At 51.1% G+C, this 57,671-nt stretch carries 47 protein-coding genes, 1 tRNA gene and 1 rRNA gene (1 of these 49 running past the window's edge); 38 read left to right on the forward strand and 11 right to left on the reverse strand.

Annotated elements, in window-relative coordinates; genetic code table 11:
- The first annotated feature begins 74 nt into the window (after positions 1–74).
- The 18 genes from rrf to der all read left to right on the forward strand — a co-directional run bounded on the left by rrf (position 75) and on the right by der (position 20,362).
- A 5S ribosomal RNA gene (rrf, locus tag HMPREF3164_RS05370) occupies positions 75–193 on the forward strand.
- Positions 194–484: 291 nt separating this feature from the next.
- The gene (locus tag HMPREF3164_RS05375; RefSeq protein ID WP_070449439.1) at positions 485–1,615 is read left to right on the forward strand and encodes a tetratricopeptide repeat protein; all 1,131 of its coding nucleotides are present in this window, start codon (positions 485–487) and stop codon (positions 1,613–1,615) included.
- Between the two features lie 62 nt (positions 1,616–1,677).
- Complete coding sequence (locus HMPREF3164_RS05380; RefSeq protein ID WP_070449441.1) at positions 1,678–2,712, forward strand: HAD-IIA family hydrolase; 1,035 nt, start codon at positions 1,678–1,680, stop codon at positions 2,710–2,712.
- A gap of 3 nt (positions 2,713–2,715) precedes the next feature.
- Entirely contained in the window at positions 2,716–2,916 is a 201-nt protein-coding gene (locus HMPREF3164_RS05385) for a hypothetical protein (protein WP_004004338.1), read from the forward strand.
- Positions 2,917–3,651 carry a TlyA family RNA methyltransferase gene (locus tag HMPREF3164_RS05390; RefSeq protein WP_070449443.1) on the forward strand — a complete coding sequence of 245 codons (735 nt, stop codon included), beginning with the start codon at positions 2,917–2,919 and terminating at the stop codon, positions 3,649–3,651.
- 126 nt (positions 3,652–3,777) lie between these two features.
- On the forward strand, positions 3,778–4,746 hold the full coding sequence (locus tag HMPREF3164_RS05395) for an NAD kinase (RefSeq protein ID WP_070449445.1): 969 nt from the start codon (positions 3,778–3,780) through the stop codon (positions 4,744–4,746).
- A gap of 141 nt (positions 4,747–4,887) precedes the next feature.
- Complete coding sequence (gene recN, locus HMPREF3164_RS05400) at positions 4,888–6,597, forward strand: DNA repair protein RecN (RefSeq protein ID WP_070449446.1); 1,710 nt, start codon at positions 4,888–4,890, stop codon at positions 6,595–6,597.
- 238 nt (positions 6,598–6,835) lie between these two features.
- A complete protein-coding gene (locus tag HMPREF3164_RS05405; protein ID WP_070449448.1) occupies positions 6,836–8,533 on the forward strand; it encodes a CTP synthase in 1,698 nt (565 codons plus the stop codon).
- A gap of 151 nt (positions 8,534–8,684) precedes the next feature.
- The gene (locus HMPREF3164_RS05410; RefSeq protein ID WP_083297351.1) at positions 8,685–9,407 is read left to right on the forward strand and encodes an NUDIX domain-containing protein; all 723 of its coding nucleotides are present in this window, start codon (positions 8,685–8,687) and stop codon (positions 9,405–9,407) included.
- A 6-nt stretch (positions 9,408–9,413) separates the two neighbouring features.
- The gene (locus HMPREF3164_RS05415; protein ID WP_070449450.1) at positions 9,414–10,589 is read left to right on the forward strand and encodes a site-specific tyrosine recombinase XerD; all 1,176 of its coding nucleotides are present in this window, start codon (positions 9,414–9,416) and stop codon (positions 10,587–10,589) included.
- 343 nt (positions 10,590–10,932) lie between these two features.
- Positions 10,933–12,360, forward strand: a complete 1,428-nt coding sequence (locus HMPREF3164_RS05420) for a C4-dicarboxylate transporter DctA (RefSeq protein WP_004004345.1) — start codon at positions 10,933–10,935, stop codon at positions 12,358–12,360.
- A gap of 235 nt (positions 12,361–12,595) precedes the next feature.
- Positions 12,596–13,492 (forward strand): ParA family protein, encoded by an 897-nt coding sequence (locus tag HMPREF3164_RS05425; RefSeq protein WP_013398802.1) that lies wholly within the window; start codon positions 12,596–12,598, stop codon positions 13,490–13,492.
- Between the two features lie 144 nt (positions 13,493–13,636).
- The gene (locus HMPREF3164_RS05430) at positions 13,637–14,629 is read left to right on the forward strand and encodes a segregation and condensation protein A (protein ID WP_070449452.1); all 993 of its coding nucleotides are present in this window, start codon (positions 13,637–13,639) and stop codon (positions 14,627–14,629) included.
- Complete coding sequence (scpB, locus tag HMPREF3164_RS05435; protein WP_048752011.1) at positions 14,626–15,561, forward strand: SMC-Scp complex subunit ScpB; 936 nt, start codon at positions 14,626–14,628, stop codon at positions 15,559–15,561. The genes HMPREF3164_RS05430 and scpB overlap by 4 nt, the downstream gene beginning before the upstream one ends.
- 86 nt (positions 15,562–15,647) lie before the next feature.
- Positions 15,648–16,721: a pseudouridine synthase gene (locus tag HMPREF3164_RS05440; RefSeq protein WP_070449454.1), complete on the forward strand. Its 1,074-nt coding sequence runs from the start codon at positions 15,648–15,650 to the stop codon at positions 16,719–16,721.
- Positions 16,721–17,857 carry a prephenate dehydrogenase gene (locus HMPREF3164_RS05445; protein ID WP_070449456.1) on the forward strand — a complete coding sequence of 379 codons (1,137 nt, stop codon included), beginning with the start codon at positions 16,721–16,723 and terminating at the stop codon, positions 17,855–17,857. Before HMPREF3164_RS05440 ends, HMPREF3164_RS05445 begins: the two co-directional genes overlap by 1 nt.
- A 98-nt stretch (positions 17,858–17,955) precedes the next feature.
- Positions 17,956–18,681: a (d)CMP kinase gene (gene cmk / locus HMPREF3164_RS05450; RefSeq protein ID WP_070449458.1), complete on the forward strand. Its 726-nt coding sequence runs from the start codon at positions 17,956–17,958 to the stop codon at positions 18,679–18,681.
- 91 nt (positions 18,682–18,772) lie between these two features.
- Positions 18,773–20,362, forward strand: a complete 1,590-nt coding sequence (der, locus tag HMPREF3164_RS05455) for a ribosome biogenesis GTPase Der (protein WP_070449460.1) — start codon at positions 18,773–18,775, stop codon at positions 20,360–20,362.
- A 93-nt stretch (positions 20,363–20,455) separates the two neighbouring features.
- Here the strand turns inward: der and HMPREF3164_RS05460 are convergent, their stop codons facing one another.
- Entirely contained in the window at positions 20,456–21,055 is a 600-nt protein-coding gene (locus tag HMPREF3164_RS05460; protein ID WP_041321726.1) for an NAD(P)H-dependent oxidoreductase, read from the reverse strand.
- A 290-nt stretch (positions 21,056–21,345) separates the two neighbouring features.
- Here HMPREF3164_RS05460 and HMPREF3164_RS05465 point away from each other — a divergent pair.
- From HMPREF3164_RS05465 to HMPREF3164_RS05475, 3 genes are all read left to right on the forward strand, one after another.
- Positions 21,346–21,419, forward strand: a tRNA-Pro gene (locus tag HMPREF3164_RS05465).
- Positions 21,420–22,036: 617 nt separating this feature from the next.
- Positions 22,037–23,695, forward strand: a complete 1,659-nt coding sequence (locus HMPREF3164_RS05470; RefSeq protein WP_041321727.1) for an L-lactate permease — start codon at positions 22,037–22,039, stop codon at positions 23,693–23,695.
- Positions 23,696–23,879: 184 nt separating this feature from the next.
- Positions 23,880–24,275: a DUF1304 domain-containing protein gene (locus tag HMPREF3164_RS05475; RefSeq protein WP_013398811.1), complete on the forward strand. Its 396-nt coding sequence runs from the start codon at positions 23,880–23,882 to the stop codon at positions 24,273–24,275.
- Positions 24,276–24,385: 110 nt separating this feature from the next.
- Here the strand turns inward: HMPREF3164_RS05475 and HMPREF3164_RS05480 are convergent, their stop codons facing one another.
- On the reverse strand, positions 24,386–25,090 hold the full coding sequence (locus tag HMPREF3164_RS05480; protein WP_070449462.1) for a DNA-3-methyladenine glycosylase I: 705 nt from the start codon (positions 25,088–25,090) through the stop codon (positions 24,386–24,388).
- Positions 25,091–25,188: 98 nt separating this feature from the next.
- Complete coding sequence (locus HMPREF3164_RS05485) at positions 25,189–25,782, reverse strand: methylated-DNA--[protein]-cysteine S-methyltransferase (RefSeq protein ID WP_070449463.1); 594 nt, start codon at positions 25,780–25,782, stop codon at positions 25,189–25,191.
- A gap of 194 nt (positions 25,783–25,976) precedes the next feature.
- Here HMPREF3164_RS05485 and HMPREF3164_RS05490 point away from each other — a divergent pair, with 194 nt between their 5' ends.
- From HMPREF3164_RS05490 to HMPREF3164_RS05500, 3 genes are all read left to right on the forward strand, one after another.
- Positions 25,977–26,954: a hypothetical protein gene (locus HMPREF3164_RS05490; RefSeq protein WP_048751995.1), complete on the forward strand. Its 978-nt coding sequence runs from the start codon at positions 25,977–25,979 to the stop codon at positions 26,952–26,954.
- A 198-nt stretch (positions 26,955–27,152) separates the two neighbouring features.
- Positions 27,153–27,593 (forward strand): hypothetical protein, encoded by a 441-nt coding sequence (locus HMPREF3164_RS05495; RefSeq protein ID WP_048751994.1) that lies wholly within the window; start codon positions 27,153–27,155, stop codon positions 27,591–27,593.
- A 203-nt stretch (positions 27,594–27,796) separates the two neighbouring features.
- Positions 27,797–28,429: an endonuclease III domain-containing protein gene (locus HMPREF3164_RS05500; RefSeq protein WP_070449465.1), complete on the forward strand. Its 633-nt coding sequence runs from the start codon at positions 27,797–27,799 to the stop codon at positions 28,427–28,429.
- Positions 28,430–28,632: 203 nt separating this feature from the next.
- Here HMPREF3164_RS05500 and glpK read toward each other — a convergent pair whose 3' ends face one another.
- From glpK to HMPREF3164_RS05515, 3 genes are all read right to left on the reverse strand, one after another.
- Positions 28,633–30,189: a glycerol kinase GlpK gene (gene glpK, locus HMPREF3164_RS05505; protein WP_070449466.1), complete on the reverse strand. Its 1,557-nt coding sequence runs from the start codon at positions 30,187–30,189 to the stop codon at positions 28,633–28,635.
- Between the two features lie 102 nt (positions 30,190–30,291).
- Positions 30,292–31,083 (reverse strand): MIP/aquaporin family protein, encoded by a 792-nt coding sequence (locus HMPREF3164_RS05510; protein ID WP_070449468.1) that lies wholly within the window; start codon positions 31,081–31,083, stop codon positions 30,292–30,294.
- Between the two features lie 266 nt (positions 31,084–31,349).
- The gene (locus HMPREF3164_RS05515; protein WP_070449470.1) at positions 31,350–33,116 is read right to left on the reverse strand and encodes a glycerol-3-phosphate dehydrogenase/oxidase; all 1,767 of its coding nucleotides are present in this window, start codon (positions 33,114–33,116) and stop codon (positions 31,350–31,352) included.
- Positions 33,117–33,249: 133 nt separating this feature from the next.
- On the opposite strand from HMPREF3164_RS05515, the gene HMPREF3164_RS05520 reads away from it, so the two are divergent.
- On the forward strand, positions 33,250–34,197 hold the full coding sequence (locus tag HMPREF3164_RS05520; protein ID WP_070449472.1) for a sugar-binding transcriptional regulator: 948 nt from the start codon (positions 33,250–33,252) through the stop codon (positions 34,195–34,197).
- Between the two features lie 16 nt (positions 34,198–34,213).
- Here the strand turns inward: HMPREF3164_RS05520 and HMPREF3164_RS05525 are convergent, their stop codons facing one another.
- Positions 34,214–35,119, reverse strand: a complete 906-nt coding sequence (locus HMPREF3164_RS05525) for a LysR family transcriptional regulator (RefSeq protein ID WP_048754844.1) — start codon at positions 35,117–35,119, stop codon at positions 34,214–34,216.
- A gap of 576 nt (positions 35,120–35,695) precedes the next feature.
- Between HMPREF3164_RS05525 and HMPREF3164_RS05530 the strand changes: the two genes are divergently transcribed.
- The 6 genes from HMPREF3164_RS05530 to HMPREF3164_RS05555 all read left to right on the forward strand — a co-directional run bounded on the left by HMPREF3164_RS05530 (position 35,696) and on the right by HMPREF3164_RS05555 (position 44,814).
- Positions 35,696–39,187 (forward strand): bifunctional proline dehydrogenase/L-glutamate gamma-semialdehyde dehydrogenase, encoded by a 3,492-nt coding sequence (locus HMPREF3164_RS05530; RefSeq protein WP_004004366.1) that lies wholly within the window; start codon positions 35,696–35,698, stop codon positions 39,185–39,187.
- Between the two features lie 290 nt (positions 39,188–39,477).
- On the forward strand, positions 39,478–39,864 hold the full coding sequence (gene gcvH, locus HMPREF3164_RS05535; RefSeq protein ID WP_004004367.1) for a glycine cleavage system protein GcvH: 387 nt from the start codon (positions 39,478–39,480) through the stop codon (positions 39,862–39,864).
- Positions 39,865–40,317: 453 nt separating this feature from the next.
- Positions 40,318–41,094, forward strand: a complete 777-nt coding sequence (locus tag HMPREF3164_RS05540; protein WP_004004368.1) for a transcriptional regulator FtsR — start codon at positions 40,318–40,320, stop codon at positions 41,092–41,094.
- Positions 41,095–41,681: 587 nt separating this feature from the next.
- Positions 41,682–42,269, forward strand: a complete 588-nt coding sequence (locus tag HMPREF3164_RS05545; RefSeq protein ID WP_004004369.1) for a MerR family transcriptional regulator — start codon at positions 41,682–41,684, stop codon at positions 42,267–42,269.
- Between the two features lie 189 nt (positions 42,270–42,458).
- A complete protein-coding gene (locus HMPREF3164_RS05550; RefSeq protein ID WP_048751981.1) occupies positions 42,459–43,271 on the forward strand; it encodes a ParA family protein in 813 nt (270 codons plus the stop codon).
- A 106-nt stretch (positions 43,272–43,377) separates the two neighbouring features.
- Positions 43,378–44,814, forward strand: a complete 1,437-nt coding sequence (locus tag HMPREF3164_RS05555; protein ID WP_070449474.1) for a mycothione reductase — start codon at positions 43,378–43,380, stop codon at positions 44,812–44,814.
- Positions 44,815–44,895: 81 nt separating this feature from the next.
- Here HMPREF3164_RS05555 and HMPREF3164_RS05560 read toward each other — a convergent pair whose 3' ends face one another.
- Together HMPREF3164_RS05560 and HMPREF3164_RS05565 are read right to left on the reverse strand one after the other, a co-directional pair.
- Positions 44,896–46,992 carry an AMP-dependent synthetase/ligase gene (locus HMPREF3164_RS05560; RefSeq protein WP_246822617.1) on the reverse strand — a complete coding sequence of 699 codons (2,097 nt, stop codon included), beginning with the start codon at positions 46,990–46,992 and terminating at the stop codon, positions 44,896–44,898.
- 28 nt (positions 46,993–47,020) lie between these two features.
- Complete coding sequence (locus HMPREF3164_RS05565) at positions 47,021–47,884, reverse strand: alpha/beta hydrolase (RefSeq protein WP_048751979.1); 864 nt, start codon at positions 47,882–47,884, stop codon at positions 47,021–47,023.
- A gap of 339 nt (positions 47,885–48,223) precedes the next feature.
- On the opposite strand from HMPREF3164_RS05565, the gene HMPREF3164_RS05570 reads away from it, so the two are divergent.
- Entirely contained in the window at positions 48,224–48,973 is a 750-nt protein-coding gene (locus tag HMPREF3164_RS05570; RefSeq protein WP_013398829.1) for a lysophospholipid acyltransferase family protein, read from the forward strand.
- 119 nt (positions 48,974–49,092) lie between these two features.
- The gene (locus HMPREF3164_RS05575; protein WP_013398830.1) at positions 49,093–50,454 is read left to right on the forward strand and encodes a class II 3-deoxy-7-phosphoheptulonate synthase; all 1,362 of its coding nucleotides are present in this window, start codon (positions 49,093–49,095) and stop codon (positions 50,452–50,454) included.
- Between the two features lie 79 nt (positions 50,455–50,533).
- Here the strand turns inward: HMPREF3164_RS05575 and HMPREF3164_RS05580 are convergent, their stop codons facing one another.
- On the reverse strand, positions 50,534–52,198 hold the full coding sequence (locus HMPREF3164_RS05580) for a serine/threonine protein kinase (RefSeq protein ID WP_048754843.1): 1,665 nt from the start codon (positions 52,196–52,198) through the stop codon (positions 50,534–50,536).
- A 197-nt stretch (positions 52,199–52,395) separates the two neighbouring features.
- Between HMPREF3164_RS05580 and HMPREF3164_RS05585 the strand changes: the two genes are divergently transcribed.
- Complete coding sequence (locus HMPREF3164_RS05585; RefSeq protein ID WP_004004377.1) at positions 52,396–52,764, forward strand: Rv2175c family DNA-binding protein; 369 nt, start codon at positions 52,396–52,398, stop codon at positions 52,762–52,764.
- A 108-nt stretch (positions 52,765–52,872) separates the two neighbouring features.
- On the opposite strand, the gene HMPREF3164_RS05590 is transcribed toward HMPREF3164_RS05585, so the two are convergent.
- Positions 52,873–54,015 (reverse strand): polyprenyl synthetase family protein, encoded by a 1,143-nt coding sequence (locus HMPREF3164_RS05590; RefSeq protein WP_070449476.1) that lies wholly within the window; start codon positions 54,013–54,015, stop codon positions 52,873–52,875.
- A 168-nt stretch (positions 54,016–54,183) separates the two neighbouring features.
- Between HMPREF3164_RS05590 and dinB the strand changes: the two genes are divergently transcribed.
- The 4 genes from dinB to rsmH all read left to right on the forward strand — a co-directional run.
- Positions 54,184–55,518, forward strand: a complete 1,335-nt coding sequence (gene dinB, locus HMPREF3164_RS05595; protein WP_070449478.1) for a DNA polymerase IV — start codon at positions 54,184–54,186, stop codon at positions 55,516–55,518.
- 256 nt (positions 55,519–55,774) lie between these two features.
- On the forward strand, positions 55,775–56,194 hold the full coding sequence (locus tag HMPREF3164_RS05600; protein WP_004004380.1) for a DUF3040 domain-containing protein: 420 nt from the start codon (positions 55,775–55,777) through the stop codon (positions 56,192–56,194).
- A gap of 246 nt (positions 56,195–56,440) precedes the next feature.
- Complete coding sequence (gene mraZ, locus HMPREF3164_RS05605; RefSeq protein ID WP_004004381.1) at positions 56,441–56,872, forward strand: division/cell wall cluster transcriptional repressor MraZ; 432 nt, start codon at positions 56,441–56,443, stop codon at positions 56,870–56,872.
- A gap of 86 nt (positions 56,873–56,958) precedes the next feature.
- Positions 56,959–57,671: the 5' portion of a 16S rRNA (cytosine(1402)-N(4))-methyltransferase RsmH gene (rsmH, locus tag HMPREF3164_RS05610; protein WP_256387502.1), read on the forward strand. The gene runs 367 nt beyond the window's last position; only the first 713 of its 1,080 coding nucleotides appear in the window; the start codon lies at positions 56,959–56,961; its stop codon lies beyond the right edge, outside the window.

Genomic DNA, 57,671 nt, shown 5'->3' on the forward strand with positions numbered 1-57,671 from the left:
GCGTTCGCTGTATAGTTTTGAAACAACAAACCTGGGCCCCGTTTTTTGTGGGGTGGGTTGTTGTTTGGTGGTTTTGCGGTGGTGATAGCTTGGGGGAAACGCCCAGTATCCTTTTCGAACCTGGTGAGCTAAGCCCTGTGGTGTTGATGGTACTGCATCTTGGTGGGTGTGGGAGAGTAGATGGCTGCCGCAATAAATATTTTGTTTAGAGGTAAGTATGGGTGGGGGTTTCCTGTGAGGGGGAGCTTTCGCTCATGCTTTTTGTGTTTAATTGTGGTTTTTACTCAACAACCCCAACCCGGTAGCCCGCCTTCTACGAGTAGATGCAGAAGAAAAGCTATCTTGTGATCTAGTATCTCTAGGGTATCGGTCTATGCCAACCTGTACTAGAATATAAAAGGTGCATTTAGCACCCTGAGATTATCTTCCATAATTTGTAGCGAAGATTCTGCGTTTGATCCCGCCTTCCCCTTTGAGGAGATTCATGTCTGAGACCCCCCAGTCTAAAAATAAGCAGGGTGCTATTGGTGCTTCCACTGCGAAAAACTCCCAGAAGAGCAACTACCACAGTAACGCTCAACATTCTGATGGGGCTGGGGCAAATCATAAGGATAGCGATGGAGGACGCCGAAACGACTTGAAAAACCCGAATAAATCGCATCGTTTCGGTTTTCGGAGTAAGTCACCTAGGCAGCACGCGTATAAGACAGAGTCTCAGGAGAACGTGCGATCTGTTGACGGTCGAGCGGGTTATCGTCCTGCCAAGCCAAAGGCGCCTGAGATTGACAGTGATGTAACAGGTCGTGAGTTAGACAGTACTACAAGCCGTCAACTTCGCGCGCTTGAGTCTAGGAATGCCGCTACCGTTGCAAAACATCTTGTTATGACTGGACGATATCTGGAGCTTGATCCCCAGTTTGCGCTTGAGCATGCTGTTGCTGCGTCTCGAAGCGCAGGACGTATTTCTGCGGTACGTGAGGCTGTAGGTGTCGCCGCATATGTCGCTGAAGATTACGAACTAGCATTACGTGAATTACGTACGCATCGTCGCATAAGCGGTTCTCTGGATCATCTTGCGCTCCTCGTAGACTGCGAGCGCGCTCTTAACCGTATTTCTAAAGCTCTTGACATGATAGAGGAAGCTAAACGTGAAGAGCTTCCTGCCCCGGTTCGCGTTGAACTCGCCATTGTTGAATCTGGGATATATGCAGATCAGGGCAAAAAATCGCAAGCGATATCGGCCCTTCAAATTCCGCAGCTAAACCCAAAACGGGCTTTCGAATACAGCCCTCGACTCTTCACAGCATATTCCGAGGCTCTAGATAATGCAGGACGAAGCCAGGAAGCAGAACAGTGGGCACGCCTCGCGTTCAGGGCCGAAGCCGCTTTGGGACAGGGTGAGTTCGCCGAGCCTGAGATTTTCGATATTTATGGTGAATCCGAGCTCTTTGAACCTGAGGAACCTGTGCTAGAAGACCTCGAACAACAAAGCAATACTGACGAGGGAACACAGCCAGAGAAGGAAGAGACATATAGTTCTGACAAGTCAAAGAACTTGGCGGTTGCATCTTCTGAATATGAAACGAAGCCTTCCCAAAATGAAACAGAGCAGTAGAAACTATCCGTCCCTCGCCTGAGGCTACTTGCTTTGTCTATAACCAGAAAGAATTGAACATTATGACGAGCGAACCCCTACTAGCTCAGTACGATGCCTTACTTTCAGATCTCGACGGGGTAGTATACGCTGGACCCTACGCTATTGAGGGAGCGCCAGAAGCCTTGAACCGCGCTGAAAGCAGTGGGGTTCCCGTCGTCTTTGTGACTAATAATGCCTCGCGCTCCGTAGAATCTGTAGCGGCTCACCTGCAAGATTTAGGCGTGCGCACGCAGGCGGAACGTGTTGTCAGTTCTGCCCAGGCTGGTGCGGCTTTATTGGCTCAACATGTGCCCGCCGGGTCTAAAATTCTGGTTACCGGTACTGAAGCTTTAGCAGATTGTCTGCGGGCTGTCGCGTTGGAGCCTGTATCATCACAGTCCGACAACCCTGTTGCCGTGGTTCAGGGTTTTAACCCGCAACTCAGCTGGGAAGATTTGGCAGAGGCAGCGTACACTCTCGCTGATCAGAACGTCTTATGGGTTGCCACGAACACAGACCAAACTATTCCTAAGGAACGAGGGCAAGCGCCCGGTAATGGTACTCTAGTAGCGGCGGTAGGCATCGCAGCACGCCGTACTCCGATAGTCGCAGGGAAACCTGAAGCCGCTATTTTTGAGACTGCGGCTCAATCAGTAAAAGCCTCAAAGCCCGTTATTGTAGGGGACCGCCTTGACACCGATATTCTGGGAGCCAACAAAGCTCATATGGCGGGTGCACTTGTGCTGACCGGCGTGCAGACCTATCAGGATGTTATATCGGCGGTCCCTGAACAACGTCCCACATATATTTTGCGCACTCTTGATGACTTTTTCGAACCATATCCACAGATCGAAATTCTCCATGAGGACCACGCGATTACAGCGCATGGACCATCATGGACTGCCAAGGTACAGGGAAACAATATCTATTTAACCGTCCAAGGCTCTTTCGCGCCAGATGACTTTTCCGGCAGCGATGCGGAAGCAGAAGCATGGCGCGTAGCCTGCGCTGCCTGGTGGGCGGCGCATCCGGAGCAGGCAGTGACCCCGAATATTCAAGGCCTTCCCGAGGTTTAACTTATGGGTAAGAAACAACAAAACTCTACAGAAAATGCTGATAGCCATGAGTCCCTTGAAGAAGCTGATTACCAGGAGTTTGAAACACAGCTGCAGGCTGTTTTAGCGATGGATCCTGTAGAGCGTATTCGGGCCTATGGAACCTTAGTTGATAACCTCGAAGATAATGTACGTTTCTCCCGAGAACCCGGGGAGAACTCCTAGGTGCGGCTCGATAAATTTCTTGCCGAGCATGAGCTTGTTGCATCTCGTACTTTAGCGGCAAAACTTATTGATGCCGGGTGCGTGAGTGTTAATGGGAAAATTGTGTATAAGGCATCGCAGCCTGTACATCGTGATGATGATGTACTGGTACAAGAAAGCCCTCTTACAGAATATGTGAGTCGTGCCGGGCATAAACTTGCTGGTGCCTTAGATATTTTTACGCACATAACTGTAGCCGGTCGTCGCTGTCTGGACGCAGGTGCCTCTACCGGAGGATTTACCGACGTACTTTTGCGCCGTGGGGCTTCACATATTGCAGCAGTTGACGTGGGTCACGGTCAACTTGTTGAGTCTTTGCGCATGGACCCCCGAGTTGATGCTTATGAAGGTCTTAACGTGCGTTATCTAACTCCAGAAGATATTGGGGGCTTAGTTTCCCTAGTTGTCTCGGACCTATCCTTTATCTCGTTGACGTTAGTCATAGACGCTCTTGCACAGGTGACTGAAGAAGATGGGGACTTAGTACTCATGGTGAAACCACAATTTGAAGTAGGAAAACACCAAATTGGGCGTGCAGGAGTGGTTAAAGACCCTCAAGCACATGCTTTCGCCGTGCGCAAGGTGCAAGATTCGGCTCAATCATGTGGTCTTCGCGTTATAGATACTGTGCAAAGCCCCTTACTCGGGCAGGATGGTAACGCCGAATTCTTCTTATGGTGCAAGAAGCAGAAGTAACGAAAAAACCTTCTGTCGAAATAATGTTCTAGAAAATATGTTCCAGTGTAGTGGGAAATTCGGCTATACTAAAGAAGTAGTCGTGAGATAATTCGCAAATAACGCCTGCTGTGGGGAGGATAGAACGTGTCAGTAACGGAAAATCGTAAAATTCTAGTCTTTGCGCATACTGGCCGCAAAGAAGCACGGGATGCAGCCCGCCAGGCGTGTAAACAGCTGCATCGCGCAGGTCTAGTGCCCGTGATGAACCGTTCTGATCTGGAAGCCCTGACGGAAAATTGGGACGATCCGGTGCCTGTGCAGGTGGTACATGAGAGTGTTGCGCTTATTGATATTGAGCTTGGTATGGTCCTCGGTGGTGACGGTTCTATCCTGCGTGCCGCAGAAATGGTGCGACATACAAGCATTCCGCTGATCGGCGTGAATCTGGGACACGTAGGATTCTTAGCGGAATCGGAAGAAAGTGATCTGCAAGAAACTGTAGACCGCATCGTCAAGAGCGAGTATGCGGTCGAAGAGCGTATGGCAGTCGACATTGAAGTATGGCACGAGGAGAAACGTGTTCATACGGATTGGGCGCTTAATGAAGTAAGTGTTGAAAAAGGCAACCGCGAGAAGATGATTGAGGTCATCATTGAGGTAGATCGTAAGCCAATAAGCACATTTGGCTGTGATGGTGTGGTGATAGGTACGCCCACGGGGTCCACCGCATACGCATTTTCAGGTGGGGGACCGGTAGTCTGGCCCGAGGTAGAAGCTATATTATTGGTGCCGCTTTCAGCACATGCCCTTTTTGCACGACCGCTAGTAGCATCTCCGTCTTCTATGGTAGCTGTTGAAATGATGGCTCATGGTGCATCCGGTGTGTTGTGGTGCGATGGACGACGTATGAATGATCTGCTGCCCGGTTCCCGCATTGAGGTGCGTAAATCTGAAAAACCAGTGCTTTTGGCACGTATCCACCCCGCCCCGTTCTCTGAACGGCTGGTTCGTAAGTTTGCTCTGCCTATTCGAGGATGGCGAGGCCCAACCTCTGAGGAGGAGCGTGAGGCTTGTGATGCCGGTGAAAAAAACAGTTCGCAAGATCCTCATTAATTTATATCTGGTACCCACGGAAGCCGAATGTTTGTGGGACACTCAAGCAGGAAGTCGGTCAGTGCAATAGAGCCGCACATAGCTTGCGTATGTGGCACGACTCCAGCCCCTATGCGGTAAGGACTTTAAGGTAGACGCATCGTGATTGAAGAAATCCATATTCGGGACTTAGGCATCATTACTGATGCTCGATTACCCTTGCAGCCCGGGCTGTCGGTTCTAACAGGTGAAACTGGTGCCGGTAAAACTATGGTCGTTACGGCGCTTGGTATGCTTCTTGGGGCACGTAGTGATGCTGCAAGTGTGCGTAAAGGGGCAAAGAGCGCCTTAGCGGAAGCTATCGTGCGCCTACCTCAAGAACATAAGGCTTTGACCCTCGCGGAAGAAGTGGGTGGAACAGCTGACCCGGTAGATGAAAAAACAAGCGAACTTCTCTTAGCTCGCACCGTTAATGCTTCTGGGCGTTCTCGGGCACATGTAGGAGGATGCACCGCGCCTGTCGGTAAGCTTTCAGATATTGGGCAAACTCTTGTAGCTGTGCACGGTCAGTCGGATCAATTGCGTCTCAAGTCTGCCAGCGAACAACGTCGTGCACTAGACCTTTATGCGGGCGAAAAGCTTTTTGATCTGTTGGAGAAGTACCAACATACCTATGAGCGGTACCGAGTCGCAGCCGCTGAATATAAAGAGGTTCGTGAGAATTCTCGTGCACGAGCATTAGAGGCGCAAAGCTTGCAGGGGGCGCTTGAAGAAATAGACTCCATAAACCCACAGACGGGCGAGGACGAAGCGCTTAAGAATGAAAGCATCAAACTGATGAATGTTGAGGCGCTTCGTACCGCAACCGGTGTTGCAGCGGCGGCGCTGTCGGGCAGCGAATACACGGAAGGCACAGAGGCAAATGTACTGAGCCTTCTGGACGCGGCACATACATCTCTTTTGGGACAAGCCGATGCCGATAGCGATATAGAGAATTTAGCTCAACGGGTTAACGAACTTTTAGTTCTGGCGACTGATGTTGCCACCGATATTTCTACCTATTCGACCTCGTTAGATTCTGAAGGGCCTGAACGCCTAGCGCAGGTACAGGAGCGTCGTGCGCAGCTGAAAAATTTGACGCGAAAATATGGTGCAGATATTGCGGAAGTCCTTGAGTGGGCCGAAGAATCTCGTGATCGCCTGACTCACCTTGTTGATGATCCAGCGCGACAGGAATCTCTAGAGCAAGAGCTCACCGACCTGCGTCAGGCTTTAGGAGAGCAGGCAGCTCAGCTTATGAAAGCGCGTCAAGAAGCCGCTTCGCGTTTGGCGGATTCTGTTAGTGAAGAACTAACCGCGCTTGCCATGCCGAATGCTTCTCTTGTTGTTGAAGTTGCCGAGGCAGATAAATTTTCAATTCATGGTCGTGACACAGTGACCTTTATGCTTGCTCCGCATCGTGAGGCAACCCCTCGTCCACTTGGGAAAGGCGCCTCTGGAGGTGAGCTTTCGCGCGTAATGCTTGCGTTGGAGGTTGTGTTGGCGGAAGTGGATCCGGTACCTACCTTTATCTTTGACGAAGTAGATTCGGGCGTTGGCGGTAAGGCTGCTATTGAGATTGGTCGCAGGCTTGCAATGCTTGCCCAGCATGTACAAGTTTTGGTGGTAACTCACCTACCACAGGTTGCGGCTTTCGCGGATCAGCATATTCTGGTCCTTAAAAATGATGACGCATCGTTATCGAAAGTACAGGTGCTTTCTGACCAAGAGCGTGTTGTGGAACTCGCTCGTATGCTTGCCGGACACGATCAGTCGGAAGCAGCCCAAGAACACGCGCGAGAACTTTTACGCGCAGGGGGCCAGCTTGAGTAAACAGGTGCTGAAAAGACAACGGTCATAGCTGATATATCTGAGGAGTATTCCAAGGATATTCGGTAGTGTTGGGGCGCAGATATTTCTAGAGGCCGTTGTGGTGCAACACGGTATTCAGCGGTAGGTGAAGCGTTTATTATGGCGTAAAAACTGCGCGAAATACGGGAAAGAGCTCATTAAATCTAGGGAAGAGAAACGCTCTCGTCCGCTAGTGTTCTATTGGATAGGGGAAAAGAAAATGGTAAGCTTGAATTCCGTGGTGAATGAAAATAATAACGCTCTTAACGCGTCCGCTAACGGTAAGGTAACCCGCCAAATCTTTGTTACGGGTGGTGTTGCTTCTTCGCTCGGTAAAGGTCTTTCAGCTTCTTCTCTCGGTCAGATTCTACGTTCTCGTGGTCTATCGGTCACGATGCAGAAATTTGACCCGTACCTTAACGTAGACCCCGGTACCATGAACCCTTTCCAGCACGGCGAAGTCTTTGTAACTGATGATGGTGCTGAAACAGACCTTGATATTGGGCATTACGAACGCTTTCTTGATGAGAACCTTGACCAATCCGCTAACGTTACAACCGGTCAGGTGTACTCGACCGTTATCGCAAAAGAACGTCGCGGAGAATATTTGGGCGATACCGTGCAGGTTATTCCTCATATCACTGATGAAATCAAAGCACGTATGCGTTACGCCGCCGAAATCGAAAACGCGCCCGATATCATCATCACCGAAATCGGCGGTACGGTAGGCGATATTGAATCGCTGCCCTTTATGGAAGCGGCACGCCAAGTACGCCGTGACGTTGGACGTCAGAACGTGTTTTTCCTCCATGTATCTTTGGTACCCTTTATCGGCCCTTCCGGCGAACTCAAAACGAAGCCTACTCAGCATTCCGTTGCAGCATTACGTGGTTTGGGTATCCTGCCTGATGGCTTGATTCTGCGTTGTGAGCGTGATGTTCCGGAATCGCATCGCGCCAAAATCGGTAACGCCTGCGATGTTGATACTGCCGCCGTTATCTCATGTCCCGATGCCCCCAGCATCTACGATATTCCCAAAACCCTTCATTCCCAGAAGCTCGACGATTATATTCTGGATTACTTTGGCATGACTGCCCCTGAGCCAGATTTTACGCAGTGGGATCGTTTGTTGGATGCGGTGCACCGCCCCTCCGCCGACGTTAACATTGCCCTCGTGGGTAAGTATATCGATCTTCCTGATGCATACCTCTCGGTTTCTGAGGCTCTGCGCGCCGGGGGCTTTGCGAATAATGCAAAGGTCAATATCAAATGGGTCGCTGCAGACCTATGCGCCACCGATGAAGACGCAGACCATCAGCTGCACGATATGGATGCCATTTTAGTACCCGGCGGTTTCGGTATTCGCGGTCTGGACGGCAAGATCGGCGCATTGAAATATGCTCGTGAACATAAGATTCCTACTCTGGGCATTTGCCTGGGGCTGCAGTCCATGGTGATTGAGTACGCTCGAAACGTTTTGAATCTTTCTGACGCATCCTCAACCGAGTTTGACCCGGAGACATCGGTTCCGGTCATTGCCACGATTGAAGAACAAAAGCAGTTTGTGGAAGGCGCAGGTGATTTGGGTGGAACCATGCGTTTGGGCCTGTACACAGCTAACCTGGTTCCCGGTTCACAGGTTGCTCAGGCCTATGGCGAGACCGAAGTGGCGGAACGGCATCGTCACCGGTACGAAGTTAATAACGAGTACCGTGAACAGCTTGAGAACGCGGGCTTGGTTATCTCCGGCACTTCGCCGGATTCCTCGCTCGTGGAGTATGTTGAGCTCCCCGCTGATGTGCATCCTTACTATGTGGCGACTCAGGCTCATCCGGAGTACCGTTCGCGTCCTACGCGGCCGCATCCGCTTTTTGCGGGGCTGGTGAAAGCAGCTCTCAATCGTAGCGGTAAAGAGTAAGAACTTTCTTCATAAAAAGTCGCGGACTGCCGATGTAGTCCGCGACTTTGCTCTGCCAAAGGAAAATAGAAACGTCAGCGCTGTCAGCTAATAGCTCTGTCCTTAAGGTTCTGATTCTGGCGACCGTAAGTATGCAAATTAGAATAGGGATATGAACACTTCAGAGAACAAGAATCCGCATCGAATAGACCCTATGTATGCTGATGTGATCGATGCTCCCTCAACGCGAGAAATCCTAAGCCGTGAGGTGCAGTATAGCGGATATGTTCTCCAAGCAGCCGTGGAGCACTATGATCTTGACGGGCAAGGTACCACTTTAACGCGGGATGTTATCGACATGCCCGGTTCCGTTGCGGTTGCTGCGGTGAACAACTGGAATGAGATTCTGCTTCTGCGCCAGTATAGGCATCCCGTGCGTATGAATCTCTGGGAAGTTCCCGCAGGTCTTCTTGACATCACCGGTGAAGACCCTCTTCATGCAGCGCAGCGCGAGCTTGCGGAAGAAGCCGATCTTGGGGCTCATCGCTGGCACAGCCTGGTCGATTATTATACGACTCCGGGAGCCGCTTCGGAAGCGGGTCGTATATACCTCGCCCAAGACCTGTACGAGATTCCTGAAGCAGACCGTATAGTACGCAGGGACGAAGAAGCGGAGATTACCTACCGGTGGGTGCCACTTGAACAAGCCGTACGTCTTGTGCTCGCGGGCCGACTACATAACGGTTTGGCTATTCAGGCTATTCTCGCGTCATATTGCGCAGTCGAGGCTCGGCAAGAGCAACTGCCCTTGCGAGATGCCGCCGATACCTGGGATTTTCATCCTTATGTAGGAGGGCGCCGTATCCGACCCGAAACTTTTAAACACGAGGAATAATTCGCTATGGTTTCTCAGCACCTGAGCGAAGGAATACATCGTATAAGTCCGCTTGAGCGGGATATTGATCAGTATCTTATTCACCTGCGAGTTGAAAAAGGCAGCAGCGAGAATACGATAGCTTCGTATGCACGCGATTTAAAACGATATGTGGAATTTATGGCGTCACGCGGTATCATTGATGCCCACCGAATTCGCACTGCCGATGTGCGTGCCTTTATGCGTGAACTTGCCCAACCTACACTGCCGCGTGCGGGGGAGAACAGAGATTCGGGGCATCCCAGCAAACGTCAGGGAGAAAAACCATCTGAATCTGATACCCGAGCAGAGGAACTCGAAGATACCCTGGAGTCTTTGGCGGTTTCCCTCTACACCTCGGATCAGACAAAGGCTCCTTCAACGAGTACGCGTGATGTCACACTGCCTCTGCCGCTGGGCCCTAATTCAATTGCACGTACCATGGCTGCAGTTCGTGGCGCGCATAGTTTCTGGCATGCTTCGCGCATCCTGGAGACCGATCCTGCCGCTGCCGTGAAACCGCCTAAAAATGTGAAGCGATTGCCCAAAGCCGTATCCGTGGAGCAAATGCAAAAGCTCCTTGCCATTCCCAGTCTTAAGACTCCTACCGGCCTGCGTAATCGAGCGATACTTGAGTTCTTATATGCTACCGGTGCGCGCGTGAGCGAGATGCTGGCAACAGATCTGGACGATATACACCTGGGCGAAAAACCCCGCGATGAAAACGGGGAATCTATTGCCGTGCCTGGGTATGTGCGTCTTTTCGGCAAAGGGGGTAAAGAGCGTTTAGTACCTTTGGGATCCTATGCGCAGAGGGCGCTGGAAGACTACATTGTGCGCGCTCGCCCCAAGTTTGCTTCACACGGTAAAGGCACCGCTGCGCTTTTCCTCAACGGGCGGGGGAGCCGGCTGGGTCGACAGGGAGCATGGCTTATCCTCAAAGAAGCAGCTGAGGAGGCAGGGCTGAGCTCTGATTTTTCGCCCCACTCTATTCGACACTCGTTTGCGACGCATCTTGTACAGGGCGGCGCCGATATTCGCGTGGTTCAGGAACTATTGGGACACGCCTCGATTGCGACTACGCAGGTGTATACCAAGGTTACTCCGGAAGGGATGCTGGAGGTTTACCGGATGGCGCATCCTCGTGCACATGAGCGTACTTAGTAGGTGATTAGTAGAAGTAGACTGTGGGGAATAGCTGCGCGGAAGAACGACGACACTATGTCTGTATAGCTATGCCGACAAATATGCGTTTAAAGAGAAAATACGCCAATAAGATACTATAATTTAGCTTATTTATACGATTTACACTCTAAAGATGTAATATTTATGCTGTTTGTAACAGACATGTAAATATTCTGTTGCAATGGCATATTTTAGTCAGAAAACACCCGCGTTAATGTTGCCGTAGGTGTAGCCTGTATAACATCCTGAATCCGGAACAATAAAGTTCTGGTCGGTATAGACACACAGCACCGTGCGTCCCCGGCGCGAAAGGAAAGAATTAATGAGTACGGAATCCGCAAAGAAACCGTTCTACAAAGACCCAACCCATATGCTCTACCTCTCGGTGATTGCCGCTGTGATCCTTGGGTGTATCTTGGGAATGACCGTTCCCGATTTTGCAAAAGAGCTGCAGCCCATCGGTACTGGTTTTATCGCTCTCATCAAGATGATGATCGCCCCTGTAATTTTCTGTACGATTGTGCTGGGTGTAGGGTCTATTGCTAAGGCAGCAACCGTCGGCAAGGTCGGTGGATTGGCGCTGCTGTACTTCGTACTCATGTCAACCTTTGCCTTAGGAATTGGCCTGGTTGTAGGTAATATTATCGAGCCGGGAAGCTCGCTGCACTATGACCCGGCAACAACGAAATACACGCTTCCGAATTCGTCTGAGGGACATGGCGGTGATAGCACTGTCTCGTTCCTGCTCAACATCGTGCCGACTTCTTTGCTTTCGGCATTGACAAGCGGTAATATTCTGCAAACCCTTTTCGTAGCGCTTTTGACCGGCTTTGCCTTGCAGAAGATGGGACCGGTTGGCGCTCCCATTCTCAAATTTCTGACCTACTGTCAGGCGCTCGTATTCCGTCTGCTCATGATGATTATGTGGTTAGCGCCTGCTGGTGCGCTTGGTGCGATTGCAGCTGTTGTAGGTTCTACGGGTTCCCGTGCGATATCCTCAATGTTTATTTTAATGGTGGCATTCTATATCACTTGTATTCTCTTTGTCGTAATCGTTCTGGGCACTATTCTCAAGCTCGTAACCGGTGTGAATATCTTTACCCTGTTGAAATATCTGGCGCGCGAATATCTCCTCATCTTCTCAACATCCTCGTCGGAGGCGGCGCTGCCGCGTCTTATCGCCAAAATGGAACACTTAGGTGTTTCGAAGCCTGTCGTAGGCGTTGTGGTTCCTACGGGGTATTCCTTTAACCTGGATGGCACCGCAATTTACCTGACGATGAGCGCCCTCTTTGTCGCGGAGGCTATGGGGACTCCACTTGCGTTAGGCGAGCAGATTTCTCTGCTGGTCTTCATGATCATTGCTTCGAAAGGAGCTGCCGGTGTTTCGGGCGCAGGGCTGGCGACCCTGGCAGGCGGTTTGCAGTCACACCGCCCCGACCTTGTTAATGGTGTAGGTTTGATCGTGGGAATCGATCGCTTCATGTCTGAAGCACGTGCGGTCACTAACTTCACAGGCAACGCAGTGGCGACGTTACTCATGGGGAAGATTGTTAAAGAGGTAGATATGGATCGTGTTCATGCGGTGCTGAAAGGGGAGATCCCCTTTGACGAATCCACCATGGGCGGCGAACTACACGGTGACCAATACGTGGATAATGCGGTAAGTCAAAAATCTCCCACCAAACAGATGTCCGTTGTGGCTGAACCAAAGATTAAAAATACTGTAACGCTACCGGAAGATCAATAAGTTAAAAAGTATGCGGGGAGGTGTATCTGTTTCTAGGAGGAAAGCGCCTTCCCGCATATTGCAAGGTCTGATTTAGCATGAGAATTACATAATGCTGTGGCTTATGGTGAGCGGGGCCTCTAGAATTCCCGAATTATTTGTTTTATAGACCTGAACAGAGCGCGATGTAACATAATTCGTACGTAAAGCGAACTCACAAACCTGCTGAGCGGGCGTGTGTGGGGTAACCTTATACATGAAGAGAAAATTCGTTGACGAAGGTGAAGATAAGTTGACCGAAGCACCGGCACAAGAACTCGGACCAACCGGCCGACCCCTACGTGAATATCCCGATCCTGCGCCTATAAGCCAACATGGTCCCGCCCGCATCATCTCAATGGTGAATCAGAAGGGTGGCGTAGGAAAGACGACCTCAACCATAAACCTTGGTGCTGCACTTGCGGAGTGTGGTCGTAAAGTGCTCCTTGTAGACTTTGACCCTCAGGGTGCCCTATCCGCTGGTTTCGGTACAAATCCGCATGAGCTTGAGCTGACCGTGTACAACGTGATGATGGATCGTAAGGTCGATATTAACGACGTTATTCTACCGACCGATATCGAGAACATCGACCTTCTTCCCGCAAACATCGACCTTTCTGCGGCTGAAGTTCAGCTAGTAAACGAAGTTGCTCGCGAGCAGGTACTCGCCTCAGCCCTACGTAAGGTACAGAATGAGTACGATGTTATTCTGATTGACTGTCAGCCCTCGCTCGGCCTGCTAACCGTAAACGCATTGACAGCATCGCATGGCGTTATCATTCCGCTTATATGTGAATTCTTTGCCCTGCGAGCTGTGGCGCTTCTCGTGGACTCTATCGAGAAAGTGCAGGATCGCCTGAACCCGGATCTAGAAATTACCGGCGTTCTTGCGACCATGTTTGACGCCCGCACCATCCATTCTAAAGAAGTGCTTGCACGTATTATTGACGCCTTCGGAGATAAAGTCTTTGACACCGTGATTAAGCGAACCGTTAAATTCCCGGATGCTACAGTATCGGCAGAGCCTATCCTCTCATATGCCAGCAACCACACCGGGGCTCAAGCTTACCGGCAGGTAGCCCGTGAACTTATTTACAAGGGTGGAGCCCGATAAGATCCTGGATCCCATGTGCCTTGACACCACCTATAAACCTTGAAGGTATGGTGTCAAGGCACGTATAATATGGGCGGTACATCCTGTATCTTTCATGATCTCGCAGGTTATCCTGCAATCCCCAGTAAAGGAAATCGGTCACCTATGACCAAAAATGTCGCTGCCGTGAGGGTACCGACACCGCATGAGACGCCTGATGCCTCCAATTCGGTGAACGGTGCCGGATTCACGCTTAATTTACCGAATTTTGAGGGCCCATTCGACCTTCTCCTAACACTGATCACACGTCGTAAGCTCGATATTACAGACATTGCGCTTGCTGAAGTAACCGACGAGTTCCTGGAGTATCTGCATGCCCTATATTCACAGGGCACCGAACGCGCATTAGATGAGGCAAGCGATTTTTTGGTAACGGCCGCGACTCTGCTAGAGCTTAAAGCCGCCCGGCTACTCCCGCAGAATCATGAGCCATTGGATCAGGATGTGGCTCTTCTAGAAGCGCGTGATTTGCTTTTTGCCCGGTTGCTTCAGTACCGCGCCTACCGTGAGGTAGCCGCTATTTTCGCTGATCGTTGGCGCGAAGAGACCCAGCGCTTTCCGCGGACCGTGGCGCTTGAACCTGTATTTGTGAAGGCCCTTCCAGAGCTTGTTTTCAAAGGGGGAGTGGAGGAATTTGCGCGTATTGCAGCGCAAGCATTTGCCCCGAAACCTTCGACTAATCTAGAACCGAACCCGGCTGATGTTGCTGAGGAACTGAATGAGCATCTTCACGGCGCCTCAACAACGATTGCACACGAAGAACAATATATTCTGGATGCGCTTCTTACGTGTAAACCGACGGTATCATCGGTAACATTTTCGGCACTGGTGCATGATGCTCAGGGACTTGACATCGCAGTTGTGCGTTTCTTGGCGCTCTTAGAACTGTATAAAGAGGGTGCGGTAGACGTACATCAGGATGCGCCGCTTGCCGAGATTTCGGTACGTGCTACCGAATATGCGCGTGCTTTTGTTCCTGCTGAACCGGCAGTGTCAGCACATGATACAGGGCAGAGCTACAGCCCAGAACATCGCGATAGCCCGGATGATCTTACCTTTTCAGAGAGCGTTAAAAACGCAGGGGAGGAGACCGCATGAGCGAAGAATCCTTCAACTCCGCTGGTAAGACAGCCGCGCAGCAGCAGGGGAGCCGATTTGAGGATGAATTCACCGAGAATGATTTAGCGATGGTGAACCTAGGCTACTGGGACCCTAGTGCCGATACTGAGACAGACAGTGAATCCGGAGAAGAATCTGATCGCGAAAATGCCTCGGTACCCGAGCAGACTTCTACTGACCAGGAACACAAAGCCGAGACTGAGCGCGATTCTGATAAAAATATAACGTCTTCGGATGCTCGGCATCCCGCGAAGATAACCCGAGCGGTTGCCGCTGATGCAGAGGAATTCTCGCGCGTTGAGCTTATTCCTGGGGGCGTGAAAAGCGCTATTGAAGCTATTCTTGCTGTTGCTGATACTCCTGTAAGCGTGCGCGAACTCTCTGCCGCCCTGATTGTCAATGAACGCAGTATTGAGCATGCTCTTGACGAGCTTTATCGTGAATATAACGGTGACGATTCGGAATATGGTGAAGACACTCCAGCCCACGAGCCGCGTGGTTTTGAGCTTCGCCAAGTTGCCGGTGGCTGGCGGTTGTATTCTCGCACCGATTTTGCTCCCTGGGTAGCGAGGTTTGTGACCCGTTCACAGAGCGCTACCCTGAGCAAAAGCGCATATGAAACCCTGGCAGTTATCGCTTACCGGCAGCCGGTTACGCGTGCCGCAATAGCCGCAGTCCGAGGAACAAACGCAGATGCATCGGTACGTCAGCTGCTACAGCGCCAGCTCGTGCGCGCGGCCGGTAAAGAGGAGGGAACCGGCGCGGTTCTTTACGAGACTACGGAACTTTTCTTGACAAAATTAGGTCTCAACTCTCTGGAAGAGCTTCCCGCGCTTGCGCCTCTTTTACCTGATGAAACCGAGGCAGCAGTGCTCTCTGACAGCCCCTCTGAACACGGTAATCGTAACTAACCTATCCGCCCGCGGACTAAATCTAGGAAGCGGCGGGCACCAAAATCTTGTGAAAACTTCAGGCGAACGACATAAGGAATAAGACTATGACATATGGAAACTCTCGCGGTAAAAACCCCGGGTCGCGGAAACCTCGACCTGGCGTGAAACGTAATGGCGTGGGCGCTAGCTCCTCAACCCGAGGCGGTAAATTTAGCGGCAAAACTTCAGGCGGCGGAAAGCCTAAAGCCGGTACATCAGGGTCTCCACGCGCCGCGCGTAGCCACGGTGCGGGTGCTTCCAAGCGGGATAGGCGGGCGCCGCATCGCCCCTATCGTTCCGGTGAAGCTTTCCCACATGAGCGCGGTGAATACAGGGTAAATAACTACTCTGGGCCACATCGCCCACGCCGTCCCCGTAACGCGCCTGTGGATCATTTTGATTTCTATGATCACGACGGTGTACGCCTGCAAAAATTGATGGCGCAGGCAGGTGTTGCATCGCGTCGTGTATGTGAAGAGATGATCACGGAAGGACGAGTGACCGTTAACGGTGAGGTCGTGACCGAGCTGGGGGTGCGTGTTAATCCTGCCGATGTGATTGTGCAGGTTGATGGTATGACCGTGCAGACTAACGAAAAGCTCATCTACATGGCGTTCAATAAACCTGCTGGCGTCGTTTCCACGATGGAAGACCCCGATGGCCGCCCCTGCATTAAAGATTTTCTACGTGACTCTATGAATGAGCGCGTTTTCCATGTGGGACGATTAGACGTGGAAACCGAGGGGCTGCTGCTTCTTACTAACGACGGCGAGCTTGCAAACCGTTTAACACATCCTTCGTATGAGGTACCCAAAACGTATCTGGTGCAGGTGCGCGGTCCAGTAGAATCAGGTATTGGCGCTGAGCTGAAGAAAGGTATTCGCCTTGAAGACGGCGTATCGAGGGTGGACTCCTTTAAACTTGTGGATTCGGCGCCCGGCCATGTGCTGATTGAAGTGACCATTCACTCGGGCAAGAACCGTATTGTGCGCCGCCTCTTTGAAGCCGTGGGGTATCCTGTGGAGAAACTTGTTCGTGTGCAGATGGGTCCCATTCGTATCGGATCGCAGAAGCAGGGGACTGTTCGTAATCTTTCTAAAGTCGAAATTGGGCATCTGCTTGCTTCGGTGGAGATGTAATGACAGAAACAACTATGACCCCCATGCTGGAAGGACCGGTCCTCGTGGTAGGGGCTGGCCTATTGGGTGCATCTATCGGGCTAGGTTTGCGTGCTGCGGGGCTTGAAGTTTATCTGCAGGATATTTCGCCCACCGTTGAAGCCGTCGCCGAAGATATTGGGGCAGGAACCCGGCTCGATACCCTTGAGCCCGATGAGCGTGAGTCTTTCGCCCCGCAGCTGGTAGTTGTGGCTTCTCCGCCGGATATAGCCGGAAAACTTTGCATACAGGCATTGCGGGAGTATGCGCCTAGCCCCGGATATGCGGGCGCTACCGTGACCGACATTGCCTCCGTTAAAGTACAGCCTTTAGAGCAGGTGCTTGCCTCTGATGCTGATGCTTCACGATACGTTGGTTCGCACCCGATGGCTGGGCGTGAAAAGACCGGCCCGGTTGCGGCGCGTGGGGAGCTTTTTCAGGCGCGTCCCTGGATTATCTGCGAACATGACGATGCACGTATCGAGTGCGTGCGATTAGTGCGCGCCCTTGCGGTAGAGCTTGGCTCTTTCGTGACGACTCTTAGCGCTGAAGAACATGACGAAACGGTTGCGTTGATTTCACATCTGCCGCAGGCTATGAGCTCCCTGCTAGCGACTCGGCTGCAGGAAACTCCCTTATATGCGCTTGGTTTAGCGGGGCAAGGGCTTCGCGATACGGTCCGCATTGCTGCTTCCGACCCCGCACTCTGGGTGCAGATTTTTGCGGCGAACGCAGCGCCTATCGTGAAGAGCCTCTATGGTGTGCGAGAAGATTTAAACCGTCTGATTGAAACATTGGAAGATCCTTCGGCATCGGGCGCCAGGCTTGATCTTGCGCAGCTGATGAGCAAAGGCAACGCCGGTGTGGCGCGCATCCCCGGTAAACACGGCGGAGTTCCGACGGCTTTTGCGACCCTCACCGTTTTGGTTGATGATGAGCCCGGAACTTTGGCACGGATGCTGGCAGATATTGGCGACTTGGGGATTAACCTTGAAGATTTGCGGCTGGAGCACTCCACAGGCGCGCCCGTCGGCATGGCTGAGGTCTCGGTAAACCCGGCAAAACACGACTATTTGGTAGACGGGCTTACGGAACGAGGCTGGAAAGTCGTAAAATAGCTGGCGTTCCTCAGCAGTTACCCCTCCCGTAAGCCTGGATATTCAAGATTATTTTGACACTCAACATGCGGGACCCCTCGCAGACAGAAAGTAATGTTATGCATGAGAACCCTAAACTTACGATCGCGATCGATGGACCGTCAGGTTCTGGAAAATCATCGGTCTCAAAAGAAGTCGCACGCCATTTCGGGTTAGCGTATCTAGACACAGGCGCTATGTATCGTGCCGCAACCTATCGTGTACTTCAACTCGATATTGATCTTGCTGACCAAGATGCTATCGGGAAAGCTGTGCAAGAGATGCCGCTCGTCTTCGGAACCAATATCAAAGAAGAAGAAATTTTGATGGGCACCACCGATATTCGCGAGGAAATCCGCACTGAACGAATTTCTGGTGCGGTCTCTGCCGTAGCCTCTGTGCCCGCCGTTCGTGAACACCTCATCGAGCTACAGCGCTGGACGATCAACCACGCGGTCAACGGTATTGTGGCGGAGGGGCGAGATATTACAACCGTGGTGGCACCGGATGCGGATGCACGCATACTGCTAACCGCATCGGAAGAGGTGCGCATGGCACGCCGTGGACTAGAGAACACCGAAAAATCAGGGGAGCCCGGCGACCTTACGCAGCAGATCTCTGAACGCGATACCCAAGATTCTAAAGTGAATAATTTTATGGAAGCCGCTCCCGGTGTAGCCCTGGTAGACAGCTCGGATTTGGATTTTAACGAGACCGTATCAGCAGTTATTAATGCTGTTAATGCGCAGGTGAAGGCAAAACGACAGGCATCACGGGATGCCTCTGCAGGGACCGAGACCGCATAAAATACTTGAAAGACAGCGAACATACTAGTGAGAAATTAAAGCTGCTAGGACAAGCCTTAAGCTGGCGTTCGCGCAGAAGAAAGGACGGCGCATGGCTGAGAACGACGCTACCCGCGATGACTACGAAGACAAATACCTAGGCGGCGGAGAAGATGACCTCACCGAACGTTTAGCCGATATTGACGACGAAACCGCAGAAGCGCGTGCGCAGGCTCTTCTGGAAGGACTCGACGACTATGACCTTGATGAAGAAGACCGTGCCCTTCTTGGTGCTTGGGGTTTCGACTTTGACGAAGAAGACGAACAATTCGCCGATCCTGTAGTAGCTATCGTGGGGCGCCCCAACGTGGGAAAATCCACCATTATTAACCGCATTCTGGGGCGTCGGGAAGCCGTGGTAGAAGATAAGCCGGGCGTGACTCGCGACCGCGTCTCCTATAAGGCTGAATGGGTGGGCAAACGCTTTACCCTCGTCGATACTGGCGGCTGGGAGTCTGACGCACGCGGTATTGATGCTCAGGTAGCGGATCAGGCAGAGATTGCGGTTGAGCAGGCCGATGTTGTCATCCTCGTTGTGGACGCACGCGTGGGAATTACCGCCTCAGACGAACAGATCGTGCGTATGCTTCGCCGTGTCAAGAAGCCTATCATTCTGATGGCAAATAAGATCGATGATTCCCACTTGGAACCGGAAATCTACAGCCTGTGGTCGCTGGGTATGGGACAGCCCTTCCCTGTTTCGGGTTTGCACGGTCGTGGCCTGGCGGATGCCCTCGACGAGCTTCTAGAGGTTATGCCCGAGCACTCCCAGTATGCGCAGCCGGAGGCACCGGGCGGACCGCGCCGTGTGGCACTTATCGGTCGCCCCAATGTGGGCAAATCCTCGCTGCTGAACAAACTAGCGGGTTCCGAACGTGCCGTCGTGAACGATCTCGCGGGTACTACACGCGACCCTATTGATGAGGTTATTGAGTTGGGCGGCTACCCGTGGCGATTCATCGATACGGCGGGCATTCGCCGTCGCCAGCATATGGCGAAAGGCGCCGAATTTTATTCCTCACTTCGCACTCAGACAGCCCTGGAACGCTCCGAAGTCGCAGTCGTACTTCTGGATGTTTCTGAACCGCTGAGCGAGCAGGATGTGCGCATCATTCAGACCACGATCGACTCCGGTCGCGCCATGGTGCTGGCTTTCAACAAATGGGATACCCTCGATGAGGAACGCCGCGATATGCTCGAACGCGAAATTGACCGCGACCTGGCACATGTGAAATGGGCTCCGCGCGTGAATATCTCGGCAAAAACCGGCTGGCATAAAGATAAGCTGGTTCCCGCCCTGGAACGCTCGCTGGAATCCTGGGATTCGCGTATTCCAACCGGGCGACTGAACGCTTTCTTAGGCGAATTGGCGGCGGCGCATCCCCATCCGCTGCGTGGTGGTAAGCAGCCGCGCATTCTGTTCGGTACACAGGTGTCTTCACGCCCGCCGAAGTTTGTGCTCTTTACAACCGGGTTCTTAGACCCGGGATATCGGCGTTTTATCACGCGTCGCCTGCGTGAAACCTTTGAGTTCACAGGTACGCCGATCGAAATTTCGATGCGCGTACGCGAACGTCGCTCCCTCGGGGATCGTCAGGGAGGCAAAGCGAAAAAGGGTGGCAAAGGCTCACGCAAACGCTAACGTGCTACCCAAACGTGAACGAGCATAACTACCCCACCCTTTATATCTTTGGTGGGGTGCTTATGCTTCCCTTGGCTAATTCGTCGCGCTCATCTAAAAAGGTACGTTTGCGAGTAACTGGGCGCGTTGTTCAGCTGTCATTTTGTCTACCCGCGCATAAGGAAGCCAGCGGAAATTTTTGATCCCGGTCTTCCGGAAAATACTCTGTTTGAAAATTCTGACGGCGGGCGCTCGCATGATGTATTTGTATATGGGCAAGGGCATACCGAGCGGGGTTACAAGAACGATTTCGGTATCGTGATTCAGCGTAGTAACAAGCCGGTATTCGCTGGGCTGTGTGTACAGCAGATCTTTGGCGTAGACTTTATCGATAAAGCCCTTGGTCATAGCGGGCATAGAATCCCACCAGATAGGGAAGATAAAGATCAAGCGATCTGCGGATTTTACACGCGCCTGATAGTCCGCTATCTGGTTAGTGATGGGATTACCACGACGCCAGTTAGCAAGATCTTCTGCTCGCATGACCGGGTCGAAACCATCGGCATGTAGATCAAGAAGATCGACCTCGTCGCCGCGTGCCTCAAGTTTATCGGTTATATTCTTGCACAGGGCAGCGCAAAAAGACCGCTGATGGGGGATATTACGCCAAGCCTCGGCAGTGTAGGGATGATCGAAAATAATGAGGTTTTTCATGATGCCCTCTCTAAAAGTCTGTAGCGTCTGTGAAGAGTCAGTGTGTTTTAACACTGTCATCGCAGTAGCCCATATGCAAGCAGGGCTTTGGCAGGAATCCAAGCATTCTGAAGAGACGCTATGTTCTCAAAGTTCCCTTAGTCGTCTGCGTGGAATATATATTGAGCGGCAGCGAAAAATCCAGTATTTTCGCGTTTTCTAAGTTGCACGGGGTGAGAACCTGGGGTATAGTTATTCGAGTGTTCGCAGGGATTTCCTGGAAACACGGTACATAATAGTGTGATGTACATCGGGTTGTGGCGCAGCTTGGTAGCGCACTTGACTGGGGGTCAAGGGGTCGCAGGTTCAAATCCTGTCAACCCGACGTAGAAGACGCTCTAATCGGTAAAACTATCGATTGGAGCGTTTTTATATTGGATTTATCGTATATCGCTGTTTTCTGTCTACAACGCCGTTTTTTGTTAAGCTCTGCCGTGGTACGGGTAATCCCCGTCTTGGTTATTGAGCTGCTACTCTCGTATTTTTTTACCGCATCTGAACATTCTTTAGATCTGTGAGGGCGATGTCGCTGCAAGCTCCTCCTTGGATAGATTATTTCGCGAATCAATATCGTTTTTTGTCTCGATTCGTATGCTTTGCATATTATGGCTTTCACTAGGCAAGAATACGCTTTAGGTGAAAGTACAACTATGATGTTCCTGTCTTTGAGTGGGAATACTTGCGAATTATTCTGTCGATAGTGGTATATTTTGGAGTGGATGAGGTGTCTACAGCTGGTCTGCCAAGGTAAATTCCTTGACACTACAAAGAGGTATTGGTAGCGCAGTGTGGAAGCAACATCCGCACACACTGGCTTTCATAGCCAAAAACCACAGAATCGCAACCGTGGATCTTGGGTAAAAGTTCATGAACCCACGTTAATCCACATTAGCGGTACGCAGTGACCACTAAGAACCGCGTATGTCGCGGAAAGGAAAAACCATGTGGCAGCAGGTATATGACCCGCTCAATTCCACTATGCTCTCAGCACTAGTAGCGGTAATCCCCATTGTCTTCTTCCTCCTTGGACTAACCATTCTCAAACTCAGCGGTATCAAAGCGGCGATTATTTCTCTCGCACTCGCACTCGGTATCGGAATCTTCGTATTTGGGCTGCCAGTAGGCGCTGGAGCGGGCTCAATCCTTTATGGTTTCTTGGCTGGTCTATGGCCTATCGGCTGGATCGTGCTCATGGCGGTGTGGCTATACCGCATTACAGTGCGTTCCGGTCACTTCGACATTGTTCGCTCCTCTATCTCGGCCATCTCCACTGACCAGCGTATCCAGATGCTGCTGATCGCATTCTGTTTCGGTGGATTTCTCGAAGGCGCGGCAGGGTTCGGTATTCCGATCGCAATTTGTGCGGCTTTGCTGGTCAGCCTCGGGTTTAACCCGCTCAAGGCCGCAATGTTCGCGCTGGTTGCTAACGTTTCATCCGGTGCATACGGTGCTATCGGTATTCCGGTCAGCACCGGCGCCGAGAAAGGCAGTATTCCTCTGGCCGAATTATCGGCAAATATGGTTCCTGTGTTGCAGATTTTTGCGATGCTTATCCCAGTGCTCATGGTCGTTATCCAAGACGGGATACGCGGGTTACGCGAAACCGGCTTGGTGGCTCTGATCGTTGGTGCCGTTTACTCTGGCGGACAATCCCTGCTGCTACTGACCTTGGGAAACCCTGAGCTGGTTGATATTATTCCGCCGCTTCTATCATTGATCGTTTTGGCTCTCATCATGCGCGCATGGCAACCCAAGCATATTTTCCGTGAGCCTACTGCTCCCTCCCTGGAGGAAGTGCAAGCACAAGGCGAGACCAAGCATACCTCCGGTGAAATATTCAAGGCTTGGAGCCCATTCATCTACCTGTCCGTCGCAATTCTGCTCTGGTCTACGGTCCTAAAACCGGTATTCGCTAAAGCAGCTAAAGCAGGGGAGAGCGATGGTCCCCTAGGTTTCACTAATATCCTTGTCAATGTTCCTGGTATTCATGGGGCGATCGAGCAGGTGGCTCCTATCGCTAAAAACCCGACCCCTGTGAAAGCCGTCTTCACCTGGAATATTCTGGGAGCCTCGGGTACCGCGATCCTTGTGGCTGTTATTATTACCGTGCTGTTCTCCTCCATCAGCTGGAAGGCCGCTTTCGAAGAGCTGGGCGGTGCTTGGAAACAGCTGCAGACGCCCATCATTATGATTTGCCTCGTGATGTCAGTTGCTAACGTGATGAACTATGCAGGTATGATCTCTTCCATCGCACTGGCCGTTGCGACGGTGGGTACATTCTTCCCATTCTTCTCACCGATTATTGGTTGGATTGGCGTTTTTGTGACCGGTTCGGTGGTTAACAACAATATTCTCTTCGCGGGTCTGCAATCGACTACCGCTCACCAGATCGGCGTGAACCCCACCCTGCTGGTGGCATCAAATACCGCTGGCGGTGTGATGGCGAAGATTGTCTCGCCGCAGTCTATCGCTATTGCGGCTGCATCTGTGGAAAGCTCTGGGCAGGAGTCGAAGATCACCTCAATGGCGATCAAGTACAGCGCCATTTTGCTGGTGCTGACCTGCGTGTGGGTATACCTGCTGTCGCTCGTCGTCCACTAGCACATACCCCCGAATGCGCCAGTCTTGTGCCTCGAACGAGGTATGAGCTGGCGTATTCTGTATGTAAGTGGGAGGAGGTTCCTCTTGTTCATCCTTGAGCCTTGGCTGTCTTACGGATTATGACGATGAGATAGTAGAATTGGTGCTTGATTTACCGACTACCTTCGAGAAAGAGGAAATAACAATGTCTACCTTGGCAAGCGTCGTCACGGTCTTCGCATTCGTGTCCATCGCTATTCACGTGTATATCTGGATTCTTGAGACTTTCCTGTGGACTAAACCTCGGGGTCGGAATACCTTCGGTACCACGGAAGAATTTGCCGAAGCCTCCAAAGAAATGGCTGCAAATCAAGGGCTCTACAATCTCATGCTGGCCTGGATCGCAGCAACCGGCCTGTTAGCGTTCTGGGTTGGTGGTCTGCCTCAAGTTGGCATTGCCCTCATGTTTGCCGGTCTAGGTTCGATGGCCGTCGCGGGAATTTATCTCTTCGCGACCTCACCGGATAAGCGTAAACCCGCGCTGATTCAGTGTGTACCGCCAATCCTATCTCTCGTACTGCTTTTCACGATGGTGTCATAACGCAGAGCTTCACGAAATAAGACCGAGCTTGCAACATGATAGAGGTTTCTGCTTTCGCCTTTCAGTAGGCGGGGCAGGGATCTTTTCGTTTTAACCAAAAACCTTTGTACCTATGAGCTCCGATGCAACTCTCCCTCGGGAGTAAATAAGCCTGATGACCCACGCCGGTGTGAGTCTACTAGGTGCGCATCCACCATACCAATGGCACACATTAAGGCGTAACAGCTGGTTGGACCCAAAAATTTGCCTCCGAGCTTCTTGAATGCTTTCGACATGGTTACAGAGACGTCGTTTTGTGTAGGAACCTCCTCAAGGGTGCTTGGAGTAATAGTGCTTTCGGGAAGGAAAGACCAGATAAAAGCGGGTAAACCAGGTTCAACCCATAACCCGTTTGGGAGGTAAAAACCTGCTAATGACTCGTCTCCAGCAGCTGCACGCTCGCGCAGGTCAAGAGTTAGGCGCGCATTTGAGACCGTGGCGCGAATCTTGAGGTTGTTCCGAATAATACGTTTATCGTGGAGTAGCCGTTCGACATCATCGTCTGTAAAGGCTGCAAGTTTTTCAGGAACAAAATCGGCAAAGACTTCTCGAAACACTGGCCTTTTGACTAAGACTGTATACCACGAAAGCCCGGCCTGGAATCCTTCGAGGCACACCCGTTCAAGCATCCCGGTTTCATGGGTGATAGGTATGCCCCACTCCTTATCGTAGTAGTCGCGTTCAAGGTCATGACGTACCCAAGCAGGATATTTTCGGTCTGCACTCGTTTCGACTTTGCCAGAAGCGACAGCGTTCGCAGAATTATCTGACGCCATGACTACCTCCTAGTATCGTAAATATGTACTAGTATAGTATATAGAAATTCAGCTGGAAGGCAACTATAGAATATTATTTCGATAAAATAGTCGAGAGTCTAAAAGAGTCGACCCTCGCGAATTTCTGCAGGTTCCTCGAGGCCGAGAAGGAATTGTTTGCGGTTGAGCCCGCCTGCGTAGCCGGTGAGCTTGCCATTAGACCCCAAAACACGATGGCAGGGGATGATGATTGAAATTTTATTGTGCCCAACAGCTTGTCCGACCGCCTGTGCGGGTGCTCCCGGTCCCACGGCACGCGAAATGGTTCCGTAGGTTGTGGTGTATCCGTAGGGGACTGAACATAAATATTCCCATACCATGAGCTGAAAATCTGTTCCCTCAGGCGCTAAAGGAATTGTGAAGGTTGTACGTTTGCCGGCGAAATACTCCTGCAGTTCGCGAGTGGTGTGCTTAAGGATGCTCGCTGCAGGCGCTGGCTCGCTGTTTGCAGCGATTGCCGAGGGGTCTGGAATAAACTCACCGAGCTCGTCTGGTATAGGAAAATGTGTCTGTTCCTCATACCAAAGCCCGGTAAGAGCTTTGGTGCTTGCTGCAAGATAAAGGCGTCCTACTGGGCTGTCGATGAGGCTGTGCCAGCGTTTTGCTGTGTTGTTAATGAGTTCTTGTGGTGCTTTAAGTTTCTTCTCGCTCATGACAGCTCCTTTGTGTTTTTACTTCCTTAATCATAAACTCTGCCGCGAAAACATGACGTAGAAAAACTTTACATTGCATATTATTATATAAAAATATGATATAAAATACATAGTTGTTTTTAAATTTTTTAGTTATTTTGGGTAAAATAAAACTTACATACTCACTCTTTCACTTATATGTTCGGGACCCAAAGATGACTTCCTTGACTTACCCGCAAAAAACTGTGGGCGCGCATACCGTACATTCGGTGCCAAACCTAGATTACTGGCGTAATTTAGTTCTTGACTATCTTGATGATAGTGATGACATAAATCTTTATTTCGCTGCGCAAAAACTCAACGTTTTAGCACCTGAAGACCCGGTAGGTTTATATGGACTAGCTTGCGCTCAACGGTATAGAGGGGAACTTAATACCGCATATTTTAATGTTATCCAAGCACGTCGACGATTGGCATACAATTCCGGGTTTCCCGTAACCTACGAGGAAGCTCTAGAACTTGAAGCAGCTATTGCCGTCGATCTGGGACATATTGCAACTGCGATCGATCGTTATGGGGAACTCATTGAGTTGAACCCCTTAGAACCTAACTATGTATCGGCTCGCGCAAAGTTATTCGATACCGCTGAGAACATGACGGTTAGCGCGCATAAGCGACGGCAGGGACAGGACGATTCCTCTCTGGCTGATGCGCAGACCAGCCTGTTTTTGCGCGCTGCTGAGGCACACGCAATTGAGCTTGAGGGTAAGCCGGTTTTCGTTTCCTACGAAGCCGCTCTTGAAGCGTCCAAGGCACTAAGGCGCATTCAGGATATTCAGCGGGCACCGCAAAACCTCAGAATGCGATATACCGAATTGCAATCCGCTGTTACCTATGCTCTCCGTAGAAATTTTGTGCGTTACCAATGGTGGCAATTTTGTCTTTACGTTCTGTGCGGAATGACTCTGCCAGGATCGGTCATGAACAATATTGCAAAAGATATTGCAGAAAAGGGGAGCGCCGGAGTTTTCTCTGGAATATTCACGAGTATTATGATGATTTCTCTCTTTATTCTTGTGGGACTTTATTTTTTCTACCCCGTAGGGCATAAATACAATGCTCGTCGCGTGCGTAAACGTGATGCAAAACTACGTGCAGAGATGCTTGAAGAACCTGAGGGCATCTCTAGTTAACCCTGCGAATCCTGCGATGATAGACTCGTATCCCGTACACTTTCCTGCATATCGTACGCTTTTACCCTACGAAGATGCGGCAAAGTGTACGGGATATTTCTATCCTTCTAGGCGTATCACCTAATCATCTGAGACGCTGACTGCTTTTTCGATAGGTTTGATACCCTAGACATGCGCAGTGCTGAAGGGAGTGCGTAGATGCCCATACGTTTTTCTAGCGAGCAGGAAGCCAGAGACTATTCTCAGAGCGTGCTGGTTCTCCCGCTTTCGACGATGCGCGTGAGTATCAGTCCTGATGCTCGTAAACACAAGCGGCTATTTTTTGCCCCGGTTTATTATATAGATATACAGTTTGAGACCAGCCAAGAGACCGTTGTTATTGGTGGGTATGAGTTCTATGACCGTGCGTTGACCATGTTAGACACTGATCCTGATCACGTGCTTATTGGTGATAATGGGCCACCTTTTCTGATGGGCGGTGGTTTCCCAGGTGTGTATGCAGGAGAACTCAGAGATGCATATCATGTCCCAGAAGATTATTTAGCTTTAACTAGTGCAGATTGTGAACGCATTATCGCAACGGTTGCCCCGAACGAGATTCCTATGCTTCGTACTTGGATGGCTAGAGTTGTCTCTTAAAATTCGAATAGCATTTATCTTGTCTTGGGTCGCCCAACTACTCGACGGCGTAGTCTGCCAACGCTGTAAGAAGAGAGAGCTCAGATTCCGAATAGAGATTGCTGGTTTTCAATCCATATCAAGTGTGAAGGTGCTGAAATTGAACTCTTTTATGATTTCAGATGCACCATGGGTTACGCGAAAATCTATTGGAAGGGTCTGTTATGGAATCGATGCGCCAGATGATGACGGTGCTCCAGCGCGCGATTCCTGATGTGGGTGTGTGGTGGCCAGCCGAAACAAAGTTCGAGATCCTGGTAGGCGCAGTATTGGTGCAAAATACCACGTGGACGAACACCGAAACCGCATTGGCAAACCTGCGTACCCTCAACCTCCTCACTCCTGAAACACTTGCTGCAGCTGATTCGGCTGTGGTGCAAGACGCGATCCGACCCTCAGGATATTGGCGCACTAAAACCGTCTATCTGCAAACCGTCACCGATTGGTTCCTCACTACTGATACCCTTGCTGAATCCATGGGTGATGCACAGTTGAGAGCATCGTTGCTCGGGGTGAAGGGCGTAGGTGAGGAAACCGCTGACGATATTTTGCTGTATGCCTACCACCGAGGTGTGTTTATTTACGATGCTTATGCGCGCAGGCTTCTCGCAGCGGCTGGATGGGGAGATTACACCACCTATGCGCAAGCACGTAAAGCGTGCGATGAACGCATCCGTTCTGAAGTATTGAGCGTTGAAGAGTATGCACTGTTACATGGGTTAATCGTCCAAGCAGGCAAAGCGGCCCGAACCGCGGGAGGATGGCAAACCTATTGGCCTGCTATTGCTGGTAACTAGGGTTCTTCTCATACCTGATATAGACACGTGCTGTAATTACCCCGTACATTTTCCTGCAATTTCGTAGGGTAGAAGCGTACGATATGCGGCAAAATGTACAGGATACAGTAAGAATATAAAGCCCGCACTCTTTTGCATATCTCGAACAGCGGTGCTGTGCGTTTTACGCAAAAGAGTGCGGGCTTTATGTACGAAGAAAATTCTTAGGAAGTCGGTACGTCCTCATCCACCCAGTCGAGGGTACGGGCCACGGCCTTCTTCCAGAGGCGGTACTGGCGGTCTACCTCGGACTGCTCCATGGCAGGCAGCCACCGCTTATCCTCAGCCCAGTTTTCGACAACGTCTTTCTCGCCGTCCCAGAAACCGACCGCAATACCGGCTGCGTAGGCGGCACCCAACGCAGTAGTCTCAATAACCTTCGGACGGATCACCGGAACCCCCAGAATATCTGCCTGGAACTGCATCAGGAACTCGTTTGCGGTCATACCGCCATCCACACGCAGCTCGGAAAGCTTCACACCGGAATCGGCGTTCATCGCGTCCAACACCTCGCGGGTCTGGAAAGCGGTTGCCTCCAACGCCGCGCGCACAATATGGGCCTTGTTTACATAGCGGGTTAAGCCCACGATCACGCCGCGCGCATCTGAACGCCAGTGCGGTGCAAACAGGCCCGAGAATGCAGGAACCACATAGCAACCGCCCGAATCCTCAACCGAGGTTGCTAGTGCTTCGGAATCAGAGGCGTTGGTGAGCATGCCCAGGTTATCGCGGAGCCACTGAATTAGCGAACCGCTCATCGCGACCGAACCCTCTAGGGCATAAACGGGGTCAGCTTCCCCAATCTTATACGCCACGGTCGTCAGAAGACCGTTATCTGAGAACACAGGCTCATTTCCGGTGTTCATCAGCATGAAGTTACCGGTGCCGTAGGTGTTCTTCGCCATGCCCTTCTCAAAGCAAGCCTGTCCGAAGGTTGCCGCCTGCTGATCGCCAAGAATACCGGCAATGGGTGTGCCGCGCATCAGACCGGTGGGGCGACCATAGCCGTAGACCTCAGATGAAGACTTGATTTCGGGGAGCATACTCATGGGAATGCCCATATCTGCAGCGATCTGCGGATCCCACTCAAGAGTACGAATGTTCATGAGTAAAGTGCGGGATGCATTCGTAACGTCGGTTACATGTACACCGCCATCAACGCCGCCGGTCAGGTTCCACACCACCCAGCTGTCGGTGTTGCCAAAAAGTAGATCACCGCGTTCGGCACGTTCACGAGCGCCGGGAACGTTATCAAGAATCCACTTAATCTTGGGCCCTGAGAAATAGGTTGAGAGATTCAAGCCCACGATGTCATGGTACTTACCCACACCGTCATCGCCAGCAAGTTCATCGACAATCTCTTGGGTGCGGGTATCCTGCCAGACAATTGCGTTATAGACCGGCTCACCAGTGTTTTTATCCCACACCACTGTGGTCTCACGCTGATTGGTGATGCCCACTGCAGCAATCTCGTGATGGTTTACCTCACCGTTTGCCATCGCCATTGCAACGGCTTTACGCACGTTATCCCAAATCTCAACGGGGTTGTGCTCAACCCAGCCTGCCTTGGGGAAAATCTGCTCGTGCTCAAGCTGACCCACAGAAACGATCTTGCCCGCCTTATCGAAAAGGATAGCTCGGGAACTGGTGGTGCCCTGGTCGATAGACATAATGTATTTACGTTCAACATCCAAAGTTGCCGAATGCAAGGAAGTAGTCATGAGTAACCTCACTTAAATGGTTGGGGGCGCATGACCGCGCCATAACAAGGAATAATGGGTTATGCCCACTCACCAAAATATCTTTAACCTGTGTAGTGGTTTCTAGAATCCCAAGACTGCAGGCACACTCAAGCCAGCCAATACGCCACCGATGATGGGGCCCAGAATCGGAACCCAGGAATATGCCCAGTTCGAGCCGCCCTTACCGCGAATAGGCAGAACAGCATGGGCCATACGAGGGCCAAGATCACGCGCAGGGTTGATAGCGTACCCAGTAGGTCCACCTAGACTCATACCGACAGCTACCACAATAAGTGCCACAGCCAACGGACCCAAGCCGGAGGGAGTCTGCCCGGAGGCAACGACCCAGCCAACAAGTACGAAGGTACCCAGAATCTCCGTCACCAGGTTCCAGCCATAAGACTTGATCGCGGGACCGGTCGCAAAGATACCCAGACGATTACCGGGCTCTTCATCAAAGTGCTTCTTATAGGCTAAGAACGCGGCAACAGCACCTAGGAAAGCCCCAAGAATCTGCGCCACAATATAGATCACAATGTTTTCTGGAGTTGCTGGAACACCCTTAGCCAAATCTTTACCGGCCGCCGCTAAACCAAGGGTAACCGCCGGGTTAAGATGCGCACCCGAAGGTCCAGAAAGATAAACGGCCGCAAAAACCGCAAACCCCCAAGCAAAAGTAATGACAACCCATCCGGCGTCCTTCGCATATGATTTGGGGAGTGAGACACCGGCGACCACGCCAGCGCCCAGAAGAATCAAAATGAACGTTCCAAAGAGCTCGGAAGCAAAAAGCCCAAGATGGGTAGCAACACCATTATCTCCCACCAGCAGGCTTACCGCCTGTACGGGAATGGTTGCAGCCAAGAGAGACATATTTTTCCTTTCGTCGCCGTACAAGACATCCGCCCTAAGGCACGTTACAGTGTAGCCCGGTCGCGCCATTGCGGATGCGCTATGACGGTGCGTTTGTGAGGTAGAGGAATCCCACGGAATACAACATATCGTAGGATTCCAAAATTATGGGTGGTGTGCCTGCTGGAAAAATACTAAATCAAACAGGCATACCATGCAGGATACGGCAACGATAAAGGCCGTATCCTGCGGCTGTATTGAGCGAAACTCTGAGCTTCGCACAAGTTTTAGTGATGTTGCACGCTGAGTTTCCTGCGGGGAGCCACCGGGTCTACAGCCACAATCTTGGCAGACGCCTCAGCATCGGTAGAAGTGGACTCTGCCTCGCGAATAGCTTTTACCCGTTCGGTGTAGAGTGCAAGTTCGCGCGCGACCTTCGCATCATCCCAGTTGAGTTCGGATCGCATAATCTCAAGGATCTCAGGGGCCGCAGCCAACCCGCGATCACGCTGTTCAAGGTCTAGACGCACGCGGCGAACCAGTACATCCTCGAGGTGCAGGGCCCCTTCGTAGCGAAGAGCGAACACGACATCGGCGCGTAAGAACTGCGGTGCATGTTTAAGAGGTTCGCCAAGATCCGGATCAGCATCAATAAGCGCACCAAGATCTTCAATCTGCGCGCCATAGCGTTCCAGCAGATGGGTAATACGGTCTTCATCCCAACCATAGCGTTGCGCGTAACGGCCACGGCCCGCCTCAATAGCGCGATATCCCTCGGCGCCTACCAGCGCGATAGTCTCTGTCACCGACGGACGTTCCTGAGCACGATCACCGAGTGCAAAATCAACCGCATCCGCCGCCATTACGCGGTAGGTAGTCAGTTTGCCGCCAGCAATGGCACTCATACCGGGGGAAACTTCCGTAACAGTATGCTCACGAGACACCTTGGTGGACTGTGCACCATCACCTTTAACCTTCGGCTGCAAGAGGGGGCGCAGCCCCGAATAGGTACCGATGATGTCGTCGTGGGTCAACGGGTTAGCAATCAGTTTGTTCGCTTGTTCCAGCACGTAATCAATATCCTGGCGTGTTGCCACGGGGCGCTCGCGGTCCTCGGTATATGGTGTGTCGGTCGTGCCAATAATCCAATAGCGTTGCCACGGAATAATGAAAAGCACTGATTTTTCGGTTTTCGTGAAAATACCGCTGGTAGCCTGGATACGATCACGCGGCACGACAATGTGAATACCCTTAGAAGCGAGTACTTCAAGACCGGCATCCGGGTTTGCCAGAGATTCGGATTCTTCGGTCCAGACCCCGGTGGCGTTAATAATGTGCTTGGCTTTGACCGTGAGTTCCTGTCCGCTTTCAAGATCTGCCAGTCGCGCACCTACCACCTTGCCAGAGGTGTCTTTATCAATACCCACCACCTGGGTACGTGAGGCAGCCAGGGCACCATAACCGCTGGCGGTGCGAACAACATCAACGACCAGGCGGGCATCATCTACACGGGCATCGTAGAACTGAATAGCGCCGGTAAAAGCGGAGTCTTTGATATCTGGGAAGACTGTTTTGGTGCCCTTTTTTGTAAAGTGACGCTGCGAAGGAACTCCCTTTTTGCCACGCGAACCGAAGTATGCGAGAGCATCGTACATGCCAATACCGATAGCGGAATAGGAGCGCTCAATGACCGGTGTCTTCAATGGCCACAAAAAGGGCTGCGCGTGTACAAGGTGAGGTGCAATTTTTTCGAGTAACAGACCGCGTTCCTTGAGAGCCTCGGTTACGAGTTTGAAATCTAGGTTATAGAGGTAACGTAGGCCACCGTGAATAAGTTTTGAGGACCAAGCGCTGGTGCCCGCAGCCCAGTCTCCGGCCTCCACAATACCCGTACGTAGGCCGCGAGTCGCCGCATCAAGGGCAATACCGGCACCAGTAATGCCGCCGCCAATTACCAGAACATCAAGTTCAGTACCGCTGCTCATCTCAGCTAGGGCACGTGCACGGGAATCTGTTGTTAGGTGCGAGAGTTGCGCAAATTGTTGAGAGCTCATAGGTATCTTTCTTCTTGTGAGTATGGAGGCCGGACTATATGCCGAACCGAGGACGTATTGCTCTCAAGTAAAACCTAGTGGTGAAATAATTACCAAGTGGAGTGAACGGATTTTCACTTAAGGTTAGGAACGAATGAACGAACGACTCAGCCAAACCTACGAGGTTGCGCAGCTGTATTACATCCAGAATCTCACAATGGATACTATTGCATCCCGCCTAGGAGTTTCACGCGCAACTATCTCGCGTTTACTCAAAAATGCGCGCGAGACAGGCATGGTGCAGATTCGCCTCGACGACTCATATAGAACCCGACATGAGCTCGAAAAACGGTTGGGGGAGCGGTACAAAGTTCGCGTTACTCTTGTGAATACCAAGCAGGATGCTACCCCAATCGCTAGGATGAGCCAGGTTGCGCGTTCTGCCGCGCAAATTCTTGATTCGCTAGTCGATAACGGCACAAGCATCGGGGTGGCCTGGGGCGCAACTCTCACAGAGGTTTCGCGGCATCTTCCTAAACGACCACTAGAGGGGGTGAGCGTGGTGCAATTAAACGGGGCAGGGAATGCGCATCATTCTGGAATACCATATTTAGGCACGCTACTGGGACGCATGGTAAGCGCCTACGATGCTTACATGATTCATTTTCCGGTACCCGCATTCTTTGACTTTGCCGATACCAAAGCTGCGATGTGGCGCGAGCGGAGCATCCAAGCAACACTGCAGGTGCAAAGCCGGGTCGATGTAGCAGTTTTCGGTATTGGTGCTTTCGGAGGGGCTATTCCCTCTCATGTGTACTCGGGTGGGTACTTTGATGCGGCAGAACAGCGCTTACTGCGTGAGCAGGGAGTGGTTGGCGATATATGTACGGTGCTTCTGCGGGAGGACGGAAGCTGGAATGACCTTGAGATTAACCGTCGGGCATCCGGCCCCAGCCCTCAAGAGCTTTCCCGCATTCCTCGTCGTATATGCGTAGCCTCCGGAACGCACCGTGCGGCAGCGCTAAGAGGAGCGTTGCGTACGGGCGCTATTACAGACCTGGTGCTCGACGAAAAACTCGCCCGAGCCGTGATGGAGAAATAGTGTTAAAGAATTCTTGTTATGAGCCGAATGCTTCTTTAACGGCATGCTGAAGCGCATCACGAACCATTACTAGGGCCGGATTCTTCGCGGACTCTGTGCGCACTGCGGTAAAGATCTTGCGTGAAGGCTTACCCGGAAGATCTACTGTGCGAATACCCTTTGTGTTAGATAGGCTTGAGAGTACGAATCCTGGCACTATAGTGGTTGCGCATCCTGAACGCACCAAGTTTGCATTAGTGATCATGTCGTTTGCGCTGTACCGAATATCTGGTTCGAACCCTACAGTGCGGCACTGATTGATAGCCCATTGGCGCGATGTATTCTGCTCCATCTCAAGAACCCAAGGCAATTCATTGGCTTCTTTGAGAGATTTGATGCTGGAATCTTCAGGAACGATAAGACTCAGGGGATCCTCTACCAAAAGCTCAGAGTGCAGGTCTGGATACTCGGGGATGGGATGGTGCGGATAAGCCTCTGAAAGAACCATGTCGTACTCGCGGCTTCGAGTGAGTGAAGTTCCCGTCTCTGGGTCGATCTGTAGAACGTGCAGAATTAGACGCGGTGCATGTTCTTCGAGGTATTTGATAGCGCGGGGCAGAAGTGCAAAGGAAGCGGATTGGAAGATCGCCAAGCGCACGGTTCCTGCTGGTTCTCCTGCAAGGTTTGCTACTGCTGTCTGCATGCGGTCTATCTCGCGCAGTATAGTACGAGCACTATCGACCATGACAAGACCGGCGTTCGTGAGCTGAACGCGCCGCCCAACACGTTGTAATAATGCTGTACCTGTATCTTTTTCGAGGTTTGCAATTTGCTGTGACACAGCAGATGGGGTCAAGCTGAGAGCATCCGCAGCAGCGATAATGGTGCCGCGTTCGTGAATCTCCAGAAGCATTTGCATACGCCGGATATCAGATACAGACATAAAGTCTCCTTAAGTTAGCGCGGTCGTGGTTGGTTTAGTGGAATAAGGGTGCGCTGTTCGCATAGGTCTTGCTGCCCCTCATTTTGTGGAGTACTAGGCTACCTGATGCGGTATCTTAAACCACCTTAAGCTTTTCTTCATGGTATCGAAATAGGTACTTTCTGTGTCGCAGAAACGACGGACGCAACGATAAAGTTTTCATAAACATTTTGGGATGTCATTCTCTTGTAATAAATGAACTCTGTTCGTTTTGTCCAGTACTAAGTACTGTATTTTGATTGCAAACAAGTCTGGTTTAAAGCCGTAAATCTTTAAGGTTTAAAGTGCTTGTTGAATGTTGGATGAGGTGGGGTTGGGTGGTAGTTGTTTGGCTTGTAGTGCGCTCAGGCCCTTCCGCCTATTTCATGGGGTTTAGTGGGGATTTGCGGCCGTCAAAAATATTTAGATATTCTAAAATATTATTGGCAAAAACATTCAGTTTTTCTAATGAGGTATTCAATACCCTTTTGTGGTGAAATAGAGACATCAATACGCTTCGTGTGCTTATAGCACACCGTAGTTAGTTAGGAGTCAAGGATGACGCATCCTTTCGCATCTGAGCATTACCAGAAATTGGCTCAGGACGCTCGTGCACTCGTTCGTCAATGGGTGACTGAGTCTCAGTCCATTAAGCCAACTTATGCTGCCAAGCAACTGGCTGGTGTTTTGAAAGACCCAAAGGGTCTGCCCTTTACCGTTGGATTTGTCGATGGCGTCATTCGCCCTGAGGACGACAACGTTTCGGGTCGTAACCTATCTCGTATTTCTGGTCTAGCTCCTTCCTTCTTGCCGTGGTACATGAAGTCCGCCGTTGGCTTCGGCGGTAAGCTGGCCGGTAAGATGTCGTGGCCTACCGTTCCTGTGGCGCGTCGCGTATTGCGCGAAATGGTAGGTCACCTGATCGTCGATGCTTCCGAAGAGAAACTGGGAGATGCCATCGCAGAACTTACCAAGAGTGGTAACCGTTTGAACGTTAACCTGCTGGGTGAGGCAGTGCTGGGTGATAATGAAGCCGAGCATCGCCTCTCTGAGACTAAGCGTCTGCTCGCTCGTGACGACGTTGATTATGTTTCTATTAAGGTATCTGCTGTCTCTGGTCCTCATCAGCACTGGGCATTTGACGAAGTTGTCGAAGAAGCAGTTCGACGTTTGACTCCGCTGTATGAGCTGGCCGCATCCTCTTCCCCCAAGAAGTTCATTAACCTGGACATGGAAGAGTACAAAGACCTCGATATGACCATTGAGGTCTTTACCAAGATCCTGGATCAGCCTCATCTGAAGGATCTTGAAGCAGGCATCGTGCTTCAGGCATACCTGCCCGATACTCTCGCCGCAATGCAGCGGTTGCAGGCGTGGGCAGCGGAGCGCGTTGCTAACGGCGGTTCTTCCATCAAGGTTCGTCTGGTTAAAGGCGCCAACCTCTCCATGGAAATCGTGGAAGGTGTTATGCATGGTTGGCCTGTTACCACCTGGGACACCAAGCAGGCTGCAGACACCAACTACAAGCGCATCCTCGATTACGCACTGCGTCCCGAGCATGCGAAGAACATCCGCCTAGGCGTTGCCGGGCACAACCTCTTTGACGTTGCGTTTGCGTTGCTTTTGGCTGAAGACCGCGGCGTTAAGGATCGCGTGGAGTTCGAGATGCTGATCGGCATGGCCGAGCAGCAGGCAGAAATCATTCGCCGTCGTGTGGGACACCTGCTTCTGTATGTGCCCGTGGTGAACCCCAAGGAATTCGACGTTGCTATTGCATACCTGATTCGTCGCCTAGAAGAGAACGCATCTTCCGAAAACTTCATGTCGGGTATTTTTGATCTCGCAACTGACGAAGAAATCTTCAAGCGCGAAGAAGACCGCTTTATGCGCTCACTGAACTCGGTCACTGATGAGGTTCCGGAAGGCAAACGCCATCAAAACCGTCAGACTGAGAATGCAGATAACGTGTTCGTACCCGCAGGTCGTTTTGAGAACACACCCGATACCGACCCATCGCTGTCTGGCAACCGTGAGTGGGGCCGAGCAATCCTTGAGCGTTCCAAGACCACTCAAATCGGTATTGCTACTTTGAAGGAAAACGAGCTAACTTCTGCCGCTGAGGCTGAACAGCTTGTTGCTGATGCTGAAGCATCGGGTAAGGTTTGGGGTCGTCTCTCTGGCGCTGAGCGTGCTGCTGTACTGCGTAACGTTGGTAAGGAAATCGCCCTGCACCGTGCCGAGCTTCTGGAAGTTATGGCTGCTGAGGCCGGCAAGACTCTGGATCAGGGTGATACCGAGGTTTCTGAAGCTATCGACTTTGCCTATTACTACGCAATGCTTGCTGAGGACTTGGAAAAGATTGACGGTGCTCAGGTACAGTCGGTTGATTTGACCGTGGTTGTTCCGCCGTGGAACTTCCCGACGGCTATTCCCGCCGGTGGTGTTCTTGCCGGTCTGGCTGCAGGTTCGGCTGTTATCTTCAAGCCTGCAACTATTACCGCACGTACTGGTGCTCTGATTGCTGAGATCATGTGGAAAGCAGGCGTTCCCAAGGACGTTCTGAAGCTCGTCAAGGTTGTTGACCGTGAGGCTGGCAAGGTTTTGATCTCTCACCCCGAGGTTGATCGTCTGATCCTCACCGGTGGTTACGAGACGGCAGAGCTCTTCCGCTCCTGGCGCGATGATCTTCCGCTGTTTGGCGAGACCTCTGGTAAGAACTCTATCATCGTGACCCCCAACGCTGACATCGATCTTGCTGTCAAGGATGTTGTATACTCGGCATTTGGACACGCAGGTCAGAAGTGCTCCGCAGGCTCTACCGTCATCTTGGTAGGCGCTGCCGCACAGTCCGAGCGTTTCCGTCGTCAGCTTCTTGACTCCGTCAACTCTCTGCACGTGGCACATCCGCAGGATATTGAAGCTCAGATGGGGCCTGTTGCACAGAAGCCTGAAGAGAAGCTTCTGCGTGGTTTGACTACTCTAGGGCCGGGGGAGCGCTGGCTCATTCAGCCTAAGGAACTTGACGATACCGGTCGCCTATGGAGTCCCGGTGTTCGTGAAGGCGTTAAGCCTGGATCTGAGTACCATATGACCGAGTATTTTGGTCCGATCCTGGGCATCATGACCGCGGATACTTTGGAAGAAGCTATTGAGCTTCAGAACGCACCGGATTACGGCCTCACCGCTGGTCTGCATTCGCTGGATGCTGAAGAGCTTGAGCTCTGGCTCTCCAAGGTGCAGGCAGGTAACGTCTATGTGAACCGTGGTATTACCGGTGCTATCGTTCGCCGTCAGCCCTTCGGTGGCTGGAAGAAGTCCACTGTTGGTTCTGGTACCAAGGCAGGCGGTCCCAGCTACCTTATTGCATTGTCCGATTGGGAGCGCACCGAGGCTACCGCAACCGCTGTTCCTCAGTCAGTTGCTGTACGTGAAGTTCTGGCAACAGCAGATAACGCCGATTTGTGCACCGCAGAAGATTTCGCCTTCCTGACCCGTTCGGCATCCTCGGATGCTGAGGCTTGGGAGAGCGAGTTTGGTTACGGCTACGATCCCTCGAAGCTTGGCGTTGAGCGTAACATTCTGCGTTACGTTCCCACTCAGGTTCTGGTACGTGCTGACGAATCCGCCTCTGTCGCAGAGGCTGTTCGTGTGGTTCTTGCTGGCTTGGCTGCGGGTGCGCCGATGGCTCTGTCTGTGGGCAAGGATCTGCCAGTCGCTGTACGCGGTATTCTTGAAAACAAAGGCATCAAGTACCTGGTCGAGTCCGATGAAGCATGGCGCACATACTTGGCTTCTAACGCTAAGACTCCGGTTCGCGCTCTGGCTGGTACTCCGCTTGAAGGTACTCGTATCCGTTACATCGGTGATGACGTCAAGTCCGTGTACACGGCCTTGGGTGGTCGTCCCGATGTTGCTGTGTACTTCCACCCCGTGACCGAGGCTGGTCGTATCGAGATGCTCCCCTTCCTGCGTGAACAGGCCGTTTCGATTACCGCACACCGCTTCGGTAACCCGAACCCCTTCTCAGAGAGTGTTATCTCCTCTCGATAAGTGAGGTTCTAGCCTGAGTTGGGCTAAATAGAATGAGATGCCTCGTCTCTGCTATACGTAGAGGCGAGGCATCTCACTATATTCTGTCTGATTTTCAATGTGTGAAATTTGCGAGGCACATCTTAACCTTACGGAAATTACTTCTGAGAACCCATGACACGATTCGGAAAAAACGTGCTCAACATTACGTATCTATGAGATAATTTGTGTATTGCCTCTCGTGTCCCACACCGTGAGAGGTTCGCACAGAACCGTGCGTAGCAAGAACACACTGAAAGGAAATCGCTGCTATGAGCAACGTTCCCGCAGAACTTCTGTACACATCTGATCATGAGTGGGTTTCCCCCCTTTCGGCTGAAGGTACTGTTCGCGTCGGTATTACCGATCATGCGCAGGATGCGCTGGGTGACGTGGTTTATGTAGACCTGCCCTCTGTCGGTGACTCCCTCGATGCTGAGGGTAGCTTTGGCGAGATTGAGTCCACTAAGTCCGTATCCGATCTTCTGTCACCAGTTGCCGGTGAGGTTGTCGCCGTCAATGAGGCGCTGGCTGATGACCCCGCACAGGTGAACTCCGATCCTTACGGTGAGGGCTGGCTTATCGAACTTCGTCCTGAAAATGCTGATGATGTGGCAAAGCTTCTCTCAGCGGAGGCCTATCAGGCTGAGCTGGACTAATTACCGGTACCTAGGCGTAGGATAGATATCCGGTGATTACCGTCGAAAAGACGGTAATCACCGGATAATTTTGTAAAATGTGACGAAAAATAAATACAAATAATTCTAAAAATTTATCAATACCTATACTTATATGTCGCATGGAAAAATAAGGGTTTTTGGATGAATTGGTATTGTTTTACTACTTGATAGTTAAAGTTTTGTAATCTTTCGGCATCGAAAATGCCGTTATTCAGCGGTTTTCTAATGGAATTCTGAGACGGAACACTATAAGATTGACTCAAAGGTTCAGTGTTTATCATTTTGTGATAAATTATCTGAACCTCACTCACTCATAATACAAAAGAACAAGTAACGCCGTCTGCGAAGAAGCCGATTAGGTACTATGCAGCACGCCGAGGCGGTCTGCGCATCGGCGTGGCTTTGACGAGCACAATTTCTCAAAGGAATACTATGAACTCCCGCATTGATGACAATCTCGCTCGGGCAGAGGCTCTAGTAGAGAGCGCTGAACGTGGCAAAGATAGTCGTGACCCCCGAGATATTAAGAGCCGCACTATAGGACAGGTTTTAAGCCAACTGGATCTTGATTTTCCGGGGATCAGCGCCTCTAAGATTCGTTTTTTGGAGGAGCGTGGTTTGGTCCACCCCAAACGTACCGATACTGGGTATCGAAAGTACTCTCAAACCGACATCGAGCGCCTGCGGTATATCTTGACGATGCAACGCGACTACTATATGCCGCTCAAGGTTATTCGTCAGCATCTTGACGATCTTGAGGCGGGTCGCGCCATTAACTCTGTACCTGCACCCGTTTCGGACGAGATGTTGGACCAGGTTTTGGGATCCACCAACGTTGCAGAGGGGCGTACATACAGTATTCGTGAACTCGCAGAGTACTCGGGTGCGCCCGTTGAGCTTATTCGTGAGCTTATTGACTTTGGACTTCTGGATGATGAGGCAGATGCGAAATATACTGAATATGATGTGCTTATTGCCCGAGCTAGCGCTGAGCTTATGGGGCATGGCATTCAGCCCCGCCATCTGAGAGCTTTCAAATCCGCAGCAGACCGTGAAATATCTCTTGTCGAGATCGCGGTAGCTCCTTTAGCCTCGCGTCGTGATGCAGCTTCTCAGACACAGGCCCAAGAGCGAGCTGATAAGATTCGCAAACTTTGTCTGCAGCTGCATGCAACCCTTGTAGAGTCGGCAATGCCGACGTATAACTAGGACTTTCCGTACGCATGTAGTTAGAAACTTGCGCTGGCTTCTGCGTCTGTCTACGAAGTAGGGGCTAGTCCTGCCAAGAAAAATATCACTCAATCTCAGCGTTGGATGCGTGAAAGTTGATCGCTTTTGCGCATCCATTTTTTAAGGTTTGTTGCGGATATAGTGCTCAATATGAGTAGGGTTTACATGTTTCCATGACCGTATTTTAGGCGCGCTTAGACGTTGTATGGGCGGAGAATAATCTACTAAAGCTCGACTCCCACCCTGAAGATGTGCAAGTTTTATGCTAAAGGGAGAGATAGGTTAAACTATAAAGGCTGCCGTAGCTTTCAGAAGGCGCGGTTCCTCTTTTTATCCCGTAATGTATTTGCTCTCTAAACGTGTAAAAACTGCTGGAGCTTAGTGCCCGGTATTTCCGTGCATTTGAACGGGTAACAAGGTAGGATAACAAACAGAAGTAACCCGTTCGGCTACGGACATCGGATAAGAAGGAGGTATTGCCAATGGCGCGATATAGCGTCGGTGACAAGACCACACCAGGGAATACCTCAAAAACTGGATCTCGTTCTTCTGAGGCTTACCATGATATGCATGGTACAGCCGAGCAGTTAGAAGGGTTTGAAGTTCTTCTTCCGATGGCACCACCTCCGCGTGGTGAACAGGGGGTTCTTTTTAAAGATCCTGTATCAATCGTCGACGAGAACCTAGGGTACCGCGGGTCTGTTGCCAGGAAAGCTGCCGGGATTAGCTATCGGCAGCTTGACTACTGGGCTCGTACGGAGCTTGTGGTGCCTACTGTGCGCTCCGCCTCAGGGTCTGGGACTCAACGGCTCTATAGTTTCCGCGATGTATTGGTTCTCAAGATCGTTAAGCGCCTTCTCGATACCGGAGTATCTTTACAACAGATTCGTACCTCTATTGACCATCTTCATACTCGGGGGATCGAGGATCTTGCAGGAATCACCCTGATGAGCGATGGAACCACTGTTTATGAGTGTACGTCGCCGAGCGAAGTTATTGATCTCGTACAGGCTGGCCAAGGTGTCTTCGGAATTGCTATTGGGCGAGTCTGGCGTGAGATCGAAGCGAATCTGAATGGGCAACCTAGTGAAGAGATGCAGACGGTATCGGACGCGGAAGACGAACTTGCCGCACGCCGCGCCCGTAAAGCCTGACGTGCACTAAAACCTCAATACTCTAGTAGAGTGGTTTTAAAGACATACGCTGTGGCACCACATATGCGTGATATACACGAGTGTAAAGATTATTGGGAAAACTTGCGATCGAGAGTTATCGAACGCAAGTAATTTCGATAAAATAAGAGTGCACTCATTCAATTGTTGAACTTATAACTTCGGAGCGCCATGCCTAGAATTGTCAGTGTTAGTAGCCTCAAAGGTGGCGTGGGTAAGACCTCCATTGTGTTAGGTCTTGCATCAGCAGCGTTGCACGGTGGGCTCAAAACCCTTGTCATAGATCTCGATCCCCATGGGGACGCTAGTACCGGACTTGCCGCGGAAGGCGGGTGCCCGGACATTGCCTCTATCCTGCTTACCCATGACACCGATGCGCTCACCCGCCTTGTGAGCCCGTCAGCTTGGAATAGCCTGGTGGGTACACCTACGCTACTCACGAGCACTCCTATAGAGGGCGGCGAAATTCATGTAGCTCGTGGTTCGGCACGTTCGGCTCTTCTCGATACGAAAGAGCCCGCGCCCTTCATTGAACGGTTGCAGAACCTTATCGAAAATACTGGGAGCACATACGACCTAGTCCTCATCGACTGCCCACCGTTTTTAGGGACCCTTACAGCAACTGGATGGGGTGCAAGCCAGCGAGTGCTTTCGATTGCGGAGCCTTCACTTTTCTCCGTGGCGGGTACTGAGCGTACCCTCCGTGCGATTGTTAGGTTCCAGAAGGACGAGAATAGTTCTGTTGAGGCTGCTGCCGTTGTCGTGAATAAATTACGTGCCGACGATCCCGAGCACAGCTATCGGTATGAAGAATTGAAGGCACTCTTCGGGCAGCTTGTTGCTGAGCCTACGTTCAACGAGGAAGCTGTTATTCAACGTGCTCTTGGGGCAGCACATCCGATTCACTTCTGGCCCGACGAAGAAGCTGTGGAGCCCTCCATACGATTTACACGTCTGCTTGCCGGACTCATGGCAGCACTGTAGAACCTAAGTAATTGGTTGCCTGCCTGCACCCCGGAATAAAATCTGGGGTGCAGCGTTGTATTGTTCGTATTAAGACTCAAGTAATTTTTATTGCAGGTGAGGGACTATGAGTATCAAAGAGCTCGAAATTATTGATGGCGTAGCACAGTACGACCTTATCGTCATCGGTTCGGGATCGGGGAACACCCTGATAGGACCGGAATGGGATACCAAAAAAGTAGCGCTTATAGACGGCGGTACTTTTGGCGGAACATGCCTGAACGTTGGGTGCATCCCCACGAAAATGTTTGTGTACCCGGCAACTACTGCGCAGAAAGCACGTGAGCTCAATAAGTTAGGCATTGAGGCTGAAATTACTGCAATTAACTGGGCACAGATACGCGATCGTATTTTCCCTCAGCGCATCGATAAAATTTCTGCTGGTGGGCGTGACTGGCGCGCTGGTCTACCTAATGTGGATTACTACCCCGAATACGCTCATTTTGTTGATGCTCACACAGTGCAGACAGAGTCCGGGCAGAAACTTTACGGTCGCCAGGTTGTAATTGCTGCGGGTTCGCGGGCGGTTCTTCCGGCGGTTCCCGGTATTGACTTACCACAGGTTCATACAAACGACACGATTATGCGTTTGGAGGAGCTCCCTAAACGTCTTGTAGTGCTTGGTGGCGGGGTTGTCGCTGCTGAGTTCTCACACGTATTCTCTGCTTTGGGGGCACAGGTCTATCAGATGGTCCGTTCTAACCGTATTCTCCGTGAGGTAGATGTAGAAGTTGTAGACAGGTTCGTAGAAGCAGCATCTCACCAGTGGAACATTCTCCTGGAACGCTCTCTTGTCGAAATCCGCGAGAATGGCGATGGAACCGTTACCGTTGTGGTTGAACACAATGGTGAGGTAGAGGAGATTGTTGCGGATATTGTACTTGCCGCAACTGGTCGCCGCTCCAATAGCGATACTCTTAAAGCATCCAGTTTCTTTGACGTCGATAGCCACGGGTTTATTGGAACTGATAAATACCAGCGCGTACTGTATAACGGTTCTCCCGTACCTGGAGTATTCGCGCTAGGTGATGTCTCCTCGCCATTCCAACTCAAGCATGTGGCGAACCATGAGGCACGGACCGTTCAACATAACCTCAGCCACTCCGATAGCTTCGTTGCCAGCGATCATCGTTTTGTCCCTGCTGCGGTTTTCAGTAATCCGCAGATAGCAACTGTGGGACTCTCAGAAGAGAACGCCCGGAAGCTGGGAGAGCGTGAGGGCTTCGAAGTTACGGTGAAGAGCCAGAACTACGGCGATACCGCTTATGGATGGGCTATGGAAGATTCCGTGGGATTGGCGAAACTTATTGCCCGCAAAGACACGGGACAGCTCTTAGGCGCTCACCTTGTAGGGGAAGAAGCCTCAGTGTTGATCCAGCCGCTTATTCAAGCCATGAGCTTCGGGTTAGGCGTGAAAGACATGGCCCGTGGTCAGTATTGGATTCACCCTGCTCTGACTGAAGTTATAGAAAATGCTCTTCTTGGGCTAGATGTAGATAACTAGTTTTCATATATAAAGCTGTGGGGCCCCTCCCCAACCTTGGTGAGAACCCCACAGCTTTTAGCCTCTTTTCGCATTCAAGAGCTACGATTCTTCCGAAGAGATTCGTGGAGCTTTTTGTTGTTCTGAATCTCCGTGCACGTGCTCTTTACCATCAGGGTATGTACGCTCTTTATCTGAAGGTGTGGCTCGGACTGGCTGATGCTGAGATAACTTTTCCGCCGCTTGCCCTTTAAACTCTTCAAGACGTTCAGTCGCTTCAACCTTCAGATCATGAAGTTTTTCTGTCTTCTCTGTTTTGAACTCTTGGAGCCTATCAGAAGCTTGCTCGGCGTAGCTTTGCAGACGTTCGAGTTTATTATTAGCGCTTTCCGAAACACGGCTATAGATGTCATCCACATAAGCAGAAAAATCCTGCAGAATCTTAGCCCGTTTGAGCTTTTGAGAAGGTGTTAAATAGCCGTCCGCCTCCGTCAAATCCTTACCCATAATGCGGAATTCACGAATAGCTTCTGCACGAGATACCAGTTGATTAGCCTCATCAATAATACGCTGGATCGCGGCGCGCACGGCAGGATGCACGGCGGCCTCCGGCATAGAAAGGGAACGCGGAAGCCCCAAATGCTCAAGCTGATCGGGGAGAGTATCGGGATCGAGAGTAACCAAAGCCGCGATAAAGGGTTTCTGGTCTCCCACGAGCATAGCCTGAGATACTAAGGGAGAAGTTCGTAGATGGTTCTCCGCAGTGCCGGGAATAACATTCTTGCCCCCGGCCGTCACGATGATTTCTTTTTTGCGCCCCACAATTTTGAGGAGCCCTTGATCATCGAAACGGGCTAGATCACCGCTCTTGAACCATCCATCGTCAGTGAAAGACTGGGCATTTTCAGCGGGATTTTTGTAGTATTCCTTCATCACGCCGATTCCACGCAGTTCAAGCTCGCCATCTTCGGCAAGGCGGCCTTGAGAACCTGGCAGGAGCGGACCAATAGCCCCGATCTGAAAATTGCTGATGCGCCCGGCAGCAATCGGCGCACATGTTTCTGTGAGACCATAACCCTCAACCACTCGGACTCCTACCGCATGGTAGAAATGATTCAACCGTGGGGAGAGAGGCCCGCCTCCGCAGACTGCGTAACGTAATTTACCGCCCATAGCGGCGCGCAATTTTGTGTAAACTAGCTTATCGTAGAGTGCATATTGTGCCGCCAACTTGAGGGGGAGTCGTCCAGAAACTTTAGCCTCAGACCAAGCGATGGCGACCTTAACCGCTCGCTTAAAAAGATTTTCGTTTATGGTTCCGCCACGAGCCGCCTTAGCCAATGCTCCCTCATAAATCTTTTCAAAGACACGCGGTACCACCAGCAACATGGTGGGCTTAAAACTATTCAGATCAGCCGCAAGATTCTTGATGGTAGGGGAGTGCCCAACAACAACCCCGGAATCCAAAGCAAGAACCTGAATAAACCTTGCCAGAACATGCGCTAAAGGTAAGAAAATAAGGGAAGAACTACGCGGATTAGCGATCTCCGGCTCCGCGATGCGCGTGTTAAGACTCAGATTAAGAAAGTTTCCGTGCGTGAGCGCACATCCTTTAGGCTTACCTGTTGTTCCAGACGTGTAGACGATGGTTGCAAGCGAATCGGCATGGGCATGTGTGCGGGCCGCTTCAAGTTCGGCATCGGAGACATCTAGACCTGCCGTGATGAGTGTATCCAGATCTCCATTTTCAATAACCCAACGATTTTTAATATTGAGCGGGTGAAATTTATGCGCCTTATCAGTAATCTGAACCAGTTTATCGTTCTCCACAAAAATTGCTTGTGCCTCAGAATGCGATAAGGCCCAGGCAACTTGTGCGGGTGCGTTCGTCTCGTAGATAGGTACCGATATGGCTCCGGCATACCAGATAGCAAAATCTATTAAAGCCCACTCAAAGCGGGTGCGGCTCATAATACCTATGCGATCACCAGGTTTAACGCCATGCGCAATGAGTCCCTTGGCTACAGAAACCACCATGTCATGAAACTGATGTGCGTGAATGTCCTGCCAATTGCCAGGCGACATCTGCCACCGATACAGCACTGGATTTGAGGTGTCGGAGGCATGGCGTTCCACAATACTGGTGAGATTCAACGCTGGATCTACCATAGCTTCTGCGGGTACGGAGACAATTTGCATACAAGGCCTTTCAACGCTGTAGCTTGGATTATGCTTCACAGTCAACGACAAAATCTTGTATCACGGATAAGACAAGTTCCGCGTCGTAGTCTAGAGTCGGCACATGGTAACTGTGAGTCAACCATTTAAAGTTTACCGGTGCTGAGCAGTGTTCTAGAAAATAGCGGTGCGAACTATCTGAGACAACATGATCATGAAGGGAACGCAGATAAAGCACCGGAGCTCGTAGCAAGGGTATCAGCTCACGAGTCTCTCGGCCCAAAAGGTGAAGCTGCCGTACAGAAACGGTAGGAGTTCGCGGATATGCACCTTCATCAACTCCAGGACGGGCAATGTCAGATCCCACAGATTTGAGCGAAGGAAATATAGGGGCAACTCGGTGTGCCACTTTCATCATGGGGTTTACATCCACAAAATAGGGGTTAATGAGCACCATGCCTAGAACATCATGCCGAGCCGCTAAATTGGCAGCAATGCACCCGCCCATAGAAATACCGATTACGATAACCCGATAGCCTGCATTGAGGAGTTTCCAATATCCTTCTTCGACACCGTCAACCCACTCTTTATACTCGGTCGCCACCATGTCTCGCCAGTGTGTGCCATGCCCAGCAAGACGAGGCATCTCAACAGGGTAGCCGAGCTTAATAAAGTGATCTGCTATAGGTCGCATACTGTGCGGGGATCCTGTGAAGCCATGAATGATGAGAATGCCAACATCACCCTCATAGAGTTCACGGTCAGCCGGATGGGAAATAGGATCGTGGTTGAACTCCGACTCTAAAGAGCTTTGCGCACGCATTATTGAGGGCTGGATGGCAAGCTCACGACGCTGACGTGCCTGACGGCGGATGCGGCGAAACGGTTCACCTGCATTCTCGAAAATACTCATGGCATCCTTTCAACAGTACACTCTCACTTTGAGACTTGGAACCGTTCAAGAGTTGAAATAGGTTCGTGGTCAATTATTACCTACAGCTCTGGGATAACACCGTCTGAGCTACGCTAAGAGCGCGAAAACGATAATATTCACAGATAACTATCAGACAAAAGTCACCTCGGCGTCGGGAAAGAGCGGATTTCGGCACGGTACTGCTAAAACCGTTACAATCTAATCACGTAGAGGTTTCGCATTGTTGCCGTCCTCTCGTGATATGTGCTCGCTAACCACATCCGTCATATACGGGTACGCGTGCCTATCCCGCATTTATTGTTTTATGACGGAAGAGCTATGACCCTCGCCTACAGCACCCTCAAATTTCTTAGTACGCCCATTCTGCATAGTCTCTATCGGCATGAGATTATCGGGCTTGAGAACATACCCCAGGGACCGGTCATTATTGCAAGTAACCACCTAGCATTTTGCGATTCAGTTTTTATACCTCTTGCGCTCGATCGCCCTATTAATTTCTTGGCGAAAAGTGATTACTTCACAACATCCGGTGTCAAAGGTCGCGCTATGGCTAAATTTTTTACAAGCATGGGTCAGCTTCCCATGGATCGTTCCGGTGGGGTCAAAAGTCAAGAATCTCTTGCCAGAGGCCTTCGGGTGCTAGAATCAGGCGGCATACTGGGGATCTATCCCGAAGGCACCCGCAGTCCTGACGGGCGTGGCTACCGTCCCAAAGTTGGAGTAGCAAGATTAGCCCTTGAATCTGGAGTTTCCGTCGTACCAGTAGGGCAGATTGGTACGGACCTGGTGCAGCCGCTGGGAACAAACAGGCCGCACCTGCACAATCGCGGACAAAAGATAACGATTCGTACAATTTTTGGAAAGCCGCTAGATTTCTCCAGCAGAAGTCACGAAGCGCATCTTTTCTCCGTACAGCGTGAGATTGCGGATCGTGTAGGTGTAGCTATTCGTGAGCTTAGCGGGCAAGAATATGTTGATGTGTACGCGGATGCGGTGAAAAAACTCATGGCGTCCGACAGCTTAACCGCCGAACAGGCTGTAAACCGTCTGTGTGCAGAGTGCCCATAAACTTATCTAAGACTGCGCCATATGCTCAGATACGGCATTTTAGGAAGGTACAATAATCTTTATCCTTGTAACGCCGCGTCAGCGTGCTGAACCATACAGAAATTCTGGAGTACACACCCATGAGCAACGCGAACCATAACCACCAGCTTGGCGCAGATTACGGGTTGGATACCTGGCGGAATCTGCATATAGATCAGCAGCCTACATGGGCAAATCACGCTGATTTTGACGCAACTGTTGCCGAGCTGAGCTCTCTGCCCCCGCTAGTTTTTGCTGGTGAGGTAGATTCTATGCGCGAACAGCTGGCGGAAGTAGCCGAAGGACGTGCGTTCTTGCTACAGGGCGGTGACTGTGCCGAAACTTTTGAAGGTGCCACAGCCTACAAAATCTCTGGTCGCATCAAAACTCTTCTCCAGATGGCGGCGGTTCTTACCTACGGCGCTTCGATGCCTGTGGTGAAGATGGGTCGTATGGCTGGCCAGTTCTCAAAGCCACGTTCCTCGGATACGGAAACACGTGGCGATGTTACTTTGCCTTCCTTCCGGGGCGAAACCGTCAACGGTTTTGAGTTCACGCCTGAAGCTCGTGAGCATGATCCTAAACGTATGCTGCGCGGCTACCACACCAGTTCCGCCACCCTTAACCTTGTGCGTGCTTTTACAAAAGGTGGCTTTGCAGATCTACGCGCGGTACATCAATGGAACCGCGGGTTTACTTCAAACCCAGCGCATGAGCGATACGAACAAACAGCTGATGAAATCGGCCGCGCCCTCAAATTCATGGAAGCCTGTGGGGTTGATTTTGATGCGCTCAAAACTACCGATATGTATGTGGGGCATGAGGCTTTAGTCCTTGACTATGAAAGGTCCCTCACTCGCATCGATTCACGAACCGACTTGCCCTATGACACCTCAGCCCATTTCTTGTGGATTGGTGAGCGAACTCGTGGGATTGATGATGCGCACGTGGATTTCCTCTCTAAAGTGCGTAACCCCATCGGTGTAAAACTCGGTCCCACAACCACCGCTGAAGATGCACTGGCCCTTATCGATAAACTTGACCCGAATCGTGAACCCGGTCGCCTCACTTTTATTACCCGTATGGGGGCTAAGAATATTCGAGAGAAGCTGCCTCCTATCGTCGCAGGGGTACAAGCTGCTGGTGCACAGGTTATCTGGGTAACCGATCCTATGCACGGTAATACAATTTCCGTTCCTTCTGGCTATAAGACCCGCCGTTTTGACGATGTACTCGATGAAGTTCGCGGTTTCTTCGAGGTACATGATGCTCTCGGCTCATTCCCTGGCGGTATTCACGTTGAGATGACCGGGGATGACGTTACTGAATGCCTAGGTGGCTCAGACGCTATTGATGAAGAAGCCCTAGCTGATCGTTATGAATCTCTTTGCGATCCCCGGCTGAATCACTCGCAGTCGCTTGAAATCGCGTTCTTGGTATCCGAGTATCTCAGGAACCGATAAGCAATCTAGTTTTAGCTTTATGCTGAAGGTCGCATAGAACTTTACAGAGTTCTATGCGACCTTCGCATATGGGATTACTCTATAATCCGCCGAAAAGCCTGGAAAAATCTTGCCACCAGGCGGCCTGCAGTACTGATGTGGCAAGCATCCAGCCCGTAAAACCAGCCGCCATAAAGAGAACGACCACCACTAATGCGGCGAGGCTCCACGCTGTAGCTGAAGGTGGCTCGGCAAGAGACTCGGTAGGGAATCGAGGATCAAGAATGTGCCGACGTTCGCGCTCCTGCGTTTGAGAAATCCAGCTTTGTTCAGAGTCTAGAGAGGAATTTTGCTCCTGGTTTGCTTGGACAGGAACACTTGAATTCCGGCGATCATATATTTGTTGCGGATCTGCATAGGCAGAGAACGATTCATCATCCAGCTGCTCTTTGGACATAGACTTTTCTTGCTGAGGAACGTGCTGAGTGGAAGGTGAATCTGATCGTGGTACTGGCGATGGCTCTGGTTGTAGCGCGTTATGGAGATTCGCTGGTGCACTAGGGGTTGAAGATGGGGGAGATATTAGGCTCTCGTCGGGACCATGTGGTTCTGGGCCAATACCTATATGCCCTTGTTCATGGACAGCAGGGGAGAGAGGGACACCAAAATCGTCAATTACCGAATTCTCTGCATCTACGTCGAGAATCAAATCTACCGCGCTGCCGTACGCGCTAATAGGAGTATCACGCACCATTTGCGCCATGCCGCTGCGCTCAGCAATATCACCCACCTCATCCCAAAGCGCAAGCTCGGAAGGCTCAAGATGCGGGGAACGCCATGCACGATCTTTAGGATTCATCCGCTGGGCTATCTCGGATAAAGCAGTGAAAAGTTCCGTGGCGTCCTCGGGGCGTGCATCCGCTTGTTTACGTGTGCACCACCTGATAATCCCCGCTATATCGGGGTCGATTCCCGGAGCTACTTCCGTAATTGGAGGCATCTCAATGTTGGCGTTGTGGTAGAGAACCTGTTGATCGTTGTGTAAACCGGTAAACGGTAAACGACCGGAGAAAATACGGTACATCATAACGCCCAGCGCAAAAATATCCGCTGGAGCACCAACACGTCCTTGCGGGTCTAAAATTTCAGGCGCCACATAGGCGGGGGTACCCATAAGAACCCCAGAGTCATATTGGTCATTGCGGCGCGTAAGACCAAAATCTGCTAACTTAATGCGCCGCTGAGTATCTAAAAGAATATTCCCCGGCTTCATATCGAGGTGAACATACCGATGCGCATGCACCTCTGAAAGCCCCTCAACAACGGGAAGCAAAATTTCAAGACCTTCCCCCATAGACAGCGCTTGGCGAGAGCGAAGGAGCTGGCTGAGCGTACACCCATAAACGTACTCCAAAGCGATATACATAATGCGCTGCCCCTGAAGATACTCGGTACCTGAAGACAACACACCTACTGTGTGACCCCCGCCAATTTTACGCAGAGAGCTTTCCTCACGATGGAATTTTTGCCTGTTCTCCGCTTGTTCGGCAAGTTCGGGCGTAAGCACTTTAATAGCTACGGGATTATTCGACCACAAGTCAGAAGCGTAATAGACTTCACTCATGCCTCCGCGGGCTATCATTCGTCCCATGAGGTAGTGCTTTTCGAGCACTTGACCGGTTAACCGCAGCGGCTGCTTATGATTCGTCTGGGGAGCAGGACCGGGTACAGAGGAACCGGAATTAGGCTGTGGAGTATGACTCATAGTGATAAAAATTTTAGGCGATGCATTTGAATGATGCGACCCTATTCGTCATGTCGGAACCTAACCCTCAGCAGATTTTCAGGAAAGGTGTATACCTGTGATTTAGTCGTAGGCTAGATGAGCACGCTACTTGCAACACACCAGCTTGCGGTACGGAATAAGTGGTAATTGATTAGGCTCTCTGGCACTCTTAAAGGGTGACTAACGAAAATATTGCTCAGACCTTTGCCCTTGTAGGCGAGTGGGTCACTATTCCAGAGATCGCTGAGATCCTCGATCTGAAGATCACTCGCATACATAATCTTCTTTCTGACGGGTCTTTGATAGCTTTGCGTGATCCCGAAACCAACGTGCGTAAAGTCCCCGCACTCTTTTTGAACGGGAACCGCGTCTTGGAATCTTTAAAGGGAACTCTAGTCGTACTCAAAGACTCAGGGTTCAGCGATGAAGAAGCAATCGTCTGGCTATACACGGATGATGACTCTCTTCCTGGGCGCCCTATTGATGCTTTGAAAGACGGACGCAAGACAGAGATCCGCCGTCGCGCACAGGCGCTTGCCTGGTAGAACAAAACTAAGAAGAGTTTTTATCAAGATCGAGTTCCAACGGTACCCGAAAAATATATAGTTATGCGGCGCATCTAACAGCTTGGATGCGCCGCATCACCATTCTCTCTAAGCTTTACGGTGCAGCGCCTTAGCCGCTATCGCGCTGAGCGCGCAGCGTATCGGCTCGGATACCGGCAGCGCATGAAGAGCAGTATCTACAGCTTCTGACTTCTGAGCGATAAGCTCTTCGACATACTCTAGAGCCCCAGAATCTATCATAAGCTCTCGGATTTTAGAGATTTGCTGGTTCGTGAGTTCCGGGTTCCCTAAGGCGCTTTCAAGCATCCTGCGGTCTTCAGCAGAGATATTTTGTGTTGTTAGCGCTATGAGAACGGTGCGTTTTCCCTCACGAATATCATCTCCGGCGGGTTTGCCTGTGGCGCTAGGTTCTCCAAAGACACCAAGTTCATCATCACGAAGCTGAAATCCTTCTCCCAGCGGAAGTCCGAAAGCACGATATTTCCCAAGAATCGGGTGGTCTTGATGCGCGATTGCGGTGAGTGCTAAAGCCCCTCCTAAGACGAGTGGGTGCTCACAGGAGTACTTTGCGGATTTGTATTGAATAACACGGTGAGCACGAGCGAGGGCGTTCTCAGGAGTCTCTGCTGGAATAACTTCGGAAAGCACATCAAGGTATTGGCCAGCCATAACTTCGGTACGCATAGTATCGAAGATATTTCGCGCTTCGGTGCCGGATAAAGCACCTTCTCCGATGGATGAGAACATCTGTTCCGACCACGAAAGGCACAGATCACCCGCAATGATTCCACCGGTTAGTCCGTAGTTGAAAGTATCGCCCACCCATGAGTTCTGGATGTGCTGCGTTTCAAACTTTTTATGTACTGAGGGCTTTCCGCGGCGTGTATCAGAGCGATCGATAATATCGTCGTGAATAAGAGCCGCTGATTGAAAGAGCTCAAGGGCAGCCCCTGCTCGAATAATAGGGGCAGGAGCCGATCCTTCGAGTATGGAGTCTCCTCCAGCGCCTCGCCATCCCCAATAGCTCAGAAGAGCCCGGAGACGTTTCCCCCCGGAAGAGAGCGACTCGATAGCTTCAAGAAGGGGCAGTGCATCGTGAGATATAGCGGTCAGCAGAGTGCGTTGTTGTGCGAAAAATTCTGACATAGTAGCTTCGACTGCGCGTAGGTAAGCTTCTTGCTCAGACTTAACGCCGTCGCTGAGATTTTCAGGTTTCGGCTGTTCTGCCATGTTTGTGTTCCTTAGGGGAGTGCGCGCGAATACTCCTCTAGAGTAAAGCACCGGTCGATATTTGCGAATATTATAACCTTCCTAAGGTCTGAGGTTTCTATAATATAGAATACAAGTACTAATTATAGAATATATATGCTATTATATTGTGAATTGGGAAGGAGGGGTATGAACCAGCAGCAGGGGCGCGTTGTTATGCATCTTGATATGGACGCTTTTTTCGTTAATGTGGAGCTTCTGGAGAGCCCCGAATTACAGGGTGCACCTATCATCGTTGCTCCACAGGGGCCTCGCGCCGTGGTGTGTTCTTCCTCGTATGAGGCTCGCATATATGGAGTTCGTTCTGGTATGCCCCTTTCACGAGCTCTTTCTCTATGTCCTGCTGCTGTGGTCATGCCTCTTCGCGGTAACTATAGGTATTATTCGCAGGCTGTTATGGATATTTTGCGTGCAGAAAGCCCGTTGGTAGAACAGGTAAGCGTGGACGAAGCTTTTGTGGATCTCACGGGTGCAGTTATCCATGGAACGAGTCCTGTAGATATCGCTCAGCGTGTGCGTTCACGAATTGCGGAGGAACTTCATCTACCAAGCTCGGCAGGGATTTCCGTCAATAAACTTATTGCCAAGATGGCTTCGACCGGTAGTAAACCTAACGGGCTATGGGTGGTTCCTCCCGCAAAAGTCCGTGAGTTTTTAGATCCACTTCCTGTCTCAAAGCTCTGGGGTGTAGGGTCTAAAAGTGCTGCAGCCCTCGGTAAATACGGTATTACAACAATTGCTGGTTTACGCGAACTCGACATAAGCTGGCTGCGTGCACGGTTCGGACGAGCTGCTGGAGAACACCTTTGGGCTACATCTCGTGGGCTCGATAGCCGTGATGTTGTGCCCTATCGTGAAGAGAAAAGTATAGGCGCTGAGCACACATTCGGGACTGATACTACGTCGGGGTATGAGATTACAGATGCTTTGCGCTCGCTTTCGTTTAAAGTGGGTATACGTTTGCGCCGTGCACGTAAGCTGGCAGGTTCTCTCAGCCTCAAAATTCGGTATGAAGGATTTGAGACTCATACGAAATCTGTGCCGTTGTCAGTTTCTTGCGATTCAGGTATGGAAATTTATCGGGCATCTCATGCTGCACTGCGCGGGATGGGGCTTTTGACCTTTTCTGCTGAGCAGTCTCAGGAGTATGCGACACGCGCTATTCGCCTCATTGGTGTTCGCGCCGAAAAACTTGAACGTAGTGAGCTCGGAGTGCAGTATCCACTCTTCGACGATGCAATACTGTTAGATTTAGAGGCAGGTTCTAAACATCTTGAAGATACTGTGGGTGATGATAGATTCAGGCCTGGTGCTTGGAATGGAATCCGCAATGCTCCTGACTGGAGCGCAGTGGAACATGCTCTCGATAGTATCCGTCAGAAGTTTACTGATGCAGCTGTTTCTAGTGCTTCTGATCTTTCATATATTCACAAGAGCAGCCCAGAAAAACAGAAAACTTCTTAGGGGAGCGCTCTGGAGTATAGGGGAGTAAAAAGTGGAGGGAATCGAAGGATTTGGGGTAGAAAAATCTGTCCTGAGGTGAATCTTCCCATAAAGAGTGTAAACAAGACCATATTTGGTTAGAGAAGAAAATTTTCACGCGAGCGAGCGGTAGGTATCTTAAAAAAGGATTGCGGGGTAGTATAAAAGCAACGGAGTGTTGTAGGTTTAGGATAGACGAATAAGCACTCATGTCACCGGTTCGTTCAAGGAGAATGAAATGGCACTTTCTGAGCGTGAACAGAAGGTTCTCGACCAGCTCGAAGAACTGATGAGCGCTGAGGATCCACATTTTGCGTCATCAATGTCATCAACGGGTAATACAGCTCCCGTATTTAGTGCCCGACACATGGCTCTCGGCATTTTAGGCGTGTTAGCTGGGTTGGGTATTATTATCGGTGCCGTTGCCTCAAAGATGATATGGCTGGGCATTATTGGATTTATTATTGCTGCCGGTGGTGTTTATTTGGCGACAACAAGTAAGAAGACTCCGGTGGATTCGTTCTTAGGAGACAAGGCGCAGGGAGCAACCCAAGCTCGCCAGGAAGGTGCGGGTTCTTCTGAAAAATCTACAAAGCAGTCGAAGTTCATGTCTCGCCTCGAAGAGCGTTGGGACGATCGTAACCGTGGTGAAAACTAACTTTTGATGATTTAAATTTTACTAATAAGTTTAAAGAAACGTCCGAGAGGGCGAGTGGTTTTTGATAAACCACTCGCCCTCTTTGGCGCTTAAAACTAAGGAAAAGCTGTGTTCTTTCTGAGAAAAATCCTCATGAGGTAGGAATAGTGGAGCAAAATGGAGTAAAGTGGAGGGGAAGATAGTTTCAGGGGTAGACATGCCTAATTGGAGTCGCGGGTATTCCGCTTGTCAGGAAAGGGGTGCCGCATGTTTCTTGGAACATATACACCCCGCCTGGACACCAAGGGGCGCATCATCCTGCCAGCGAAATTTCGCGATGAGCTATCAGCTGGTCTCGTGCTAACACGCGGTCAGGAACGCTGCCTATACGTGTTTCCTGTCGCCGAGTTTGAGCGTATCCACGAAACAATGCGAAGCTCTCCGCTTCCTGGGCGGCAAGCACGTGACTTTATGCGCATGTTCCTTTCGGGAGCTTCTGATGAGGTGCCTGATAAGCAGGGACGTGTAACGATCCCGCCTGTGCTGCGTGAGTATGCAGGTCTGTCGCAAGAGCTGACTGTGATTGGTTCAGGAAGCCGTGCGGAAATCTGGGACTCCAAAGCATGGGAAGAATATATGGCACAGACAGAAGCAGAATTTGCGTCGTTGGACGAAGATCCTTTCGCCCCGATTCTGTAATGACTATGTCACCACACAGTTTTGTTGCCCCAAACGTAACCTGTGATCCGCTGTGAACGACCGCTAGAGCTATGGGAAGGAGCATCATGATCGCCGAGTCTCACTCACTTACCGGCGTGGTTACCCCAACGCACGATGTTTCGACATCCCCCAATGCTGTATCTGGCGACCCTGGATATCGGGAAGGGCTTTTGGGGCAGCTTTCACAACGACAGGCACAGGAACGCCATGTTCCGGTTATGCTCGATCGTTGCCTGGAGCTGTTGGAACCCGCTATTTCGCGCCAGGATGCGGTTGTCATTGACGGGACTTTGGGTATGGGGGGTCATACAGAAGCAATGCTTGAAAGGTTCTCCAACCTAACGGTTATCGGCATAGACCGTGATGCACAGGCGCATGCTATTGCTGCCGAACGTCTGGCACGTTTTGGAGATCGCTTCGTGCCTGTGCACACCGTATATGACCATATAGAAGATGCGATGTCCGCGGCGGGAGTCACCTCTATAGATGGCGTTCTTCTGGATCTAGGCGTGTCTTCGATGCAGCTGGACGAACGTTCTCGTGGGTTCGCGTATTCCTATGATGCACCTTTGGACATGCGCATGAACGGTGATGATGAGCTAACTGCCCGCATCGTTGTCAATGAGTACAGCGAGAATCAGCTGCGTCGCATCATCAAAAACTGGGGTGAAGAGAAATTCGCTGCCCGTATTGCCCAGCATATTGTGGAACAGCGAAAGCACACACCCTTCACCACGACTGGGGAACTGGTAGCTGCCATTCAGACGGCTGTACCCGC

Source organism: Rothia sp. HMSC08A08 (genome assembly GCF_001808385.1).
In the GTDB taxonomy this organism is placed as follows: Bacteria; Actinomycetota; Actinomycetes; order Actinomycetales; family Micrococcaceae; genus Rothia; species Rothia dentocariosa.

What these genes read in the sequence shown, in the direction of transcription:
- HMPREF3164_RS05375 (WP_070449439.1), top strand. Translation starts at nt 485, where the DNA reads ATGTCTGAGACCCCCCAGTCTAAAAATAAGCAGGGTGCTATTGGTGCT.
- HMPREF3164_RS05380 (WP_070449441.1), top strand. Translation starts at nt 1,678, where the DNA reads ATGACGAGCGAACCCCTACTAGCTCAGTACGATGCCTTACTTTCAGAT.
- HMPREF3164_RS05385 (WP_004004338.1), top strand. Translation starts at nt 2,716, where the DNA reads ATGGGTAAGAAACAACAAAACTCTACAGAAAATGCTGATAGCCATGAG.
- HMPREF3164_RS05405 (WP_070449448.1), top strand. Translation starts at nt 6,836, where the DNA reads ATGGTAAGCTTGAATTCCGTGGTGAATGAAAATAATAACGCTCTTAAC.
- HMPREF3164_RS05410 (WP_083297351.1), top strand. Translation starts at nt 8,685, where the DNA reads ATGAACACTTCAGAGAACAAGAATCCGCATCGAATAGACCCTATGTAT.
- HMPREF3164_RS05415 (WP_070449450.1), top strand. Translation starts at nt 9,414, where the DNA reads ATGGTTTCTCAGCACCTGAGCGAAGGAATACATCGTATAAGTCCGCTT.
- HMPREF3164_RS05420 (WP_004004345.1), top strand. Translation starts at nt 10,933, where the DNA reads ATGAGTACGGAATCCGCAAAGAAACCGTTCTACAAAGACCCAACCCAT.
- HMPREF3164_RS05425 (WP_013398802.1), top strand. Translation starts at nt 12,596, where the DNA reads ATGAAGAGAAAATTCGTTGACGAAGGTGAAGATAAGTTGACCGAAGCA.
- HMPREF3164_RS05430 (WP_070449452.1), top strand. Translation starts at nt 13,637, where the DNA reads ATGACCAAAAATGTCGCTGCCGTGAGGGTACCGACACCGCATGAGACG.
- scpB (WP_048752011.1), top strand. Translation starts at nt 14,626, where the DNA reads ATGAGCGAAGAATCCTTCAACTCCGCTGGTAAGACAGCCGCGCAGCAG.
- HMPREF3164_RS05440 (WP_070449454.1), top strand. Translation starts at nt 15,648, where the DNA reads ATGACATATGGAAACTCTCGCGGTAAAAACCCCGGGTCGCGGAAACCT.
- HMPREF3164_RS05445 (WP_070449456.1), top strand. Translation starts at nt 16,721, where the DNA reads ATGACAGAAACAACTATGACCCCCATGCTGGAAGGACCGGTCCTCGTG.
- cmk (WP_070449458.1), top strand. Translation starts at nt 17,956, where the DNA reads ATGCATGAGAACCCTAAACTTACGATCGCGATCGATGGACCGTCAGGT.
- der (WP_070449460.1), top strand. Translation starts at nt 18,773, where the DNA reads ATGGCTGAGAACGACGCTACCCGCGATGACTACGAAGACAAATACCTA.
- HMPREF3164_RS05460 (WP_041321726.1), bottom strand. Translation starts at nt 21,055, where the DNA reads ATGAAAAACCTCATTATTTTCGATCATCCCTACACTGCCGAGGCTTGG.
- HMPREF3164_RS05470 (WP_041321727.1), top strand. Translation starts at nt 22,037, where the DNA reads ATGTGGCAGCAGGTATATGACCCGCTCAATTCCACTATGCTCTCAGCA.
- HMPREF3164_RS05475 (WP_013398811.1), top strand. Translation starts at nt 23,880, where the DNA reads ATGTCTACCTTGGCAAGCGTCGTCACGGTCTTCGCATTCGTGTCCATC.
- HMPREF3164_RS05480 (WP_070449462.1), bottom strand. Translation starts at nt 25,090, where the DNA reads ATGGCGTCAGATAATTCTGCGAACGCTGTCGCTTCTGGCAAAGTCGAA.
- HMPREF3164_RS05485 (WP_070449463.1), bottom strand. Translation starts at nt 25,782, where the DNA reads ATGAGCGAGAAGAAACTTAAAGCACCACAAGAACTCATTAACAACACA.
- HMPREF3164_RS05490 (WP_048751995.1), top strand. Translation starts at nt 25,977, where the DNA reads ATGACTTCCTTGACTTACCCGCAAAAAACTGTGGGCGCGCATACCGTA.
- HMPREF3164_RS05495 (WP_048751994.1), top strand. Translation starts at nt 27,153, where the DNA reads ATGCCCATACGTTTTTCTAGCGAGCAGGAAGCCAGAGACTATTCTCAG.
- HMPREF3164_RS05500 (WP_070449465.1), top strand. Translation starts at nt 27,797, where the DNA reads ATGGAATCGATGCGCCAGATGATGACGGTGCTCCAGCGCGCGATTCCT.
- glpK (WP_070449466.1), bottom strand. Translation starts at nt 30,189, where the DNA reads ATGACTACTTCCTTGCATTCGGCAACTTTGGATGTTGAACGTAAATAC.
- HMPREF3164_RS05510 (WP_070449468.1), bottom strand. Translation starts at nt 31,083, where the DNA reads ATGTCTCTCTTGGCTGCAACCATTCCCGTACAGGCGGTAAGCCTGCTG.
- HMPREF3164_RS05515 (WP_070449470.1), bottom strand. Translation starts at nt 33,116, where the DNA reads ATGAGCTCTCAACAATTTGCGCAACTCTCGCACCTAACAACAGATTCC.
- HMPREF3164_RS05520 (WP_070449472.1), top strand. Translation starts at nt 33,250, where the DNA reads ATGAACGAACGACTCAGCCAAACCTACGAGGTTGCGCAGCTGTATTAC.
- HMPREF3164_RS05525 (WP_048754844.1), bottom strand. Translation starts at nt 35,119, where the DNA reads ATGTCTGTATCTGATATCCGGCGTATGCAAATGCTTCTGGAGATTCAC.
- HMPREF3164_RS05530 (WP_004004366.1), top strand. Translation starts at nt 35,696, where the DNA reads ATGACGCATCCTTTCGCATCTGAGCATTACCAGAAATTGGCTCAGGAC.
- gcvH (WP_004004367.1), top strand. Translation starts at nt 39,478, where the DNA reads ATGAGCAACGTTCCCGCAGAACTTCTGTACACATCTGATCATGAGTGG.
- HMPREF3164_RS05540 (WP_004004368.1), top strand. Translation starts at nt 40,318, where the DNA reads ATGAACTCCCGCATTGATGACAATCTCGCTCGGGCAGAGGCTCTAGTA.
- HMPREF3164_RS05545 (WP_004004369.1), top strand. Translation starts at nt 41,682, where the DNA reads ATGCATGGTACAGCCGAGCAGTTAGAAGGGTTTGAAGTTCTTCTTCCG.
- HMPREF3164_RS05550 (WP_048751981.1), top strand. Translation starts at nt 42,459, where the DNA reads ATGCCTAGAATTGTCAGTGTTAGTAGCCTCAAAGGTGGCGTGGGTAAG.
- HMPREF3164_RS05555 (WP_070449474.1), top strand. Translation starts at nt 43,378, where the DNA reads ATGAGTATCAAAGAGCTCGAAATTATTGATGGCGTAGCACAGTACGAC.
- HMPREF3164_RS05560 (WP_246822617.1), bottom strand. Translation starts at nt 46,992, where the DNA reads ATGCAAATTGTCTCCGTACCCGCAGAAGCTATGGTAGATCCAGCGTTG.
- HMPREF3164_RS05565 (WP_048751979.1), bottom strand. Translation starts at nt 47,884, where the DNA reads ATGAGTATTTTCGAGAATGCAGGTGAACCGTTTCGCCGCATCCGCCGT.
- HMPREF3164_RS05570 (WP_013398829.1), top strand. Translation starts at nt 48,224, where the DNA reads ATGACCCTCGCCTACAGCACCCTCAAATTTCTTAGTACGCCCATTCTG.
- HMPREF3164_RS05575 (WP_013398830.1), top strand. Translation starts at nt 49,093, where the DNA reads ATGAGCAACGCGAACCATAACCACCAGCTTGGCGCAGATTACGGGTTG.
- HMPREF3164_RS05580 (WP_048754843.1), bottom strand. Translation starts at nt 52,198, where the DNA reads ATGAGTCATACTCCACAGCCTAATTCCGGTTCCTCTGTACCCGGTCCT.
- HMPREF3164_RS05590 (WP_070449476.1), bottom strand. Translation starts at nt 54,015, where the DNA reads ATGGCAGAACAGCCGAAACCTGAAAATCTCAGCGACGGCGTTAAGTCT.
- dinB (WP_070449478.1), top strand. Translation starts at nt 54,184, where the DNA reads ATGAACCAGCAGCAGGGGCGCGTTGTTATGCATCTTGATATGGACGCT.
- HMPREF3164_RS05600 (WP_004004380.1), top strand. Translation starts at nt 55,775, where the DNA reads ATGGCACTTTCTGAGCGTGAACAGAAGGTTCTCGACCAGCTCGAAGAA.
- mraZ (WP_004004381.1), top strand. Translation starts at nt 56,441, where the DNA reads ATGTTTCTTGGAACATATACACCCCGCCTGGACACCAAGGGGCGCATC.